The 57,671-nt window shown below is 54.7% G+C and carries 47 protein-coding genes (2 of these 47 cut by a window edge); 32 read left to right on the forward strand and 15 right to left on the reverse strand.

Annotated elements, in window-relative coordinates:
• The 11 genes from MTX78_RS23760 to MTX78_RS23810 form a co-directional block, all read left to right on the forward strand.
• Positions 1-1,174 carry the 3' portion of an ROK family protein gene (locus MTX78_RS23760; RefSeq protein WP_243803261.1) on the forward strand. Its footprint begins 32 nt before the window's first position, so only the last 1,174 of its 1,206 coding nucleotides appear in the window; its start codon lies beyond the left edge, outside the window; the stop codon is at positions 1,172-1,174.
• Between the two features lie 806 nt (positions 1,175-1,980).
• Positions 1,981-5,286: a SusC/RagA family TonB-linked outer membrane protein gene (locus MTX78_RS23765; protein ID WP_243803263.1), complete on the forward strand. Its 3,306-nt coding sequence runs from the start codon at positions 1,981-1,983 to the stop codon at positions 5,284-5,286.
• A gap of 12 nt (positions 5,287-5,298) precedes the next feature.
• Positions 5,299-7,296, forward strand: coding sequence for a RagB/SusD family nutrient uptake outer membrane protein (locus tag MTX78_RS23770; protein WP_243803120.1), 1,998 nt, complete (start codon positions 5,299-5,301; stop codon positions 7,294-7,296).
• Positions 7,297-7,444: 148 nt separating this feature from the next.
• On the forward strand, positions 7,445-8,317 hold the full coding sequence (locus MTX78_RS23775; protein ID WP_243803121.1) for a glycoside hydrolase family 16 protein: 873 nt from the start codon (positions 7,445-7,447) through the stop codon (positions 8,315-8,317).
• Between the two features lie 130 nt (positions 8,318-8,447).
• Positions 8,448-9,992, forward strand: coding sequence for a sulfatase family protein (locus MTX78_RS23780; protein WP_243803122.1), 1,545 nt, complete (start codon positions 8,448-8,450; stop codon positions 9,990-9,992).
• A gap of 194 nt (positions 9,993-10,186) precedes the next feature.
• The gene (locus tag MTX78_RS23785) at positions 10,187-12,640 is read left to right on the forward strand and encodes a beta-N-acetylhexosaminidase family protein (RefSeq protein WP_243803124.1); all 2,454 of its coding nucleotides are present in this window, start codon (positions 10,187-10,189) and stop codon (positions 12,638-12,640) included.
• A gap of 143 nt (positions 12,641-12,783) precedes the next feature.
• Positions 12,784-14,322 (forward strand): alpha-L-fucosidase, encoded by a 1,539-nt coding sequence (locus MTX78_RS23790; protein ID WP_243803125.1) that lies wholly within the window; start codon positions 12,784-12,786, stop codon positions 14,320-14,322.
• A 127-nt stretch (positions 14,323-14,449) separates the two neighbouring features.
• On the forward strand, positions 14,450-16,519 hold the full coding sequence (locus MTX78_RS23795; RefSeq protein ID WP_243803126.1) for a glycoside hydrolase family 2 protein: 2,070 nt from the start codon (positions 14,450-14,452) through the stop codon (positions 16,517-16,519).
• Between the two features lie 78 nt (positions 16,520-16,597).
• Positions 16,598-18,466 (forward strand): beta-galactosidase, encoded by a 1,869-nt coding sequence (locus MTX78_RS23800; RefSeq protein ID WP_243803128.1) that lies wholly within the window; start codon positions 16,598-16,600, stop codon positions 18,464-18,466.
• A 229-nt stretch (positions 18,467-18,695) separates the two neighbouring features.
• On the forward strand, positions 18,696-19,067 hold the full coding sequence (locus tag MTX78_RS23805; protein ID WP_243803129.1) for an L-rhamnose mutarotase: 372 nt from the start codon (positions 18,696-18,698) through the stop codon (positions 19,065-19,067).
• 184 nt (positions 19,068-19,251) lie between these two features.
• Positions 19,252-20,421, forward strand: coding sequence for a family 16 glycosylhydrolase (locus MTX78_RS23810; RefSeq protein ID WP_243803130.1), 1,170 nt, complete (start codon positions 19,252-19,254; stop codon positions 20,419-20,421).
• Between the two features lie 381 nt (positions 20,422-20,802).
• On the opposite strand, the gene fucP is transcribed toward MTX78_RS23810, so the two are convergent.
• The 5 genes from fucP to MTX78_RS23835 all read right to left on the reverse strand — a co-directional run bounded on the left by fucP (position 20,803) and on the right by MTX78_RS23835 (position 26,393).
• The gene (fucP, locus tag MTX78_RS23815; RefSeq protein WP_243803132.1) at positions 20,803-22,056 is read right to left on the reverse strand and encodes an L-fucose:H+ symporter permease; all 1,254 of its coding nucleotides are present in this window, start codon (positions 22,054-22,056) and stop codon (positions 20,803-20,805) included.
• A gap of 142 nt (positions 22,057-22,198) precedes the next feature.
• Complete coding sequence (locus MTX78_RS23820; protein ID WP_243803133.1) at positions 22,199-22,990, reverse strand: L-fucose dehydrogenase; 792 nt, start codon at positions 22,988-22,990, stop codon at positions 22,199-22,201.
• A 21-nt stretch (positions 22,991-23,011) separates the two neighbouring features.
• Positions 23,012-23,869, reverse strand: a complete 858-nt coding sequence (locus MTX78_RS23825) for a fumarylacetoacetate hydrolase family protein (RefSeq protein ID WP_243803134.1) — start codon at positions 23,867-23,869, stop codon at positions 23,012-23,014.
• A 24-nt stretch (positions 23,870-23,893) separates the two neighbouring features.
• Positions 23,894-24,658 carry an SDR family NAD(P)-dependent oxidoreductase gene (locus MTX78_RS23830; protein ID WP_243803136.1) on the reverse strand — a complete coding sequence of 255 codons (765 nt, stop codon included), beginning with the start codon at positions 24,656-24,658 and terminating at the stop codon, positions 23,894-23,896.
• Positions 24,659-24,716: 58 nt separating this feature from the next.
• Positions 24,717-26,393 carry a UxaA family hydrolase gene (locus MTX78_RS23835; RefSeq protein ID WP_243803137.1) on the reverse strand — a complete coding sequence of 559 codons (1,677 nt, stop codon included), beginning with the start codon at positions 26,391-26,393 and terminating at the stop codon, positions 24,717-24,719.
• A gap of 176 nt (positions 26,394-26,569) precedes the next feature.
• Here MTX78_RS23835 and MTX78_RS23840 point away from each other — a divergent pair, with 176 nt between their 5' ends.
• Positions 26,570-27,565, forward strand: a complete 996-nt coding sequence (locus tag MTX78_RS23840) for an AraC family transcriptional regulator (RefSeq protein WP_317258950.1) — start codon at positions 26,570-26,572, stop codon at positions 27,563-27,565.
• 411 nt (positions 27,566-27,976) lie between these two features.
• Here the strand turns inward: MTX78_RS23840 and MTX78_RS23845 are convergent, their stop codons facing one another.
• Entirely contained in the window at positions 27,977-28,177 is a 201-nt protein-coding gene (locus MTX78_RS23845; RefSeq protein WP_243803138.1) for a helix-turn-helix transcriptional regulator, read from the reverse strand.
• 1 nt (position 28,178) lies between these two features.
• A complete protein-coding gene (locus MTX78_RS23850; RefSeq protein ID WP_243803139.1) occupies positions 28,179-28,676 on the reverse strand; it encodes a hypothetical protein in 498 nt (165 codons plus the stop codon).
• Positions 28,677-29,473: 797 nt separating this feature from the next.
• Here MTX78_RS23850 and MTX78_RS23855 point away from each other — a divergent pair.
• From MTX78_RS23855 to MTX78_RS23885, 7 genes are all read left to right on the forward strand, one after another.
• Positions 29,474-30,520 (forward strand): LacI family DNA-binding transcriptional regulator, encoded by a 1,047-nt coding sequence (locus MTX78_RS23855; RefSeq protein ID WP_243803141.1) that lies wholly within the window; start codon positions 29,474-29,476, stop codon positions 30,518-30,520.
• A gap of 193 nt (positions 30,521-30,713) precedes the next feature.
• On the forward strand, positions 30,714-31,637 hold the full coding sequence (locus MTX78_RS23860) for a nucleotidyltransferase family protein (protein ID WP_243803142.1): 924 nt from the start codon (positions 30,714-30,716) through the stop codon (positions 31,635-31,637).
• Positions 31,634-32,776 carry a phosphotransferase enzyme family protein gene (locus MTX78_RS23865; protein ID WP_243803143.1) on the forward strand — a complete coding sequence of 381 codons (1,143 nt, stop codon included), beginning with the start codon at positions 31,634-31,636 and terminating at the stop codon, positions 32,774-32,776. The genes MTX78_RS23860 and MTX78_RS23865 overlap by 4 nt, the downstream gene beginning before the upstream one ends.
• Before the next feature lie 4 nt (positions 32,777-32,780).
• Positions 32,781-33,413: a carbohydrate-binding family 9-like protein gene (locus MTX78_RS23870; protein WP_262924455.1), complete on the forward strand. Its 633-nt coding sequence runs from the start codon at positions 32,781-32,783 to the stop codon at positions 33,411-33,413.
• Positions 33,414-33,626: 213 nt separating this feature from the next.
• Positions 33,627-35,063 (forward strand): Gfo/Idh/MocA family oxidoreductase, encoded by a 1,437-nt coding sequence (locus tag MTX78_RS23875; protein WP_243803269.1) that lies wholly within the window; start codon positions 33,627-33,629, stop codon positions 35,061-35,063.
• 280 nt (positions 35,064-35,343) lie between these two features.
• Positions 35,344-36,414, forward strand: coding sequence for a LacI family DNA-binding transcriptional regulator (locus MTX78_RS23880; protein WP_243803145.1), 1,071 nt, complete (start codon positions 35,344-35,346; stop codon positions 36,412-36,414).
• Between the two features lie 564 nt (positions 36,415-36,978).
• On the forward strand, positions 36,979-38,613 hold the full coding sequence (locus MTX78_RS23885; protein ID WP_243803147.1) for a hypothetical protein: 1,635 nt from the start codon (positions 36,979-36,981) through the stop codon (positions 38,611-38,613).
• A gap of 304 nt (positions 38,614-38,917) precedes the next feature.
• On the opposite strand, the gene MTX78_RS23890 is transcribed toward MTX78_RS23885, so the two are convergent.
• From MTX78_RS23890 to MTX78_RS23910, 5 genes are all read right to left on the reverse strand, one after another.
• Positions 38,918-39,508: a hypothetical protein gene (locus tag MTX78_RS23890; RefSeq protein WP_243803148.1), complete on the reverse strand. Its 591-nt coding sequence runs from the start codon at positions 39,506-39,508 to the stop codon at positions 38,918-38,920.
• A gap of 355 nt (positions 39,509-39,863) precedes the next feature.
• Positions 39,864-40,349 carry a HEAT repeat domain-containing protein gene (locus tag MTX78_RS23895; protein WP_243803149.1) on the reverse strand — a complete coding sequence of 162 codons (486 nt, stop codon included), beginning with the start codon at positions 40,347-40,349 and terminating at the stop codon, positions 39,864-39,866.
• A 333-nt stretch (positions 40,350-40,682) separates the two neighbouring features.
• On the reverse strand, positions 40,683-41,336 hold the full coding sequence (locus MTX78_RS23900) for an Imm43 family immunity protein (protein WP_243803150.1): 654 nt from the start codon (positions 41,334-41,336) through the stop codon (positions 40,683-40,685).
• Between the two features lie 316 nt (positions 41,337-41,652).
• Positions 41,653-42,039, reverse strand: a complete 387-nt coding sequence (locus MTX78_RS23905) for a hypothetical protein (RefSeq protein ID WP_243803152.1) — start codon at positions 42,037-42,039, stop codon at positions 41,653-41,655.
• A gap of 89 nt (positions 42,040-42,128) precedes the next feature.
• Positions 42,129-42,497 (reverse strand): hypothetical protein, encoded by a 369-nt coding sequence (locus MTX78_RS23910; RefSeq protein ID WP_243803153.1) that lies wholly within the window; start codon positions 42,495-42,497, stop codon positions 42,129-42,131.
• 184 nt (positions 42,498-42,681) lie between these two features.
• Between MTX78_RS23910 and MTX78_RS23915 the strand changes: the two genes are divergently transcribed.
• From MTX78_RS23915 to MTX78_RS23935, 5 genes are all read left to right on the forward strand, one after another.
• Positions 42,682-43,344, forward strand: a complete 663-nt coding sequence (locus tag MTX78_RS23915) for a recombinase family protein (RefSeq protein WP_243803154.1) — start codon at positions 42,682-42,684, stop codon at positions 43,342-43,344.
• Between the two features lie 247 nt (positions 43,345-43,591).
• On the forward strand, positions 43,592-44,485 hold the full coding sequence (locus tag MTX78_RS23920; RefSeq protein WP_243803155.1) for a helix-turn-helix domain-containing protein: 894 nt from the start codon (positions 43,592-43,594) through the stop codon (positions 44,483-44,485).
• Between the two features lie 101 nt (positions 44,486-44,586).
• On the forward strand, positions 44,587-45,315 hold the full coding sequence (locus tag MTX78_RS23925; protein ID WP_243803158.1) for an SDR family oxidoreductase: 729 nt from the start codon (positions 44,587-44,589) through the stop codon (positions 45,313-45,315).
• 180 nt (positions 45,316-45,495) lie between these two features.
• On the forward strand, positions 45,496-46,221 hold the full coding sequence (locus MTX78_RS23930; protein WP_243803159.1) for an N-acyl homoserine lactonase family protein: 726 nt from the start codon (positions 45,496-45,498) through the stop codon (positions 46,219-46,221).
• A gap of 188 nt (positions 46,222-46,409) precedes the next feature.
• Positions 46,410-46,808 (forward strand): limonene-1,2-epoxide hydrolase family protein, encoded by a 399-nt coding sequence (locus tag MTX78_RS23935; RefSeq protein ID WP_243803160.1) that lies wholly within the window; start codon positions 46,410-46,412, stop codon positions 46,806-46,808.
• Positions 46,809-47,026: 218 nt separating this feature from the next.
• Here MTX78_RS23935 and MTX78_RS23940 read toward each other — a convergent pair whose 3' ends face one another.
• Together MTX78_RS23940 and MTX78_RS25305 are read right to left on the reverse strand one after the other, a co-directional pair.
• Positions 47,027-47,413 carry an MmcQ/YjbR family DNA-binding protein gene (locus tag MTX78_RS23940; protein WP_243803162.1) on the reverse strand — a complete coding sequence of 129 codons (387 nt, stop codon included), beginning with the start codon at positions 47,411-47,413 and terminating at the stop codon, positions 47,027-47,029.
• Between the two features lie 9 nt (positions 47,414-47,422).
• A complete protein-coding gene (locus MTX78_RS25305; protein ID WP_262924457.1) occupies positions 47,423-47,551 on the reverse strand; it encodes a hypothetical protein in 129 nt (42 codons plus the stop codon).
• Between the two features lie 396 nt (positions 47,552-47,947).
• On the opposite strand from MTX78_RS25305, the gene MTX78_RS23945 reads away from it, so the two are divergent.
• The 3 genes from MTX78_RS23945 (at position 47,948) to MTX78_RS23955 (ending at position 51,536) form a co-directional block, all read left to right on the forward strand.
• Entirely contained in the window at positions 47,948-48,373 is a 426-nt protein-coding gene (locus MTX78_RS23945) for a hypothetical protein (protein WP_243803164.1), read from the forward strand.
• 1,466 nt (positions 48,374-49,839) lie between these two features.
• A complete protein-coding gene (locus MTX78_RS23950; protein ID WP_243803165.1) occupies positions 49,840-50,412 on the forward strand; it encodes a hypothetical protein in 573 nt (190 codons plus the stop codon).
• Between the two features lie 248 nt (positions 50,413-50,660).
• Positions 50,661-51,536 (forward strand): IS110 family RNA-guided transposase, encoded by an 876-nt coding sequence (locus tag MTX78_RS23955; protein WP_243803167.1) that lies wholly within the window; start codon positions 50,661-50,663, stop codon positions 51,534-51,536.
• Between the two features lie 1,349 nt (positions 51,537-52,885).
• Here the strand turns inward: MTX78_RS23955 and MTX78_RS23960 are convergent.
• Positions 52,886-53,320, reverse strand: a complete 435-nt coding sequence (locus MTX78_RS23960; RefSeq protein ID WP_243803168.1) for a hypothetical protein — start codon at positions 53,318-53,320, stop codon at positions 52,886-52,888.
• Positions 53,321-53,637: 317 nt separating this feature from the next.
• On the opposite strand from MTX78_RS23960, the gene MTX78_RS23965 reads away from it, so the two are divergent.
• From MTX78_RS23965 to MTX78_RS23985, 5 genes are all read left to right on the forward strand, one after another.
• Positions 53,638-54,597, forward strand: coding sequence for a hypothetical protein (locus tag MTX78_RS23965; RefSeq protein WP_243803170.1), 960 nt, complete (start codon positions 53,638-53,640; stop codon positions 54,595-54,597).
• A 137-nt stretch (positions 54,598-54,734) separates the two neighbouring features.
• Entirely contained in the window at positions 54,735-55,250 is a 516-nt protein-coding gene (locus tag MTX78_RS23970; RefSeq protein ID WP_243803172.1) for a hypothetical protein, read from the forward strand.
• Between the two features lie 266 nt (positions 55,251-55,516).
• Positions 55,517-55,927, forward strand: a complete 411-nt coding sequence (locus MTX78_RS23975; protein ID WP_243803174.1) for a hypothetical protein — start codon at positions 55,517-55,519, stop codon at positions 55,925-55,927.
• Between the two features lie 361 nt (positions 55,928-56,288).
• Complete coding sequence (locus tag MTX78_RS23980; RefSeq protein ID WP_243803176.1) at positions 56,289-56,777, forward strand: hypothetical protein; 489 nt, start codon at positions 56,289-56,291, stop codon at positions 56,775-56,777.
• Positions 56,778-57,104: 327 nt separating this feature from the next.
• Positions 57,105-57,671 carry the 5' portion of a hypothetical protein gene (locus MTX78_RS23985; protein WP_243803177.1) on the forward strand. It continues 201 nt past the right edge of the window, so the window shows 567 of its 768 coding nt (coding positions 1-567); it begins with the start codon at positions 57,105-57,107; its stop codon lies off the right edge, out of view.

A 57,671-nucleotide genomic window follows, 5' to 3' on the forward strand; every position in this document is an offset into this window, starting at 1 on the left:
GAGAAGTGTTATAAAGCACCTGTACTTTGCTGGTGAGCTCTCCTGCGCGGAATTAAGTACTAGTCTGGGCAAAAGTCTGCCGATCATCAACCGCCTCATAACCGAGCTGATCAGTGAGGGAACCGTAATCGAACACGGGTATGCTCTTTCCACTGGCGGGAGAAGGCCGCTGATGTATTCGCTGAAACCTGACCTGCAGTATATCGTTGCGGTGGGCATGGACCAGCTCATCACGCGGATCGTGCTGTTGGACATGCGAAACAACCCCGTGGGGGAAATCGAACGTCTGGAGCTACGGTTGGCCTACAATGCTGATGCGCTTCAGCAGCTGACTTCTCATCTAGCCGCCTTTATAACTAAATCGGGCATCCCGAAAGAGAAGATTGTTGGTATCGGGGTAGGGATGCCGGGCTTTGTGGACGTAACGAAAGGAGTTAATCACTCTTACTTGAAAACTGACAATAGCATTGTGAGTTACATCGAGGAAGAGCTAGGCATACCGGTTCTGATCGACAACGACTCGAGTTTGGTAGCCCTGGCCGAGTTAAAGATGGGCGCCGCTCGCGACAAACAGAACGTGATGGTTCTAAACATCAGCTGGGGCACTGGCTTGGGCATGATCATGAATGGCGAGCTGTTCAGAGGCCACAATGGCTTTGCCGGGGAGTTCAGTCACATACCGTTGTTTGTGAACAACAAATTGTGCTACTGCGGCAAAACTGGCTGCTTGGAGACCGAAGCGTCCTTGTTGATTATTGCCGAGAAGGCTATAAAAGCGCTGAAGCAAGGAAAAAACTCGGCTTTACAAGGTTTGGACTTAAGCCATGTCGATCAGGTTGCCAATATCATTATGACAGCTGCTCAAAAGGGAGACAATTTTGCCATCGAATTGATTGCGGAATCGGCTTACAACATAGGCCGGGGAGTGTCCATCCTGATTCACCTTTTCAACCCGGAGCTGATTGTGCTGAGCGGCCGAGGTGCTGCCGTTGGTAAGCTGTGGTTAGCCCCTATTCAACAGGCTATCAATACGCACTGTATCCCGAAAATTGCCGAGAACACCGAGATTTCCATATCTACTTTAGGCTACGAGGCCGAAATACTGGGGGCTGCTGCCCTGGTAATGGAGCATTACGAAACCTTGCTGCCCGCATCCCAAAAAGTGCTGGCTTGAGTGGTTGTCGCGTAGCCTTGCTACATAATATACGTTGACCTGAGTACCACCACAATTCCCACTTCTTTCATTTACTATGAGCAACCTAGTTACCAGCGGGGGCCTGACGAGTACGCGGCTGCGTATTTCGTAAGTACCGCCTTTGCCCTTAGTGGCCTCCTATTTTTCCGGTAAGGCAACAGACGGGAGTGGCGCTCCGCCTGCCTTTTTATTCGTTCAGGTGAACGTAGTCCCAGCGGCAGGATAACTGCCGGCGAAGGCGTGCGTTCAGCGTAAGCCTGCAAAACAACGAAACGGTACTGGTTTTCCGCTTTACCAATTGGAAAACCGCAGAAGTGAACTCGGCGAAAGCAGTACGAGCAGCGAGGGGGCAGGGCAGCAGCGCCGGTTCTCTCGCTCCAGTGCCGCTACCCCACTTGTAACTTAGGTTGGGCTCCCCGCCAAATCCTGTACTCACCAAGTAATACACCTGTTTCTGCCCTCCGCGCTGACCGCATTTGTCGTCGTACCGGCACCGCTTGCTCTTTTCTCAACGCTCCCCGGAGCGGCTACCCTGGTTTGCCACTGCCGGCTGGTAGCTACCACTATATCCTACATGCCCCCTCGGAAGCGCTCAAGCCTGAGTTGCTACCGCACAGCGCCGCGCGTGCTTTGCTAGGAAAACCCCGCCTGATGGCAACCCGCTGACCTAGCCTGTATTGCGGCCCACCCTGTCGGCATTGGTCCCGGCGTTCAGTTCGGGCCTGCTTGCTTCGCTTACCAGAACCGTCTCTTCACACTCACCAAAATTCAATCCCACTTATTGTATGGAATTCTACACTTTTAGCTCAGGTGGGCGCGGCGGCGCAGAGAGCAGCAGGGTCTTGCAGGCGCTGGCCCTATCTGGCATCTTCCTGCTCGCTGCTTCGCCCGAGGTGAGCGCCGCTGCCGACCGGAAGGGCACTCGACCGGGAAGTGCTACCGCGCTGAAAAGGCTGTTGCTGGCAAAAAAGCTCGCCCCAATTACCGTGACGGGTAAGGTAGTGGACGAGAAAGGCAATTCCCTGCCCGGTGCTACTGTACGGGTGAAGGACTCCAACCAGGGTACGGCCACTGATGGCAATGGCGCCTTTGTTTTGCCGAACGTGGCTGACGATGCGGTGCTGATCGTCAACTTTGTGGGGTATAAGGTGAAGGAGGTGAAAGCCACCGCGACACTAGGCACCATTCAACTGGAAACGATCAGCTCAGACCTGGACGAAGTAGTAGTGGTAGCTTACGGCACGCAGAAAAAGGCGAACCTGACAGGGGCTGTTTCCACCATCGATGCCAAGGTGCTGGAATCGCGGCCGGTGCAAAACGTGGGGCAGGCGTTGCAGGGTGCTATTCCTGGCTTGAACCTGCAGAGCGCCGGACTAGGTGGCGAGTTAAATCAGCCGCTGAGCTTTAACATTCGCGGAGCGGGTACCATTGGCACGGGCTCAACTGGCCAGGCATTGGTGCTCATTGATGGCATGGAAGGCAACCTGAACGCCATCAACCCGCAGGACATCGAGACGATTACGGTGCTGAAAGACGCCGCGGCCTCCGCCGTGTACGGCTCACGCGCCCCGTTCGGGGTCGTGCTGATTACCACCAAGAGTGGGAAAGCCGGCAAAACCACGGTTAACTATAACAACAACTTCCGCATCAGTCGGCCCATGGGCCTGCCGAACATGCTGGACTCGTACACCTTTGCTAGGTACTTTAACGAGGCTTCCATAAACGATGGCCAGCAGGCTCAGTTCTCGGATGAGGTGCTGGACCGCATCCAAAAGTACCAGCGGGGTGAGATTGACTACTCCACCGTTCCCAACGCTACCGGTGACCGGTATCAGTACTACACCGGCTCCAACGGCAACACCGACTGGTTTAAGGAGCAGTACCGGGACGATGCCTTCTCCCAGAACCACAACATCAGCGTAAATGGCGGCACCGAGAAAAACCAGTTCTACGCCTCTGGGGAATACCTCGACCAAGGCGGGCTGCTGCGCCACTCGCGCGATGGGTTCAAGCGGTATTCACTCAACGGCAAGCTGAACAGCACCATCAGTAAGTTTGCCCGCTTCACGTACGGCACTCGCTACGTGCGGGAAGACTACACGCAGGCCACGCACCAGAACCGACTGTTCTATCACAACGTTGCCCGCCGCTGGCCCACGGTGCCGGTGTTCGACCCGAACGGCCGCTGGACTGAAGCCGCCGAGGTGGCGCAGTTGGAAGAGGGCGGCCGTGTAGTCAACCAAACCGACTACCTCTACCAGCAGGGCCAACTGACGCTGACGCCGCTTCCGAACTGGAACATCATTGCCAACGGCAACTTCCGGATAACCAACATCAACAACCACTCGGATGTGCTGCCCGTCTACGCCTACGGTGTGACGGGTGTGGCCTATCCACTTGCAGTGAGCGACTTCTCGGCCGGTTTCAGCCGGGCGTACGAGTTCAACCGCAAGGAGAACTACTTCTCCACGAACATCTATTCTGATTATACCTTCAACCTAAACGAGAACCACCAGCTCAAGGTGCTAGGGGGCTTTAACTCGGAGCTAACCAAATACCGCACGCTAGGTGCCTCCCGTAGCGGCCTGATTAGCCCCTCACTGCCTACTCTCAACACGGCCACCAGCAACAGCCGCGCCGAAGAAGGGCAGTACCAGCACTGGTCCGTCGCGGGCTTCTTTACGCGAGTAAACTACAACTTCAAAGAGCGCTACCTGCTGGAGTTGAATGCCCGTTACGACGGCAGCTCCCGCTTTGTGCGCAACGAGCGCTGGAACGTGTTCCCGGCGGTATCAGTGGGCTGGAACGTGGCGCAGGAAAATTTCTGGAAATGGGGCGATGCCGTGCAGACGCTAAAATTCAGAGGCTCCTATGGCGAGTTGGGCAACCAGAACACAACCGACTTTTATCCTTTCTACCCCAGAATACCCGTTGGCGTGAACAACGGCTCATGGCTACTCAACGGACAGCAGCCTAACTCAGCTTCTGCACCTGGCCTAGTAAGCTCTTTGCTGACCTGGGAGCGAGTAACGGACATGAACGTCGGCCTGGATTTGGCCATGCTGAAAAACCGCTTCACGCTGAATTTCGATTACTTCAAGCGCAAGACGTACGACATGGTAGGCCCGGCGCCAGAGCTTCCGGCCACCCTGGGTACCTCAGTACCACGAATCAACAACGCCGACCTGGAGTCGTATGGCTTCGACCTGGAGGCCGGCTGGCGGGACCAAATCAAAGGGTTCCAGTACGGTGTGCGCGCTGTTCTGTCTGATGTTCAGCAGCAGGTCACCAAATACGCGAACCCAACTGGCAACATCAACACCTTCTTCGAGGGCCAAATAATCGGCGATATCTGGGGTTACACGACAGTCGGTATCGCCAAAACGCAGGAAGAAATGGACGCGCATCTAGAGCAGGTCAACCAGAATGTGGTGGGCAACCGGTGGGTAGCCGGGGACATTATGTATGCTGATCTGAACGGCGACGGCAAGATTGATGCTGGTACCGGCGTGCTGGGCAATACCGGCGACCGGAAGGTTATCGGCAACACTAACCCGCGCTACCGCTACAGCCTGGACCTGACTGCCAGCTGGAAAGGGTTCGATGCACGTCTGTTCTTGCAAGGCGTAGGTAAGCGCGACTATATGCCCAACGGTCCTTACTTCTGGGGCGCCAGCGGGGGCCTGTACCAGTCGGCCGGTTTTAAGGAGCACCTAGACTTTTTCCGCGACGAAACTTCCTCCATGGTGCAAGCGGGAGTAGCCGGAGTAAACCTGGACAGCTACTTCCCCAAGCCCTACTTCAATACCAACAAGAACCAACAGGCCCAGACCCGCTACGTTCAGAGTGCGGCCTATATGCGTCTGAAAAACCTGCAGATTGGCTACACCTTGGCTAACCCATTCGTGGCAAAGGCTGGCATTTCGCGCATCCGCTTCTTCGTGTCGGGCGAAAACCTGCTCACTTTCACCAAGATGACCAAAATCTTCGACCCGGAAAGCGTGGGGTTAACAGATAGCTTCAACAGCAACGACGGCAAAACTTACCCCTTCTCCCAGGTCTACTCCGGCGGATTGAGCGTAACCTTCTAATTGATTACAGGAATGAAAAAGAATATTCATACGAAACTGGCCGGAGCCGTTGTGTTGCTGGCTACGTGGGGATTAGCTGGCTGCAACGATTTCTTGGATCGGGAGCCGCTTTCAGATATTACACCTGACAAGTACTTCACCAACGAAACTGATCTGGCTACCTACACGGTGGCTCGATATAGCATGTTTCCTACTCACAGCAACAATTTTGATGTGGGAACCTTCGGCATCGACAACCATACCGACAACCAGGCCACCAGTGGCTTCAACAACCGCTGGGTGCCGGGTGAGTTGCGGGTACCACAGTCGGGCGGCAGCTGGGATTTCAGCCGTATCCGGGAGATGAACTACTACCTCCAGACGGTGGTACCGCGCTGGAAAGAGGGAAGAATAACTGGTTCCGCCCCTAACGTTGGGCACTACGTGGGCGAGGGCTATTTTCTGCGCGCCTACGAGTATTTCAACCGGGTGCAGGCGCTCGGCGATTTTCCGATTCTTCGTACTGCCCTGGCCGATGAGCGGGAGAATCTGATCGAAGCCTCCAAGCGCCGGCCGCGCAACGAGGTTGCCCGCTTCATTATTGCCGACCTCGACTCTGCCATTTCGCTGCTGCAAACAGCCCCTCCCAGCGGTAAAAACCGCATCTCCAAAAATGCGGCCCTGCTGTTCAAATCGCGGGTTGCGTTGCATGAGGCGACTTGGCTTACGTACCACCGCAACACCGCCCACGTACCCGGCGGGCCCGGCTGGCCGGGTGCCGGCAAGATTGACGGCTTTACCATTAACCTAGACGCGGAAGTTGACTACTTCCTGACCCAGGCAATGGAGGCGGCGAAGCTGGCGGCCGATGCGGTGCCATTGGTCAGCAACCTGCGGGAGGACGGCTATAATTCTTCCGCCAACCCCTACTTCGCGATGTTCTCCGACCAGAACATGGAGAAGTACTCGGAGGTGTTGATGTGGCGCCAGTACGACCCGACTTTTGTGGGCATCAACAACAACGTAAACCACTACCTCAACCAGAACGGCGGCAACACCGGCTACACCCGGGGGCTAGTGGATAACTTTCTGATGAAGAACGGTCTGCCGATTTACGCTACCGGTTCTGGCTACAAAGGTGACGACGACCTCAGGGCAGTGAAGCAAGAGCGTGATAATCGCCTGCAACTATTCATGAAGGCACCGGGGGAGCTTCGCCTGACCGACCGCACCAATGGCGATGGTTCGCCCCTTCTGAGTGGTAACCCCGACATCGTTGGCTTGCAGGAAACGCGTGACGTGACGGGCTACAGTGTGAAAAAAGGACTTTCGTACCAATTCGCTCAGACGGTAGGCAACGTGGGCACCACGGGCAGCATCGTATTCCGGGGCACAGAGGCCTACCTGAACTACATCGAAGCTTCTTATCTAAAAGAGAAGACCATTAACGCGACGGCAGACAGATACTGGCGGGCCATCCGGGAGCGAGCGGGCGTGAACCCTGATTATACTGTTACGGTAGCAGCTACTGTGATAGAGCAGGAAGCTAAAAACGACTTCGCGGCCTACTCAGCTGGTCGTTTGCTAACCGACCCCATCTTGTATAACATTCGTCGCGAACGTCGCAATGAGCTGATTGCCGAGGGCATGCGCTACTACGACCTGAAGCGTTGGCGGGCAATGGACCAATTGAAGGCTACTCCCTATATCATCGAGGGCTTCAAGATTTGGGGACCATTACAGGCTCAGTATGCTCCAAACGGCACTTCAGTATTGATTGAGGCAGGTACGCCCGGTAAAACGGCCAATGTGTCGAAAAAATCAGAGAGCCTATACCTGCGTCCTTATCGCATCAACCTGGCAAATAACAATCTGGTGCGGGAGGGCTACCGCTGGGCTTTCGCGCACTACCTCGACCCAATTGCGACGCAGCACTTTCTGATTACCTCCTCCAACGGTGATTTGAATGCCTCCACGATATACCAGAACCCAGGCTGGCCAACGGAGGCTAACGTCGGCGCCCGGGAGTAACCTGCGCCGTCTGCTACTCTTATCTATCGCCGCTCTTTTACCTCTGTATGCGGTGAACGAGCGGCGATAGACTTTGCGCCTGGTACCAATCCAAGACTCAGTATTAGGGAAATAAACAAAAAGTGGTTTCATCCTCTAAGGCCTACATATGCCACGAACCGGAAGCATGCCGCTGCTATATTTCATCCGAAAGCAGCGGAGCAAACTCAACCTGCTGCCGCTGCTGGTTGCCACTCTTCTGCTGGGCAACTGCGCCCGCCAGGAATTAGCGCAAACGAGTTCCGTTAACTGGAAGCTGGTATGGGCCGATGAGTTCAATAAAAACGGCAAGCCCGACCCCGAAAAGTGGGGGTTTGCGTCGCGCAGCTCGCCCGATTGGGCCTGCTACTGCACGGACACACTGGCCACCACGTTCGTGCAAAACGGGGAGCTGTACCTGCGGGGCATCATCAACCGCGACGCGACCGATTCAGTTAAGTACAAGACGGGCTGCATTCAAACCAAAGGCAAGTTTGCTTTCAAGTACGGCAAGGTGGAAGTGCGGGCCAAGCTAGGAAAAGGCAAGGGCTCGTGGCCGGCCATCTGGCTGATGCCGCAACAAAACAAGTACGGCTTCTGGCCCCACAGCGGCGAAATCGACATTATGGAGCAGCTCAACAGCGACTCCATCTTCTACCAGACGCTGCACAGCAACTACATCGACCAACTGAAACAGAAGACCAATCCGGTGTATTTCAATACCAGCCCTTACCAGGTGGGTGAGTACAACGTCTACGGCCTAGAATGGTATCCCGACCGTCTGGACTTCTTCGTGAACGGGCGCAAAACTTTTACCTACCCCAAAGTGGTGGGCACAGACCCCACCCAGTGGCCCTACGACCAAGATTTCTACATCATTCTGAACCAAGCCCTGGGAGGGAAGTGGGTGGGTGAGATTCACGACCAGGATGTGCCGGTGCAAATGGCGGTAGACTGGGTGCGGGTTTATCAGCAAAAAGACCAATTAAGTGCCTCCCGGTAAGTAGGGCGCTGGGGTAACTACCGGCAGGCAAGCCGCAGCTACCCCAGCGTACTACCTACTATTCGCTTGAGCGAAAGCTCGTGGTTCAGAGCTGTTTTAGGACAGCTCAGGGCTTAACACAACCTTGCCAATGAAACACCTACTCTTACTTGCTATCTTTTACTTCTGCAGCTGCCACCTCAGCGGGGCGCAGCAGTCGGTGCAAAAAAAGCCCAACATCATCATTATCGTCTCCGACGATCACGCCTACCAGGCCATCAGTGCCTACGGGCAGGGCCTCATGCAAACGCCCGCCATTGACCGCATTGCCAAAGAGGGTGTCCGCTTCAACAAAGGCTACGTCACTAACTCGATTTGCGGGCCAAGCCGGGCCGTGCTTCTAACCGGTAAGTACAGCAACAAAAACGGCTACAAAGACAACGAAACCTCTAGTTTCGATGCCCGCCAGAATTCCTTTGCCAAGGAGCTGCGTAAAGGCGGCTACCAGACCGCCTGGATCGGTAAATACCACTTGGGCCACGAGCTGCAAGGCTTCGACCACTGGCAGGTGCTGCCGGAACAAGGCGACTACTACAACCCGGACTTCTTGATGATGGACGGTAGCCGCAAGCGCATGGAAGGCTACGTGAGCACCATCACCGAGGACCTGGCGGAAAGCTGGCTCGACCAGCGCGACAAGACCAAGCCTTTTTGCCTGGTGATCGGCCACAAAGCCACCCACCGCGTGTGGCTGCCCGACACCCAGGACTTCGGCCGGTTCGACAACCAAACCTTCCCGATACCCGCTAGCTTCTACGACACCTACGCCGGGCGCAAGGCCGCCCAACTGCAGGAAATGTCCATCGACAAGGACATGAAGATGGGCTACGACCTGAAGATGTTCGCCAACTACGACAGCGTGCGCGAAGGAGCCGTAGCCCGCATGAATGACGCGCAGAAAGCGAAGTTCCGGGCCTACTACGAGCCCATCAAGAAAGACTTAGATAAGCGCCAGCTTACGGGCAAAGCACTGGCCGAGTGGAAGTTTCAGCGCTACATGCGCGACTACCTGAGCACGGCCGCCTCGCTGGACCGCAACATCGGGCGCACACTTACTTACCTCGATAAAAACCAGCTCCAGGACAATACCATCGTCATTTACCTCTCCGACCAGGGCTTTTACCTGGGCGAGCACGGCTGGTTCGATAAGCGCTGGATGTACGAGGAATCGTTCCGCACGCCGATGGTGATGCGCTACCCCGGCGTGGTGAAGCCCGGCACCGTGTCCAACAATTTTGTGCTGAACCTCGACATTGCCCCCACCGTGCTCCAGGCGGCCGGCCTGCCCGTCCCCCCGGACATGCAGGGCGAGTCGATGCTGCCGCTGCTGACGGGCACCAAGGCCAAGGGCCGCGACGCGCTGTACTACCACTACTACGAAAACGGCGAGCACGCCGTATCGCCGCAGTTTGGCGTCAGAACCCAGCGCTACAAGCTCATTCGCTTCTATAAGCGGGCGAACGATTGGGAGCTCTACGACCTGCAAAAGGACCCCCGGGAGATGCGCAACCTCTACGGCCAGAAAGGCTACGAGAAGATAACGGCCGACCTGAAAAAGCAGCTTCGGGGGCTGATAGACAAGTACGAAGACGACGATGCCCGGCAGCTAATGGCCGAGAAAACCGCCGGTATATAAGTCCGCCGAGGTGCTACCCCCCCTGTCTAGGGTAGCGCCAACGCGTTCCTCGCAGGAAGTGCTCACGGCTTTCGAAACCCAGAGAAGCGCCCACAAAGTGCTGCTTTACAAGTAGAGACATGGATATAAAACATAGTCGGAACCTTCTTGCTGGGCTTTTCTTCTCACTCTGTCAGAGCGCAGTCGCCCAGACCGTGTACCCGCTGCCGCACCAGAGCGAGATAGGAGGGGAGCGTTTTGCCGTGGCAGGTCCTTTCCAGTTGAAGGGGTTGCCCGCCAGCGAAGCTTTCACCCAGCAAGTACTGCAGGAGGTGGCGCCGCGGGGCAGTGGTCTAGGGCCGCGCCTACAGGTAACGCGACCCGCCAAAGCGGACGCGCGCCTGCAACGTTCAGAAGCCTACAAGCTGCGCCTCACGCCAACTCAGATAACGATTGAGGCCTACGATGACCGCTCGGTATTCTATGCCGTGCAAACCCTGCGGCAGCTTGCCCAGCAAGATGCTAGCGGGCGCGTTACGCTGCCCACGGGCACCATTAGCGACTTCCCGGACGTGGCGGCCCGCGGCACGGTGGAAGGCTTCTATGGGGAGCCCTGGAGCCACCAAGACCGTCTCGAGCAGCTCCGCTTCTACGGCAAGCTGAAGCTGAATACCTACATCTACGGCCCCAAGGACGACCCCTACCACACGTCGCCGAACTGGCGCAAGCCTTACCCCGAGGCGGAAGCCCGTCAACTGGCCGAGCTGGTCCAGGAGGCCCGGCGCAACAAGGTGGACTTTGTGTGGGCAATTCATCCGGGGCAGGACATTCGCTGGAACCAGGCCGATAGCAGCGCCATCCTGGCCAAGTTTGGGATGATGTACGACTTGGGCGTCCGCTCGTTTGCCGTGTTCTTCGATGATATTTCCGGCGCCGGCACCGATGCCCGCATGCAAGCCAAGCTGCTCAACTTCGTGCAGCAGCGGTTTGTCCGGGCCAAGAAAGATGTGGCCCCGCTCATCATGTGCCCCACCGAGTACAACAAGAGCTGGGCCAACAAAACACCAGGTACCTACCTCGACATTCTGGGCCAGCAGCTGGACCCAGCCATCCGGGTGATGTGGACCGGCAACAAGGTGGTCGACGACATCACCACGGAGGGGCTGGAGTGGGTGAACCGCCGAATCCGGCGCCCGGCTTTCGTGTGGTGGAACTTCCCGGTGAGCGACTACGTGCGCGACCACCTGCTCATGGGCCCGGCCTACGGCCTCGACCCGCAGGCGGCGCCCCACATGTCGGGCTTTGTGTCTAATCCCATGGACAAGGCCGAGGCTTCGAAACCCGCTATTTTCAGCGTGGCGCTCTACAGCTGGAACATGCAGGCATATAAGCCCGAGCAGGCCTGGGAAGCCGCCAGCCGCTACATAATGCCCGGCGCGGCGGAAGCCTTTCAGCTTTTCAGTGCTCACAACAGCGACCCCGGCCCCAACGGCCACCGCTACCGCCGCGACGAGTCGGCGGAGTTGCAGTCCTACCTGCGCACCTTTCAGGAAGCCTACGGCAAGGGACAATACGCCCCCGAGGCGGGCCAGCGTCTCCAGCAGGAATTTCAACGCATAGCCCAGGCCCCTGCCGCAATCAGGCAGCACGGCGGCAACGCGCGGCTGCTAGAACAATTGGCGCCCTGGTTGCGGCAGTTTGAGCTGCTAGGCCGGGCGGGCCAGCACGCCCTGGCCGTGGCCGAAGCGCGGGCCGCGGGCAACCCCACCACTACCTGGGCCGCCTACTTGCCCCTGGCGGCTGCCCTCGACAGCATGGCTACCGTAAATGCCACGCTCAACCAGAACCCGCACCAGCCCGGTGTCAAGACCGGCTCGTTGGTGCTGATGCCCTTCGTGGAGGAAATTCTGGCGCAGTCGGGCGCGTACCTGCTCGGGTACAACCCGGCCCTGGCCGGTGGCCCCAGCCCGGAAACCAGCACGCCGTACCGCCAAAGCCAGAAGCTGGGCAACCAGCCGCTGCTGCACACCAACCAAGCGCTGGCGTACGCGCCCATGCTGGAAGTGGCGTACCTCGATAGCAGCGAGTATCTAGGCTTCAAACCCGCCGCGGCGCTGCAAGTCACGGCCCTGCACTACAATTTGGGCGGCGACAAACTGCCGGCCTGGGCGGCTTTGGAAGCCTCGCGGGACGGCAACACCTGGGAGCCGCTGACGCCCCCGCAGCCGCGCGGCAAAGGCAGCGTACCCGTTACCGACCCGGCCCTGCGCTACGTGCGCTTGCGCAACGCCTCCGGCAAACGGCAAAACTTCCAGCTGAAAGAGCTGCGGCTGCAAGTACAGCCCGCCAAGGGAGCAGGAGAAGCCGTTTTTGCCTGCGACGGCAGCGTGAGCACCTACCAAGCCCTGACCGAGCAGCAACCAACCGCCGTGGCGCTACCCCAGGCGTTGCAGGGCGCGGCCCTGGCCGTGCTAGCCAAAACCAACGGCGCCACCCTGACCATCAGCGGCACCCGGAAGGGCCGGCCGCAGATGCTCTACCGCGGCACCGGCGACTACATCCAGTTGTCGGCCAAACGGTTGAAAAACGTGTCGGCGCTAACGTTTTCGGTGCGCGGCAGCCAGGCGGCGCGCATCTACGAGCTAATCCGGCAGCAACCACCTAGTTAAAAACTACCTAGGCTGCCTTCCGGGCCTTACGCACAGCACACACCACCATTTCCCTACTCCCCAACAAAGCTTCAACTCGCCAGTGCCTACTCCTGCAGAGGAAAAGGCGAGGGGCCACGCTTCTTCCACCATCCGTAACCCTTATGAACGTATCCCTGACTCGCTCCTCGGCCACTGCTGGCATCGCCGGGCTTCTGCTGGCGGCCACTGCCTGCGCGCCGCGCCAAGTGGGCAAAAGCGTTAGCTACGCCGCCATTCCAGCCCAGAGCACCGAGTCCGCCATCGTCACGCAGGCCGCTCACGTGGTACCTACCCCCCGGCAGCTGCGCTGGCAACAACTCGAGCTGACGGCTTTTTTTCACTTCGGCGTCAACACCTTCACCAACAAAGAGTGGGGCACCGGCCAGGAAAGCCCCCAGCTGTTCAACCCCACCCAACTCGACGCCCGCCAGTGGGTGCGCACCGCCAAGGCAGCGGGTATCAAGCAGGTGATTCTCACGGCCAAGCACCACGACGGCTTCTGCTTGTGGCCTAGCAAATACACCGAGCACTCCGTGAAGGCTAGCCCCTGGAAAGAAGGCCAAGGAGACGTGGTGAAAGAAGTGGTGGACGCCTGTCGCGCCGAGGGAATCGGGTTCGGGGTGTACCTATCGCCCTGGGATATGAACTCGCCGCTATACGGCACCGCGGCCTACAACGACTTCTTTATCAACCAACTGACCGAGCTGCTTTCCAACTACGGCCAGGTGGACGAAGTATGGTTTGACGGGGCCAACGGCGAGGGGCCGAACGGCAAGAAGCAGGAGTACGACTTCGAGCGCTGGTACGCGCACATCCGCAAGTTGCAGCCCCAGGCCACCATTGCCGTGATGGGCCCCGACGTGCGCTGGGTGGGCACGGAAACCGGCTACGGCCGCGAAACCGAATGGAGCGTGGTGCCCGCCAACAACCTCGACCAGGCCACCATATCGGCGGGGTCGCAGCAGGCCATGACCATCAAGCCGCAAGGTGATATGCGTGCCGCCATCGTGGGCGGCCGCGAGCAGTTGAAAAAGGCCAAAGGCTTGGCGTGGTACCCCGCCGAAACCGACGTGTCCATCCGGCCCGGCTGGTTCCATCACCCCGCTGAAAACGACAAGGTGAAGACGCCGGAAAAGCTACTGGACATCTATTACAGCTCGGTGGGGCGCAACAGCGTGCTGCTGCTCAACCTGCCCCCCGATACGCGCGGGCTTGTCCACGAAAGCGACGTGAAAGTTCTGCAAGACTGGAAAGAGCTGCGCGACGACACCTTCACGCAAAATCTGGCTGCCGGGGCCCGCGTGCAGGCCCCGGGCAGCCGGAATAGCAAGGCCCTGCTCGACAGCCGCTACGACACCTACTGGACCACCGGCGGGTTCGACAGCACGGCCGTGGTGGAACTAGCCTTGCCGCAAAGCCGAACCTTTGACGTGCTGATGCTGCAGGAGAACATTGCCGTGGGCCAGCGCATCGAAAAGTTTGCCTTGGAAGCCTGGCAGGACGGGCAGTGGCAGCTTGTGACCGAAGGCACCACCGTGGGCTACAAGCGGCTGCTGCGCTTTGCGCCGGTAACCACCGATAAAGTGCGGCTGCGCATCCTCTCCTCGCGGCTCAACCCCACGCTCTCGGAGCTAGGCCTCTACAAACAACCGGCCGGGTAGCGGCCCCTGCTGATTGGCCCGGCAGAAAAAATGGTTGTCTGCCGATGTCTGCGGCTCGGGGGTATCTGGGCCGCGGACAAGGCCTAAAAACCATCCCACATAATCCTTCCACTTGCTTTCTCCTTTCATGCGACTTCGCAAAATCCTTGTCCTTCTTCTGTTCATCGTCCTGCGCGCCGTCCCGGTTTTTGCGCAGCGCGATACCATAGCGCTCAACCGTGACTGGCAGTTCGCCGTGGACAAAAAGGCCGAGGGAATTTCAAGCCAGTGGCAAAAGCAGCCGCTGCCCCAAGCCCGCGTTGTGCAGGTGCCCCACACCTGGAGCGTGGAGCAGGACAACCAGCGCCACTATGGTTGGGGCTGGTACCAGAAAACGATTGATGCCCCCGCCGCTTGGAAAAGCCAGAGCGTGGTGCTGGAGTTTGGGGCCGTAAACCACACCGCCTACATCTACCTGAACGGCGAGAAGGTAGGCGAGAACATCGGCGACGGGTTCGATAAGTTCTACATCGATTTGACCGGCAAACTGAAAACCGGGCAGAAAAACATGCTCACCGTAGCCGTCAACAATGATTACGGCCGCAACAAGGTGCCGTTCGGTAACTCTTTCGACTGGCCCAACGACGGAGGCATTATCCGGCCCGTGGCCCTTATCGTGTCGGGCAAGCCGGCCGTGCGCTACCTGCACGCCGAGCCCAAGCTAGACGTGCGCACCAACGCCGGCACCCTGCAGCTGCGCCTAGGCCTAGACGAAGCCGCGGCCCGCAACCTGACCTTTGCCGTGACCATCACCGAGGAAAATCAGCCTTCCAAAAAAGTGGTGCTAAAGAAGACCGGCAAAGCCACCTGGAAAAACGGCGAGGCAGTGCTTTTCTACTCCCTGCCCAAGATAAACCCCTGGCATTTTGACTTCCCGAACCTTTACCACATCGAGGTGGCAGTACTCAGCGGCCGGAAAGCCGTGGACCGCATCAGTGCCAACACCGGCTTCCGGGAAGTGAAGTTCGAGGACGGTAAAACCTACCTGAACGGCGAGCGGGTGAAGCTGATGGGCGTGGAATGGACGGCCGGCTCCAACCCCGACTACGGCTTTGCCGAACCAGTGGCGGAAATCAAGCGCCAGGGCCGCCTGATGAAGGAAGTAAACGCCATTTTCACCCGGCAGCACTTCCAGCAGTCGGATGTATTCTACGAATTCTGCGACCGGAACGGAATTCTGGTGCAGCAGGAAGTACCGCTCTGGGGCCCCGAAACGCCCGCCAACGACACCATCCGCACCATTGCCATGCAGCAATTGCAAACCATCGTGCGCAACATGTACAACTACCCCAGCATTTTCGCGTGGGGCACGGGCAACGAGCTGCGCGGCCGTAGCGCCGACATGAAGCAGATGATTACGGACCTGGTGGCCCGGGCGCACGCGCTGGACCCCTCGCGCCACGTGGCCTACGTGAGCAACACCCTCACGCAGGGCTTCTACAACCGCCCCAACTTCACGCCCGACGCCGGCAGCCTCGGCGACTACTTGATGATGAACGAGTACGGCGGGAGCTGGTGGGCGCTACCAGTGGGCCAAATCCACAGCTACCTCGACAGCGTGCACCTTTCCTACCCCTCCAAGCCGCTCTTTATCTCGGAGTTCGGCCTAGTGGAACCCAACTTCCGGGGCGGCGACGAGCGGCGCATCGAGGACCTGGTGTACCACATGGCCATCTACGAGAGCAAGCCTTACATAGAGGGCGCCATTTACTTCGACCTGACCGACTACCGCACCCACTACCCCGGCACCAGCGAGCAAAACAAGTACCGCCGCCGCGTGCACGGCATCTACGATATGTACGGCAAGCCCAAACCTTCCATGAAAGTGCTGCGCGAGATGTCGTCGCCGCTGGAAGTGCAGCAGCTGCGCCAGCAAGGAAAAAAAGGCAAGGCCAGCCTGCTCATCTTCGGCAGCGTGGGCCTACCCCAGCACACCGCGAAGGGCTACAAAGTGTACCTCTCCAGCAAAACCGACAACTGGCAGGCCAGCAAAGCCTACGCGCTGCCGGACATCAAGCCGGGCCAGAAAGTGGAGTTCGAGATTGACGACGAGTTCAACGGGGTCGGCATCGTTACGGTGGTCCGCCCCAACGGCTACGTGGTCAGCCAGAAATCCTTCTACACCAACAGCCCCGAGCTGCAACCGATGGGCCAATAGGGGCCTCGCCTAGCCCTGCTATCAGTGGTGGGGCTAGCCATTTCTTCAAAATTTTTTGTTCACGACGTACCCTTCCGCATGTTGAAATTAACGCGCACCTGGTGCCTGCTAGGGGCACTACTAGCGGCCGGCCTTTCGGCACCAGCACAGCAGAAACACACTTTCGAAATCCAGGACGGGCAGTTCAAGTATGACGGGCAGCCCACGCCGATATATTCGGGTGAGATGCACTACGCCCGGGTGCCGCGCCCGTACTGGCGCCACCGCTTGCAGATGATGAAGGCCATGGGCCTCAACACCGTCGCTACCTACGTGTTCTGGAACTACCACCACCCATCGCCGGGCGTGTGGGACTTCAGCACCGGCAACCGCAACCTGGCCGAGTTCGTGCGCACGGCGCAGCAGGAGGGCATGTTCGTGATATTGCGGCCCGGCCCCTACACCTGCGCCGAGTGGGAGTTTGGCGGCTATCCGTGGTGGTTGCAGCAAAACAAAGACTTGGTAATCCGGGCGAACAACAAGCCGTTCCTGGATTCCTGCCGGGTATATCTGGGCAAACTGGCGGAACAGGTGCGTAGCCTCCAGGTACGCCAGGGCGGCCCCATTATCCTCACCCAGGTGGAGAATGAATTCGGCTCGTACGTGTTGCAGCGGCCTGATATTCCGCTGGCCGAACACCAGCAGTACAATGCGGCCATCCGGAAGCAACTGGCAGACGTGGGCTTCGAGGGGCCATTCTTCACGTCGGATGCCTCTAATCTGTTCAATGGCGGTAGCACGCCGGGGGCGTTGCCCACGGCCAACGGCGAAGACGATGTCGCGCGCCTGCGTCAGTCGGTAAACCAATTCCACGACAACAAAGGCCCCTACATGGTGGCCGAATACTACCCTGGCTGGCTTGACCACTGGGGTGAGCCATTCGTCCGCGTCACCACGGAGAAGGTGGTAAAGCAAGTGGCAACCTACCTGCAAAACGGGGTGAACTTCAACTTCTACATGGTGCACGGCGGCACCAACTTCGGTTTCACGGCGGGGGCCAACTACGACAAAAACCACGACATCCAGCCCGATATCACCAGCTACGACTACGACGCCCCCATCAGCGAGGCCGGGTGGGCTACCCCCAAGTACAAGGCCCTGCGGGAGCTGATGCTCAAGCACGTAAAGTACCCGGTGCCGGCCGTGCCCGCTCCGTTGCCCGTGCTGTCACTACCCCCCATTGCCATCAGCAAAGCCGTCAGCCTGTTTGACCTGAAGCGCGACGTGAAGCCGGTGCGCAACGACACGCCGCTTACGTTTGAGGCGCTGGGCCAGGGCCACGGCTACGTGCTGTATAGCCGCAAGTTCAGGCAGGCAGCCAAGGGCAACCTACAGGTGAAGGGCCTGCGCGACTTTGCCACCGTGTATGTGAACGGACGGCGCGTGGGCGAGCTAAGCCGCCAGAAAAACACCTACACGCTAGCCGTGGACGTACCGGCAGGAGCCACGCTGGAGCTGCTAGTAGAAAACATGGGCCGCATCAACTACGGCGCGCTAATCGTGCAGAACACCAAAGGCATCATTGAGCCCGTGCTGCTCAACGACGCCCCCGTTACGGGCAATTGGGAAATGTACCGCATGCCTTTCGAGCAAGTACCGAACCTAAGCGCTTACCGAGCCGGCAAAAGCCCCGCGGGCCAGCCGACGCTCTACAGCGGCACCTTTAAGGTGGAGAAGCCCGGCGACGTATTTCTGGATATGCGGGGCTGGGGCAAGGGCCTCGTGTTCGTGAACGGCCAGAGCCTCGGCCGCTTCTGGCGCATCGGGCCGCAGCAAACGCTGTACCTGCCCGGCAGCTGGCTGCGCCAGGGCCAGAACGAAGTGGTGATACTGGAACAACTGAACGATGCTCCCCAGAAAAGCTTAAAAACCATCGATAAGCCAATAATAGACGACGTGAGGCTGTAGTAGCCAAGGCAGCGGGGGTGACGCCTGCGCCTCCGCTGTTACCTGCCTCCCTGAACGCATGGGCCTAGACGCTTCCTAACGGTATGGGCCACATGGTGATGAGTTCCAATGGTTGTGTTTTGAGGCCTCTCCTTGGTGAAAACGAGCGGCGCTTTAAGCCGCTCGTTGCGGAAACAAATGACGACTAACAAGCCGGTTTCATTACTTCCACTTATCCCCTTCTACCAGTATGGAATACCCTGAGGCTAGTTACCCACCGCAATTCAAAAGGTATTGCAAGACGCTGACCCTACAAGATGATGCAGTGCTGATCGAGCAGTACAAGCAAGCCCACGCACCCGATGTTGTGTGGCCGGTTATCAACCAAGGGTTGCGCGAAGTGGGGGTGTTAAAGATGGAAATCTACCTGACGGGCCGTCAACTTTTCATGATCATGGATACCGTAGTGGATTTCAATCATGATCAGGCAATGGCAACCCTGGCAACCATGCCCTACCAAGCGGAATGGGAAGCCTACGTCTCGCAATTCCAAGTTTCTGCAACCGAGAGCACGGCGGCGGAAAAATGGCAGCTGGTAGAACGCATATACACGCTGGATTAGGGCGGTCGACTCCCTGTCTGTGCAATCGATTTCCGATCGGCGGGCGGGGTCGTCCCAAAAGTTCACTTAAGACAAGTACTAGTGCCTTTCAATCAAATATCCACTCCCAAACCCCACTATCATGAGTAAAAGAAATTTAATGATTGCCTGTTCGTCTTTGCTGTTCGCTTGTTCGAAACCAGAGATGGAACCATCGATCAATGATCAGCCAACGCCACCAACCACTGCTACCACTGCTGATGCCGTTACAGGTGCCTGGCGACTGGTGTTTGCCGACGAATTCAATTCTACTGGCGGTTTTGACGCCAGCAAATGGGTGTATTGCCCCCGGCAAACCTCGGCCTGGAACAAATACCTTACCTCTTCCCCTAACTACGTTTCCCAGGATGGCGCTAACCTGGTGCTGAAAATGGACAATGCCGTTATCAGCGGCGACAATGTGCCGTACCATTCTGGCGGCGTGCAAACGGCTACCAAATTCAATTTGCGGTACGGAAAAGTGGAAGTCCGGGCCAAGTTCAAGAAAGGGCAGGGGTCCTGGCCAGCCATCTGGATGATGCCGGAAACGTCTTCGTATGGCGGCTGGCCCAACAGCGGGGAGATTGACATTATGGAGCACGTCAACTACGAAAACGTTATTTATAACACCATTCATAATGGCGCCGTAACCGGCCCCGGGGGAGGGAGCACGGCATCTCGTGCCACCGCGTATAATTCCACCGACTATAACCTGTATGGCATGGTCTGGACCCCTTCGGCTATTGAGTTTTACGTGAACAATGTTCTCACGTATACTTACTCCAAAGCCGCTGGGGCCACCTCCGCGCAGTGGCCGTTCGACAAGCCCTTCTACCTAATCCTGAACCAGGCTGGCGGAGCCGGGTGGCCTGGTCCGATTACTAATGCCGACCTGCCGTTCAACATGCAGGTGGACTGGGTACGAGTATACAAGCAAGAAGAACTGGTTAACCCCGGTCTGGAGTCGGCTACGCTTGCACCGTGGGTGGCTGGACCAACAACTTCGGTAGTAACCACCAATGCCCGAACCGGGGCTAAAGCCATTGCGCTGCAAGGAGGAACCACCACGCTGGAGCAGACCGTAACCGGATTGCTTCCTAACACGACGTACACATTTGGGGGCTTTGGGAAGGTAGCGGCCGCTGGCACAAGTGCCATACTGGGCGTAAAAGGATATGGTGGAACGCCGGTAGACAGTCAAATCACCGGCACCAGCTACCAGCAGGCTTCGGTTACCTTTACCACCGGGGCGAGCAATACGTCGGCTACGGTGTATTATTACAAGCCCGCCACCGGTACCGTGTACGGCGATGATTTCTATTTGAACAAGCAATAACCAGGGCTTACTCTACGCTACCTTCTACCCCAAGCTAGGTGTTGGCAGGTCTAGGAGATAGGCGGGATGCTGCAACGTAGCGCAGCCTCTTTACGTGAAAGGCCCCGCATAAGCGGGGCCTTTTTGCTGCTTCATATAGCCGGTAACCGCCTAGCAGCGGGTCGGATGCCAGTACCTCGCTAACCGAAAGTAGCTTCACTTGCTTGCGGCGGTGAGCACCCGACCTACAGAAAGGTCGGGCTGCTGCTAGAAACTGGAATTTGTATCGTACCGCTGAAGCCAAACACCCGCTTGGGTGGTGGCGGAATTAGAGGTAGCAGTACCAGCCCAACACAATGGCTACGCACGGCTGCGCCGGCTAAAGTTTCCGCGGCAACCCTATCAGTGCGCGGTTGCCAGCTCCAGTTTTTTAACCTGGTTGTTGCGGAGTGCAAAGCCTAGCACCACCAGGAAGCAGCTTGCTGGCACCAAGTAAGCCATCTGCATGGTGCTGGCGTCGGACACGCGGCCCATCACCACCGGCAACACCGCCCCGCCTACAATAGCCATGATGAGCAGGGCCGACCCATCCTTGGTGTGGCCGCCCAGTCCCCGGATACTGAGCGAAAAGATGGTTGGAAACATGATGGACATGAAAAACTCCACCGCCATCAGTGCATACACCGCGCCGGGGCCGTGGAGCGACACCGCCAGCAGCAGCAGCCCCACATTGAGTGAACAGTAAAGCGCCAGCAACTTGGGGGGAGCTATGTAGCGCATCAGCACCGTGCCAATAAAACGCCCCGCCATAAACCCGAACAGTGCCCCGGCCAGATATTGGGCCGCCAGTTTTTCGCCCATGCCGGCCACATTGCCCGCAAAGCGAATAAAGAAACTGCTTACGCACACTTGCGCTCCCACGTAAAAAAACTGCGCCACCACTCCAAATACCAAATTTGAGTGCTGCCATAGTCTGGTGTTGGTGCGGGTAGAAGTTGCTTCCTCGTTGAGAGCGGGCAGCGGGGTGCGCCACAGGAGCAGGGCTACTAGCAGTACTCCCCCGCCAATGAGCAGATAGGGACCCTGCACGGCGGCGGCCTCGTGATTGAGGTAGGCGGCGAAGGTAGCGGGCGCCATAGCCGCTTGCTGCACGGCCGTTAGGCTTCGACCGGAGAGGATGAACATGCCACCTAGTAATGGAGCCAGCGTAGCCGCTAAGCCGTTAAACGACTGCGCAAAATTCAACCGCTGGGTGGCCTCACCAGGGTTGCCCAGGCCGATGATGTACGGGTTGGCGGCCGTTTCCAAAAACGTGAGGCCACTGGCAATTATAAACAGCGCGCCCAGAAAAAAGGAGTAGGAGCGCATAGCCGCCGCCGGATAAAACAACAGTGCGCCTCCCGCAAACAGCCCTAGCCCCAGTAGCATGCCACCCTTGTAGCCGTAGCGCTTTATAAATTGCCCAGCGGGCAAGGCCAGCAGGAAATAAGCCAGGTAAGAAGCTGAATCGATCAGCGCTGACTGCGCATCCGTGAGTTGGCAAGCTTTCTTGAGGTGCGGAATCAAAATCGGGTTCAGGTTCAGCGCAAAGCCCCAAAGAAAAAACAAGCAGGTGATAAGTCCCACGGCAAACGTGGTGGTACGGGCAGCAGTCATGGATGGGATAAAGAAGGGTAGAGCGAGGAAATCAAGAAGGAAGGGAAGGCAGTCCTACATAAATACCAGTGGCGTGAAAGCCAGGTATCTGGCCAGTTTTGGTGGTAGTACAAGAAGGCACTGCCTGTGCCACAGCCACGGATTAGTTCGCGTTTGCTAGCGCTCGGTCGAGGTGCACGTAGCCGCCGTCCACGTGCACTAATTGGCCGGTGGTGTGGCTGGCGCGCGCCGACAGCAGGAATGCCACCGTGCTGCCAATTTCCTCGGCGGTCGTCATCCGGCCACCGAGCGGGATACGGGCCATAATCTCTTGCAACGCTTGCGCGGGGTGGGGCAGGGTCTCGATCCAGGTTTCGTATTGTGGCGTCCAGCACTCGGCCACTACCACGGCGTTCACCCGAATGCCGTACTTGAGCAGCTCCACGGCCCATTCGCGGGTGAGAGCGTTGCGAGCGCCGTTGGCGGCGGCGTAGGCCGAGGTATTGCCCTGGCCGGTTTCAGCAGTTTTAGAGGTGATGTTGACGATGGCACCACCCGATTTTTTCAGTTCAGGTAGGGCGTGGTGCGCCATCAGGTAGTAGTGTACCATGCTCTGGTGCAGGCTGTGCATAAACCGTAGGTAATCGCCGTGTTCCAAACCTACGCCATCGTTTACGCCGGCATTATTCACCAGGCCCTCGATGCGCCCAAACTGGCTGATAACTGTTTGTACTGCTTGCTGGCAAGCTTGTGGGTCCGATAGCTCGGTCACAACCTGCCCAGCCTGGTATCCTTCCGCTTCCAAGGCAGCCACGGTGCGGGCATTGTCAGCGGCATCCCGGCCCACAATCACCGGGATGGCCCCCTCGGCGGCTAGCACCCGGCAGATGCCCGCCCCGATGCCCCGGGCTCCCCCCGTGACGATAATTACTTGGTTGGTGAGCTGCAAATCCATAGTCGTTCCGTTACGCAGGCGCTAGCTTGCCGCGTATGCCTGCACCGCTTGCCGGGCGCTACCCAAGCCGTCAATACCTAGTTCCACCGCATCCCCGGACTTCAAGTACACGGGCGGGTTGAAACCCAAACCCACTCCGGCCGGCGTGCCTGTGGAGATGATGTCGCCCGGCAGCAGGGTCATGAACTGGCTGATGTAGGAAATCAGAAAAGGAACCCGGAAAATAAGGTTGGCCGTGGTGCCGTCCTGCATAAGCTGTCCGTTCACTTTCAGCCACAAGCGCAGATCGTTGACATCGCCCAGCTCGTCGGGCGTGACCAGCCAGGGGCCCAGGGGGGCGAAAGTGTCGCAGCCCTTGCCCTTGTCCCAGGTGCCGCCGCGCTCCAGCTGAAATTCGCGCTCCGACACGTCATTGTGCAGGGTATAACCGGCAATGTAGGCGGGCGCCTCGGCCTCCGTCACGTACGAGGCCTTTTTGCCAATCACCACGGCCAGTTCCACTTCCCAATCGGTTTTCACCGAGTTGCGGGGAATAACAATGGCGTCGTTCGGGCCAACCAACGCGGTGGTGGACTTCAGAAAGATAATGGGCTCGGTAGGGGGAGTAGCGTTGGTTTCGCGGGCATGATCAGCATAATTGAGTCCAATGCAGATGATTTTTGAGGGCCGAGCCACGGGTGGCCCCAGCCGCTCGTGCGGGGCCAGCAGAGGCAAGGTATTCGCGTTGGCTTGCACGAAATCGGCAAGACAAGCCAGGCCGTCGTTGGCAAAAAATGCTTCGTCGTAGTCGTGCCCAAACGTGGGAAGACCATAGGCTTGCGTGCCAAGCAAAATGCCGGGCTGTTCGTGGCCCGGCGGGCCGTAGCGGAGGAGTTTCATAGGAAGGGGAGTAGGAGCGAGGGGTTAGTTGTTCAGGGTAATAAAGCCCCCATCCAAGGGGTAGTCGCAACCCGTCACGAAGCCGGCCTCCGCCGAGCAGAGGTACAAGGCCAAGGCAGCCACTTCGTCCGGGGTACCCATGCGGCCAATCGGTTGGCTACGGGCCAGCTGCGCGAACATCTCTTCTTCCTGCCCGGCGTAGGCGCGGGCCAGGAAGCCGTCGACGAACGGGGTATGCACCCGCGCCGGCGAGATGCTGTTGCAGCGAATACCGTCGGCCAGATAGTCCCGAGCCACCGACAGCGTCATGGCGTGCACCGCGCCTTTGCTCATGGAGTATGCAAACCGATTGGTGATGCCCACGTGGGCCGCGATGGACGCCATGTTCACAATGGCTCCGCCGCCCTTAGCTTTGAGCAGCGGAATAGCAGCAAACAGGCAGTTGTAAACACCGCGTACGTTCACCCGGTACACGCGCTCGAAATCAGCTTCCGCCGTGCTTTCTACGTTGCCCACGTGGGCAATGCCGGCATTGTTAACCAATATATCCAACGGCCCAATGTGCTGAAAAGCGGCCAGCACTTCGGCCCGTTCACTTACATCGGCGGCGTGGACGTGCGCCGTGCCCCCGGCCGCGATGATGGTGGCCACTGTCGCCTGACCAGCGGCCTCGTCGTGCTCTAAGATGTGGACCACGGCCCCCTGCCGGGCGAATACTTGCGCAATAGCCCGGCCAATGCCGCTGCCGCCGCCGGTGACAACGGCCGTTTTAGTTGCTAAGGAAAACATATGGGTGGGAATGAGTGAGCGGATATGGTGCCCGCACTGGCGGCGCGCCAGCGCGTGGTTACAGATTGACGTCGCGCTGCCAGGGAATGAAATCATCTTGCCCGAGCAATTCGGCCTTGGTTTGGTAGCGGCCCGAAGCCAGCCCTACCAACCAGTGCAAGAGACGCTCCCCGTTTTCGGCAATGGTTTCACCGCCCGCCACGATGGGGCCGGCATCAAAATCTATAAGGTCCGGCATCCGCGTAGCCAAGCGCGTGTTGGTTGCAATCTTCACCGTGGGGGTGATAGGGTTGCCCGTGGGCGTGCCCAGGCCTGTCGTAAAAAGAATGAGGGTGGCTCCCGAGGCGGCCATCCCCGTGGTGGCCAGCACGTCGTTGCCGGGGGTGCAGAGCAGGTGCAGGCCGGGGCGCACCGCTTTTTCGGTGTAGTCGAGCACTCCGGCTATGGGTGCGTAGCCACCCTTTTTGGCGGCTCCTGCCGACTTGATGGCATCCGTAATGAGGCCATCTTTGATGTTGCCCGGCGACGGGTTCATGTCGAAGCCAGCCCCCACGGCCGCGGCCTGCGCCGCGTAACTTTCCAGTAGTTGCACGAATCGCTGCGCATCCCGTTCCTCGGTGCAGCGGTTGATCAGCTCCTGCTCCACCCCGCACAGCTCCGGGAATTCAGCCAGCAGCGTAGTACCACCCAGCGTAACCAGCACATCCGACAAGTGCCCTACGGCCGGGTTGGCCGAAATTCCCGAAAAACCGTCGGAGCCGCCGCATTTTAAGCCGATGTTCAGCTTGGCTAGGGGGACGGGCTGGCGGGTTTGCAGGTTAAGCTGCACCAGCCCCTGAAAAGTTTGCTTGATGGCCGCCGTCAGCAGCTCGGTTTCAGTGCCGTAAGTTTGATGGTTGAAGTACAATACCGGTCGGTCGAAAGTGGGCGAGCGGGCCGTAATAGCCGCTTGCAACATGCTTAACTGCGATTTCTGGCAGCCTAAACTCAGCACTGTCACGCCCCCTACGTTGGCATTGGTGATAAAGCCCGCCAGCAGATCACACAACCGCTGCGCGTCGGCAGCAGTGCCTCCGCAGCCCATCTCGTGGGTTAGAAACTTGATGCCATCGACGTTGGGAAACAAGAGGGAGCGGTCGATCGGCAACTCAGCGTCCGCAATTAAGTCCACCTTATCCAGATGGCCGGCGCGGTAGCTGTCGACTAATTGTTGCACCTGCTGGCGGTAGCGGTCCGTTTTGCCGTAACCCAGGGCCTGCTCGAAGGCATCCTGCAGCATGCGGATGTTGCGGTTTTCGCAAAATACCAGCGGCACCACCAGCCAGTAGTTGCGCGTACCCACGCTGCCATCCGTACGAGGGTAGCCTTGAAACGTGGTAGTTTGCCAGGCGCTTACGTCCGGCGGCTGCCAAGTCCAGGCTTGGCGGCTATGCAAGCCGTAGGCTTCTGCCTCGTGCAACACATTGGTGGTCGTAATGACTTCGCCCAGGGCAATAGGCTTGGTGGCCTTGCCTACCCGCACCCCGTACATGCGCACCGGCTCCCCAATGGCCAGCGCCTCGGTCGTGACTTTGTGCTTGGCTTGCACGGGCTTCGGTAACGTAATGGCTTGGCCCTGATGCAGCAGCGTAGTGCCCGCCGGCAGGTCCCGCAACGCGACCAGCACATTGTCATCTGGATGAATCTGGAGGTAGGTATGTAAGGGCGGTATCTCGGTCATTGGGGGCGAGCTCATGGCAGGGACCAGAGTGGGGAATGAAAAGGAGGAAGCGAACAACGCGCTGGTGGAGCAACCACTGGATTTAACCTGGCCACCAGCAGGAACCATTGAACTGCCTGACATGGCCTGAACCGTAACCGGAGCAGAGAGAAAAGCCAAGCAATCAAACTGGCCCTGGAACCCAGGAACAGATGAGAGTTCAAAATAACGGCGGTGGCTACAAGGGAAATGAAGGACTGTTGGCCACTTTTACCACTATCTTGGCTGTTCAGCGGTCTACTTTCCCGCAAATCAGCCAATCCAACGGTATGAAGCCGCAGCTCCTGAAAATTTCGCTGCCCTCCGAATGTTCATTCAGTATTCGGCAAGACGTGGTGCCGCACTTCTATAACCGCTGGCATTACCATGCCGAAGTTGAGCTGGTTCACATTCAGCAGGGCCACGGCACGCAATTCGTGGGTGACAGTATTCAACGCTTTGCGCCGGGTGATGTGCTGCTAATAGGGGCCAACCTGCCGCACTACTGGCGCTGTGACGCCGAGTATTTTGCGTCACAGTCGGGATTGCAGGCCCAAGCCACGGTGGTGCACTTCCTGCCCGACTTCTGGGGCACGGCCCTGCTGGACCTGCCCGAAAGCCGGGCGTTGAGTTACCTGCTGGAGCAGGCGCGGCGGGGAATCCGGCTGCACGGTCCGGTTCGCGACGCCGTTCGGCGTCTCCTGGCGCGGCTGTTGACCGCCACCGGCGTGGCCCGCCTAGTGCTGCTGCTCCGAATTCTGACGCTGGTTGCCGCCGAGGAGGTGGAATTGCTGGCTTCCAGCCCCCATTCCGCTCCGGGTAACGAAGCCGATACCGAGCGCATCAACCGAATTTATGCGTACTCACTCGCTCATTTTCAGCAAGCTGTTCCGCTAACTGACATAGCGGCCGTGGCCAACTTAAGCGTTCATTCGTTTTGCCGTTATTTTAAGGCCCATACCCGTAAGTCCTACTCCCGGTTTTTGCTGGAGCTGCGGGTGCGTCACGCTTGCCAGCTTTTGCACGGCGGATCGTTAAGCATCGCCCAGGTGTGCTATGAAAGTGGATTCAACCAGTTTTCAAGCTTCAATAAATACTTCAAGCAAATTACTGGTATGGCGCCGTTGTACTACCGGCAAACAGTGCAGCGTGGCGCGGCAACTATTTGAGGCGGGTAAGGCTAAGCAAAACGGTTTTCAGTGTCACAAGGAAGACGTGCAAGACAGGAACCATTTTGCAGCAATGAGAATAGGGGCGTGGCTATTTTATCTTAGGACCACATATTAGATGAAATCTAGCTCCCCATTGGGAATGAGAAACTAGATTTCTGACGAAATTTTAGAAAACAATTTTATTTAAAGTGTAAGATGTGTTCAGTTTCATTTGTAAAACAATTCTGAGCCTCTCACTTAACATATTTGCCAATTAATTTTAATAAAGATACAGCCACTTTAAAATAAAAAGCAGTGCCTCAATCTCATAATTAGCGTTTTTAGAAAGCTAGCAAAGTTTCTATTAATTTTTTTCAGTGTTTATAACTGTCAAAACAAGTCTTAAGAAGAAGTTTGTATCATAGCATTTTAGTCTCCTACTTCTATTATGAATATATCTTCAACTTTTTTATTAAAGAACTTGGCTATTTTGATGGCTAGGGTAGTTGAGGGGATGTACTTGCCATTTTCGATAGTATTGATAGCTTGGCGGGATACGCCAACTTGCTCGCCTAATTGCGCTTGTGTTATGTTCGAAATAGCTCGTTCTACTCGAATGGTATTTTTCACGCTATTTGCTTAATTGTTTTTCTGAATTCAATTTACTTTTGAAAAATACAATATAGCTGTAACGTAAAATATATAATATCCAAAAACCTCCTGCGCTTAATGTTACTGAACTAGGTATCATGCTTTCGATTGCTACACCCTCGGCGAATAAGAAATAAATGCAAGCAAGAAAAGTTAGAATTATCTGTATTGTGGAAGCAAACTGCAATGATTCAAGTCGTACACGATAAATAAACTCATCCTTTTCTTTAGAGAAAAAGAAGAACATGAAGCCGCAGACAGTAATTCCTAATGAAACATACGCCAATAAAGTGTTGGCCTGCCAGAACTCTGAGGGGTAAGGATACGACCCGTCTGCCCAAGCTTTAGTTGGCTCGATGACTCGATAAACATTGATAAGTCCTCCTGAAGTAGCAATGCATACTCCTAGAGGGCCTATTAGCAACATCCACAAGCCTGGCACTTTAAATCCTGTAGGAAGCAAGAGTTTGTTTTCCATAAGAGCTTTTTTTCATAAAAGTAATGTTAGCCTTACTATAAGTCAAGCAAACATGACAAAATGGTGTGAATAATTCTTGCTGTTGCCCATCTAACATGTAGAGTATTCTTTTCACTAATGTCTGTAAGAGTTCCAATCATACGTTGAAGGGAAAGGATCTCATTACAGTCACACTAACTCAACGCAAACGCTTGTCTAGGTTTCATAATGATACTTAAACAGAATATAAAATTCTGAAAGTGAATTGGTTAATGCATTAAATACAATCTGCACTACCTAGCTAAAGCACGGGATAGGTTATAAACCAATTCTTCTTTCATACTCTCCTGGCAAGAATGTGTACTTGGGAAAACTTGTTGTCAGCAGAAAACTGAGCCCTTTAGCGTCCCAAGGGCTGTCCTCAGCAGCCAGTTAGGGCAGGCAGCTATGCGGTGCAGTGCACAAGACAGATAGAGGTGCTGCAAGGGGACCAGAGGGGAAAAGCAAACTCAAACGTTTGCGTCATGAAATCGGAGTTGCGAGAGATTGGCAAGCAGGAATAACTATTACATTTAAACCAGATTTAATTATGGTGTTTACGAACACGCATTGTATTTGCTTTTCATTCTTGGTTCTCCAGTAGATACAACACTAAGGAATAAGGACGGCATAGGGTACCTAGTTCCTTCCACTTTTCTAAAGGGCATTCCCGCAAGCTCTGCGGAGCTTCCGGTTTAGAACTGAGTTTCATGTACTAGAAAATTGCCTTGCGTCTTCAACTGTCCTGCTAGATTTAGTAGACATCCTTTTCTTCTCAGATGTTACCCAAGCCAACCACTCTTAAGGAACTTGCCAACCTGCTGGGAATCTCCATTTCCACGGTTTCCCGGGCGCTGAACGATCACCCCAGCATTGGGAGCGCCACGGTGCAGAAAGTGAAAAAATTGGCTGCGGACTTGCACTATGAGCCCAATCAGACCGCCGTTTCCTTTCAGAAAGGCAAGACGTTCACCATTGGGGTGATCCTGCCGGAGTTATCAGAGGCTTTTTTTTCTTCGGCCATCACGGCTATTGAAGAAGCAGCCTACAAACAGAATTACACGGTTTTGCTGGCGCAGTCGCACGATGATGAGTTGAAGGAAAAACAGGTAGTAGAGAAAATGCGGCACCACCGGGTGGATGGGCTGTTGGTATCGGTGGCGAAGACAACTTCCTCTTTCGAGCATTTCGACCGATTGCGTCAGAGCAATATACCGGTTGTGTTTTTTGATCGGATTCCACCTTTGCCCAATATCCATTACGTGGCCTGTGATCTGATAAAAGGCACTACGGAGGCGGTAAATTACCTTCTGAAGAAAGGTCACCGCACGATAGGCATGATCAACGGCCCCGCCACCCTGTGCGCCAGCAGTGAAAGGCGGGAGGGATACATCAAGGCGATGATGAAGAGCAAGCTCAAATATGACCCATCACTTGTCGTGGAGTGCGACCTGAGTGAGAAGGGCACCCAATCGGCCCTGGAATTGCTGCTCGCCAACAAAAGGAATGTCTCGGCCATTGTCACCTTCAACGACTACATCTGGATTTACGCGCTTCATCACGCCAAATGTCTGCAGTTAGACATCTGCAACACCGTGGAGTTTGTCAGTTATGCCAACCTGCCCCTAGTTGCTTACATGGACCACACTCCCTCAGCCTCGGTGGAGCAATTTCCCCTGCAGCAAGGGCAGAAAGCCACTGAAATTCTGTTGGATCTGCTTCGCCAGAAAAGCCGCAGTTCAGACCACCAACAGGCATTCTATCATGTAACCATAGACTCGAAGCTGGTAGAAGGACAACCTAAACCGGCTCAAATCCCTTGCTAGGCTATGGACTTAGCTGTCTGTCAGCCTGGCCCGGCGACGGGCAACGCTAGTGCCCTTGCCAAGGCCATAATAGCAACGAAGTAACGCACGATTTCTGTAGGCGCAGACCACTGCTAATTCTTTAGCGGCTGGCATTCCATTTTCGCTTGCAAAGCGCGTGGTCAACACAACGCGTTTCACTTACTCTTAACTCATGCTTACTAAACCCACTTTGTTGGTCTTGGCCGCTGGTATGGCTACTCGCTATGGGAGCTTAAAGCAACTGGATAGCTTCGGCCCCAACGGGGAGACCATCATCGACTACTCGGTATACGATGCCAGGCGAGCAGGATTCGGGAAAATAGTATTTGTCATCAGAGCGTCGATGCAGGCGGAATTTCAAGCAATCCTGCGCCGCCTTCCCGCCAATCTTGAAGTTGTCACCCTCAACCAAGAGTTGGATTTGCTGCCCCCAACCTATCTGGTGCCAGTGAACCGGAGCAAACCATGGGGCACCGGACATGCCGTGTGGGTGGCCGCCGCTGCAATCAACGAACCTTTTGCCGTCGTAAACGGTGACGATTTCTACGGCTTCCAGTCCTTTAAGCTAGCAGCTGATTTTCTCAGGGATACTCCTGCAGAGACGGACTACGGCTTGGTGGGGTTTAAACTAGAGAACACGCTCTCCGAGCACGGGGCCGTATCAAGAGGCGAGTGCCAAACGAACCCCCAAGGGTATTTGCAGTCCTTGACGGAACAACCTCACATTGTGCGAACTGATGATGGAATAGCAGTCTTGAATCCCGACGCTGCGCCCAGAATGCTAACGGGCCAGGAGTTGGTTTCCATGAACCTATTAGCGCTCAAGCCCGCTTTTTTTTCTCACGTCGATCAAGAGCTAAAGGAATTCCTACGCACCAGTGGGACTGACCCCAACGCCGAGTTTTACCTGCCATTAGTAATAGACAAGATGGTGAAAGCTAACCGGGCGCGGGTAAAGGTGCTGGAAACCCCGGAGAAATGGTTTGGTGTCACCTACCCCGCCGACAAACCAGCGGTAGTGCAAAACATCCAGCGCCTGGTGCATGAAAGCGCATATCCCAACCCCTTGTTTACGGCTTTCAATCCTATTTTATGAACGCATCGCTCCCTCTCGTTCAGGTATTGACAGACGTTTTGCCCTCCTTCCGCGTGCAGGGAAAAGTGGAAAAAGTAATGCCTTTCGGTTCCGGGCACATCCACGACACGTTTTACGTGGAAACCCAGGCCGCAACCTCTCCAAACTACTTGCTGCAACGCGTCAATCACCACGTGTTCAAAGATGTGCCGGCGGTGATGGCAAACATTCACTTGGTCACCAGCCACCTCAAACACATCCTGGCGACGGAGCCCGGTGCCGACCCGGAAAAAGAGGTGCTCACGCTAATATCCACGTACCAAGACCAACACTTCTTTCAGGACCACCAAGGAAATTTCTGGCGGCTTTACCTCTTTCTGGAAAACACCCGCAGTTATGACTTGGTGCGCACCAGGCAGCAAGCCTACGAGGGCGGCCGGGCTTATGGGCGATTCCAGGCACTATTAACGGGGCTGCCGGTAGATCTACTGCACGAGACTATTCCGGCTTTTCACAACGTCCAAAGCAGACTGCTGCTCTTTCAGACGGCTTTAAACACAGACGCCGTAGGTAGAGTCAGGTGCGTAGCAGAAGAAATAGCCTTTGTACGCGAACGAGCGACGTCCATGAGTCGCCTCCTGCACCTGGGGCAGCAGCAGCAACTCCCTGTCCGAATCACGCACAATGATACCAAGTTCAACAACGTGCTGCTCGACGCAGCAGACAGGGCGCAATGCGTGATTGATTTGGATACCGTTATGCCTGGTTTGGTAGCCTACGACTTTGGGGATGCTGTCCGCACCATCGTGAATGCTGCTGCAGAAGACGAAAAGGACTTGAACAAGATCAGCGTGAACGTAGAGCTCTTCGAAGGCTTCACCACAGGGTATTTGCAGGAAACCAACAAGTTTTTGACTAACAACGAGTTAAACACGCTCATCCTAGGTGTTACGCTGCTGCCGTTCCTGATGGGGTTGCGTTTCTTAACCGATTACCTGGACGGAGACCACTACTACAAAATAGGATTCCAAGATCATAACCTGCAACGGGCCCGGGCGCAGTTCCGGTTGGTGCAAAAACTAGAGGAAAAACAGCAACTCCTGCAAAATCTGATTCAAGAGATAGCCGCTGCCTGCCATTCCCGAGCGCTCCAGAAGTGAATCTATGAAGACCCTACACATTCAGGCTATTTCGGAGCCGTCAAAAGTACAAACTTTTGCCGCCCTCACTCACACCCTGGATGCGCTTCCACGCCATCCCCTTCGTGAAATGCTTTGGTTTAGTGACGGTATTAAACCAGTGGTAGCGTTTGCCATGGGATATGCTCATAACTGCATCTACTTGAAATTCTACGTCCAAGAGCCGCAAATTCAGGCTAAATACCGGCAAACAAATGGGCCAGTGTACAAAGACAGTTGCGTGGAGCTGTTTATTGCCTTCAACAATGAGGCAACTTATTATAACCTGGAATTCAACTGCCTGGGAACCGGCTTAGTGGGTTTTGGCGAAAACCGCCACAAACGTCGGCTGCTGCCCGGAAGTACGGTAGAGAGGATAAAGACCTGGGCTTCTTTGACCGTTGACGGTCAAGCAACTTGGGAATTGACCCTGGCTATACCCGCGGCTATCTTTTCTGCGCACCACCTTTCAACTTTCGAAGGTCTGCGGGCCCGGGCCAACTTCTACAAGGGCGGGGAGGAGTTGCCTATTCCTCATTACCTAGCCTGGAATGCAATTCAAGCGCAACAACCCGATTTTCACCGACCGGAATTCTTTGGGGAGTTGCAGTTTGCTTGACCCTGCACCGAAGCATAACGGCAGCACACGGCCAGGGCCGCCTCCTAACGGCTTGGGGAACTTGTCTTGCTGGCCTCTTGCCAAGGCTTCTCTGCCTTGGAGCTGCCTTGTCATATGCCTTCCGCCCACCAAGCCATCCCCTTGCTCAATGATTGCCACCGACTGAGCTACCCCAACGCACGAATCCAAACCCATAAGTTGCGCAAACCGACAATGAACCAGAATCGCAGAGACTTTTTGAAGATTTCCGGGGTGGCCGGCCTAGGTTTTGCGGGTTCCGGCCTGCTTGCTGGCTGCGCCACGACCGAACAGCAACCCCGGGTAGCCCAGGTAGCAAACCAGGTTAAGCGCAAGTACACACAACGCTTCAACATGAGCGGGTATAGCGCCCCCAGGCTAGATAAAGTAAGGATAGCGTGCGTGGGCTTGGGCATGCGGGGTCCCGGGGCAGTTTCCCGCTTGAGCTGCATTGAAGGCGTGGAAATCAAAGCGCTCTGCGACCTTGTCCCCGAGCGGGCCGAGAAGGTGAAGCAGGCCCTCAAAGAGCAGGGAACGGCCCACGACCCCGTGCTTTATTCCGGCAAGCCCGACTCCTGGAAGGCCATGTTTGATCGAGATGATATTGATCTAGTTTACATAACCACTCCCTGGAGTTTGCACGCTCCGCAGGCGCTGTACGCCATGGAACACGGCAAGCATGCCGCCGTAGAGGTTCCAGCCGCCACGACTATCGAACAGTGCTGGCAATTGGTGGAGACGTCGGAGCGCACCAAAAAGCATTGTATGATGCTGGAGAACTGCTGCTACGACTTCTTTGAGCTCTTAACCTTGAACATGGCCCGCCAAGGCTACTTCGGGGAGATTGTACACGCGGAGGGCGCTTACATCCACGGTTTGCTGGATTTGAACCTCGACAAAGCGAAAGGCTACCAAGACATGTGGCGCCTGAAAGAGAACATGACCCGTAACGGCAATCTCTATCCTACGCACGGCCTGGGTCCTATCTGCCAGCTGTTGAATGTGAACCGGGGCGACGCCATGGATTATCTCACGTCGGTGCAAACCAAGGACTTTCAGATGTTCGAAGAAGTTAAAAGGCGCGCCGCTACAGATTCCTTCTACAGCCAATTTGCTCGCGACACCTACCGCGGCAACATGAACACCACCACGATTTGCACCAAGAAAGGCAAGACCATGATGGTTCAGCATGACGTAACCACGCCCCGGCCTTATTCCAGGATTCACCTAGTGAGCGGCACTAAGGGCTGTGCCAGCAAATACCCGGTTAAAAAAATAGCGGCCGGGCATAGCTGGGTTTCAGAAGAAGAGCTTACAAAGCTAGAGGCACAGTATACCCCAGATATTGTAAAGCGAATCGGGGAGATGGCCAAAACGATTGGGGGCCACGGGGGCATGGATTTTATGATGGACTGGCGTTTGATTGATTGCCTGCGCAATGGCTTGCCCCTAGATCAGGACGTGTACGATGCGGCTTCGTGGAGTTCAGTGGGGCCGCTCAGTGAGTGGTCGGTAGCCAATCGCTCTAACTCAATCGATGTACCGGATTTCACCGCTGGCGCTTGGCAAACCAATGCGCCCGTTACCCTGACGTTGGCCGGGGGCGGGACGACCAACGTTATCAGCAAATAGCCCAGTCGAAAAAGGCGTGCTGTACATTCAGCTTGCCCCGCACGAGCCCGTAAGGCTGGCTTAATTTCAAGGTTGCAGTTAAACCAGGAAACACGGCTATCGATTCTCGAAGCAGCCGTGGATTCGCAAAAGGTGCAAAACAACGCACAAAAAGGCCGGACATAGCTGCTCTTCTGCGGAGAAGAAGGTTTCCTGTTAAATGGATTCACCTCTTCCTCTGAGGCCAGGAGTAGTGTACCGTTACGGTTGAAATATTAAGTATTGGTCAAGCAAGGAGAAAGTGGATAGAGCCGCGAGAATCAAGGATATTGCCCTGCAAGCACAGGTTTCAGTGGGCACTGTGGACCGGGTGCTCCATAGCCGAGGAAGGGTAGCAGATGAGGTGCGTTTGCGTATTCTCAAAATCACGAAAGACCTTGATTACAAGCCCAATCTTTCGGCTCGCGCGCTAGCCACTGATAAAACCTATCGCATCGCGGCCCTTATTCCTGACCCGGCTGTAGATGCCTATTGGCAAGCACCACAAGATGGCGTAGAGAAAGCAGGAGCCGAGTTAGCCCACTACGGGGTGATCATCACTCAGTTCACTTTCGATCCTTTCAATCATAATTCCTTCTCCGCACTGGCGCAGCAGGTATCCTCCTCTGAATATGACGGCATTCTAGTTGCTCCCATTTTTCCCCAGCATTCTTTAAGCTATTTCAAGAAGTGGAAACGAGCCGGTATTCCCTTCGTCCTCTTCCACACGCAAATACCCGATTTCGAGCCCCTTGTGTACATAGGCCAAGACTCTTATCAAAGCGGTCTTCTGGCCGGAAAAATCCTGCACTTTGGCAACCAGGAGGCGGGCAGCATGGTCGTGGCTCATATCGGGGAAAGCAGCCAGAGTTCTTCTCACTTGTTGCACAGGGAGCAAGGATTCAGGGACTATTTCACTCGGAATAATCTAGTAAATCGCTACCCAATACAAGCACTATCTTTTCAACCTTCTTCCCCTGCCCCCGTTACCGAGCAGCTCAGGGAAATGTTTGAAAGCACCCCAGGATTGACTGGCATTTTCGTTACCACTTCCAAGGCGTATGTGGTGGCGGACTATTTACAGCAGAATCCCGGACCTAAGATCAATCTTATTGGGTACGACCTGATAGAAAGCAACCTTCGTTGTCTGGAAACAGGTAGCATACAGTTCCTGATAAACCAAAATCCCAAAGGCCAAGGGTACTGGGGTATTCATGCTCTGGCTGATCACCTGGTTTTTCACAAAAAGAATAAACCCACCAAATATTTGCCCTTGGATGTTATTACCAGAGAGAATTTACAGTACTACATGGAATGTCTTGTCTTTAAATAAGTCGACTGTTTTCACATTTAAAACTGTTCTAATGCAAGAGCAGAGCATATTCAGGATAACCCGATAACGACGGCCAGCTACGGCAAAAGTAGTTTGCCCGGGCTGTTGGTATGCCAACTTGCACTATCATTCCTCTAGCAGACCATTCAACGACAACGGTGCCCCTGGGTTCACTATCCACAAGCGCACCCAGCAGATCCAGATGATTTCCTGGCTGGAACTCTACGAACTCAACTGCACCCATTTGCTCTTTTAAGTGAAGTGGCCTAACGAGCACAAGCGAATGCCTGTTTCCGGGAAGAAGTTGATAGGCCGCTCTGTAGAAAATAGTACGCTCCACCCGGCACCGGGTGGAGCGTGGTTGTTACCCTAGATGCACTCGCACCGGCAAACACCTCTTGTTACCCCGGAAGAGCAGAATACCGCGACTGCTGTAAGTACTAAAGTATAGTTGAATATTACAGTATATTTAATACTGGTTAGCCCGATAGAGTCCCCCAACGAGTCGCACAGGGCTTGTTGGTAAATGCGCCGCCTAATTACTTGGTTCTCAAACTTTAACTCATGTCCCAGGATGATTCTTTGCCTAGCATTTATCTAGGCGAACTGGATATTCCCGCGTCATTGGATTGGCTTTATCTCTTCGGGGATACGCTCGCCTTGTTCAACTTCGCTGGAGCCTTGGTACGCCCGGGCGGGATCAACGGTTTTGCCTTGGATCGGTCCATTGGCCAATGGGTGCTATGCGATGCCGAGCGTGTTGACTTAAACGGGTTTACCCCAGAGAAAGCGGTCACGCAATTCCATGACTTTACCGGAGAGCACCTAGAGGTAGTGGTAGCTGGTTATGCCCGCAAAGCCTACCAACTCTTGGAGCCTACTTATCCGGGCTTTACGGATCGCTTACTGGCCCAACTATTGATTGCACCCGTCCCTGACGTACCAAAGCCAAGGGCTCAGATACTCGACTTGAACCGTGTTTTGCAAGCGTATGGAGCGTCCCTCGTCTTAAAAGATAACTCCTTACTTGCGGAAGATAACCAGCCGCCGCAGCTCGTTTTTACGGCCCCAGTCGTACCGGTATCCCGGCCAACGGACACGGAACTCGTGCTTACCTCTGTGACTTTATTTGTCGCCCAGTTGAATATAACGCCGTGGCTGCTTCACGTGGTTGCCTGTGATCCAGATCACGAAATAGCCCAGCTCTTAGGGGCTATAGCCCGTCACGAGTTAGCCGAGCCCGCTTGGGGTGGGGTGCTGGCCAAGTTGTTGGGGAGCCACCGCAAACGAGACAAATTGCTGGACCGCCTAATTGTGCAGCCCTTTCCGCTCAGCATACTGCTTAGCCTGCTGGGAGGCATCTATACCCACCCGGAAAATCCCGAAGATATTTATGCCGAGCTCCCCGTCTTCCGAATTTTACGCGCTTGCTTAGACGAAAACAAAGTTGGACACCCCTCACCGCAGGCCCGAGAAACGTTGCTTGCGGGGATCATTGATGGCTTGGAACAGTTGGCCATCGCGGCCGATCAGTCACCCCAGGTACTCGCCTCCTTGCGGTTTGCACAGTCGGCTCAAGTAGTGTTACAATTACTGCTGGAGCAAGTAGGGCCACCGCTGGCCGAAGCATGGTTTTCGCGGGTGGAAGCCCAAGAACAGCGGTATAGCTGGCGTACCCTCGCTGCGGACCATGAACTGGACCAACGGACTGTGTGGTACTTTGCCAACTACACGGGCTCTGCCGCCTTGGCCGTCAAGCAACACAGCCAACAGTTGGAGCTCTTGTTCGAGCAAAGCAAGATCACCAACCACCTATGGACGGCCGTCTGGCGCGTGCTCAATCAACTGCGCAAGGCGCTGCGACTCTGCTATGCACTAATCCAGCAACAGCCCCTGATCGCTACCGCTGAAGGCGCGCAGAAGTGGATGCTGCCGCTGCAGCACCTGCTTGCACATTATCAACAGCTCTTGAAAGAGCTCGTGGCCATGATTGAACGCAGCTCGCAATCCCCGCAGGGCCTGTCGCACTGGGCCACGCTCATCTTGTCTCCGGAAGGAAATGAGGAAGCAGAAGGGCAGCTTATGCAGGAGCTACTGGGGTGCATGCAGGTGTACGAGGCGCTCGAATCCCAAGGCTATGGGCCAGTGGCTATCCAGCAGTTGGGTAAGCTAATCGCTACCATGCCCGAGGCCGCCTAGACGCATTGTGAAACCACGAGGGCAGAACAGGCAACAGGGAGGTAGAGGCTCCTGGAGACAAGCCGAATTTTCTCCTGATCAGATAAGGGGTTCTTGCTGCAAATGGTGGACGGCCTCCGCTAGACTAGAAAGCTAGGTTCACAAAGGCACAAGCCTTTTCGTTACGGGTCCTACTTTTTAGCCCTAATTTCTTGGTGATAAATTGACACATTACTATTTCAACCACTAGGCTCTAAAACCTATGAGATTCTGGGCCTTCCTTATGTCCTGTTTCTGTCCGTCTCTACTGACCACCTCAGTTCGTCTATGGCAGTCTAACCACGTCCAAATTCATGGTTTCTATGCTATTGACCACACTAAAAGAGGCTTGGTCATTGCGGACAAATAAGAACTCGTAGCCGCAGTGCCTGCGCTCGATGTCCACGTTTTTTGTATCACAGAAGCCTACAATTACAACTTGGTATTGGCCTTGGGCCAGCTCTATCTCCTCACTTACTAAGAATTCGCTAGCAGCAGTGTAGTCAATGTCCTGTGAATGGGCACTTGTATGAAGATACTCATCAGCATTCCAATTCAGAATAAGCCAGATGTCAGATACAATTAGTCGGCCACTTTGTATTTGTATTACAAATGGGGGCGTAGTAAATAAAATCCATTCTGCCGGGACTGTAGCTCTATCCGCCATAGTAATAAGGACCCGGTAATCCCAAGCTGGTATGCTATACACTGGCAATAAACAGCCTGCTGAAATAGCTTCATTGCCTAAATTTGGGTCGTCGATCAAGGCCTGGAGTATATTAGGCAAAACCACCTTGTGAGCTACTACAAAATTCTGCAGGACTACTGGATCAAAAGCAACAAGACCGGGTGTTTGCGTCATTATTTTCAATTCCATTTATTCTGCTATTTAAATACAGTACGTGGTTGATTTTTTACCAAGGTCCACATCGAATTCCTCCCATTCATGCAGAGGCTTGTTGCCGTCCCATACCCAGTATGGTGACCTTATTATTTATGTATCGTTACAGATATCTATCAAAGACCTCTTTGCGATAAGCGCATAATAAGGCATCAATACGAATTGTCAAACAATATATTTTATATTACAATAGTATTGTTCATAATTTCACCGATAGCCCTCACCTATAAAGTCAAAAAATGAGCACTCATCCGATTGAAGCCATTATCAAGGCAATACCAAAAATCGCACATTACCTTTATTTAAACTTTTACTTAATTTATATGTCATATTATTTTATAATTAACCTACACCCAATAGCTTTGCCAAACTCTTTATCATTGCGCAACTTTTCTACTATTTCATTAAACAAGTTTCCGCATTTTAAATTTTTCAATGCATCAAATGCGTTCCACCTCATATCAAGGTCTTCGTCTTCATTCAATAAAATGTCTTTTGCTAAGTTCAATAATTTTTCGTCTTTGAAATTCTTCAAGGCTATCACAGCATAATTTCGCAAGTTGCAATCACCCTCTTTAATAATAATATTATAAATATTACTAATTACCCTATTAACATATATCTGCGGAGGTTCAGTTACTTCTATTATCCGTAGTACTTCGATTCGTTCTAAATCATCTGCGGATTCATTGATCATGATGTTGATTAAGAAGGGCCATTTACCCTCATCCTCCACAAACTCAAGCTCCCTTATAATCTGAACTCTGTCAGATGAAGTGTCTTCATACGTTTCGAGCAACTTTTTCAGATCGGACATATTTACGCGTTTACAGGATTTGAGCTTAGCCGCGGGAGCAAAGCTGTCCTCCTCGAAGAGCTAGGTGAGGAACTGCCCAGCGCTGTCGGCCTGCGGGCCCACTTCCAGTTCGTGCCACTCGTGCAGGTGCGCCGGCCTAGTGCGTCGTAGGTGAACATGACGGTCTGGCTATCGTGTCGGGTGACGCTCGTCAGTTGCCCGGCCCCTTCCTAGGCGTAGCGCCATGCTAGCTTATGGTTTTTGGCTAGCAGGGTGGACTACCGCTGGCGTAGAGTTAACACGACTCGCTGCTTCTGTTAACATAACGCGCTTAGGCAGGCACATGGGGTTATGTTACCATGGATTGTCAAATGCCGTCACATATTGCTCTGGTGAAAGCATGGTAACTGCATAAAACTTATCTGTAATTTCTTCTTTTAAATCTTCGCTTAATAAGAGCGACTTGCCATAAGTTATTTTTTCTGAAAAGAAAGCCTGCTGCTTTGTGTTGTTTGCTATTCTTATGTCCTTATATAAGTAGTGGTTGCGTAAAGTGCTTGACTCAACTCTAGTGTCACTGATAAAATCTAGAAGCTTGTCATCGAATCTAGCGATTCTAATGACAAAATATTCTTTCATGCTGATGACATTTCCTTTGGTATTAATGACAGATGCCTTCGCAACTTCATAACCTTCTTTGGCACCGTGCTTCTGTAAAAAAGTCAACAGGCTTTTTGATATAATTTTATGATTTACATCTAGTGAGAAGAAATCAAACACTACCTCCTTGTGCTTCTTAACGACGACGAATAAGTGGTCAGGAAATTTCAACTCTTTACTAGGTGGCGGAAAGGGCATTAACTGGTGGTTATAGTCGAGCCATGGTGCATCGGCTCCATGCATCGGCTTCTTAGAGTTGAAGTCGTCCGTGTAGGTTACATCTCCTCTGTCTGGAACACCTTTGGGCTGTTCAGCAGGCTGGTTGTACCAAATTAGTACTTTATTCATTTGACAAAAATCTAGTACCAGTTAATTAGGTTATTCTAGGGCATCCAGTGCCAGCGGTTCTCGTGTTGAGTTGCGCATGTAAGTTTGTCTGCACCATGGAGGATGGGCTTAAGAAGTAGGCGACAAAGTATAAACGAACGATAACTATAATGCGGGTCTTGGATATTTTAGAAACGGGAGGTTAGCAACACGTAAAATCAGTTTGCCTCCTCTAAACCACCGTTTCGTTGAGCTGTCATTCTGGGGATTTCCCAAGTTTATTTTGCTGGCACTCTGCACGTCGTTGGTGCACTTGCCGCTGATGGCGCACGTCAATTTACGGGCGTAAGTCGCGTGCTTGCAGGCCATGCAAGTATGAGCCGGCTTCGATTAGCAGCTCCTCTATGCGGGCTTTGATTTCGGAGAAGGGCCGCCCGTTGACCAAATGCCGCTTTGCTACCCGCCTCCCACTACCCGTCGCCACATTCTGCCACGCCAAGGCATAGAAGTGCCACTGGCTCGAATCAACCGCCATCTTCCCAAAGTCAGGCTGGATGATAACGGCCAGATTACAGCCGTCCTGTTGCCAATCGATACGCCGTTCCTCAAAACCCAAGTGGCCCGGACCACCGGGCCAGTGATTTTCGCGGTCTCGGGTCAACACGGTGTGCTGCGCGGCCGCGAATTGTTGCAGTCGTTCGTCTATCTGGGTAAAAACACTCATCAGTGCAGCAAGTAACAGTCGAGATAACCATTAAACCGGAGTTTGGACCCTAGATATAAGGTCCATCGCCACCAGGGAGCAATAGTGGGTCATCGGGACGTACGGGTAAAATCGGATTTGATGAAGGTGAAACAGGCTCTGAGAAAGGTAAAAATGGTCTTGTTCGACAGCAGCACCCCCCAATACAGCAACACAATTACTCTGCGATTGTAATGCCAGTTCTTGTGATCGAGCAACCAGAGGCACAGCAACTCGCCCGCAACAAAGGGGAGTAGCACCAGCAGCGGCAAGGCTTTAAAGTACACCCCGAGCGCTTGCCGCAAGCTAGTCAATGGACTCACAAAGCGGTTCAACCAGGCGAACCCGCGGGTGTGGGACCAGTAGGGGTAGAGCAGGGCCACGGCCACATGAATCAGATATGCCATGCGCAGGCGAGCCAATGCGGGAAGGTTTGCCACACTGCGGGCTAAAGAAGAAGATACCAAAAACGGCGCGCCCGTGTAGCAAACCGAGCGAATACTTACTTCTCGGATCCGAGTTAGTGTCTACACTGACCTTGGACACCTTCCAGTAGGTCGTTTGTAAACTGTCCAACCTGCTTATCTTTAGGGCAGCTACCTTCTCCCCAACTGCCCCTCCCGCATGCCCTGCGTTGCCTACTACCGCGTCAGCACGCTCCAGCAAGGGAAGAGTGGACTCGGGCTGGCCGCCCAGCAGCAGCTGGTGCGCAGCTTTGTGAAGGAGGAAGCCGTGTTGGGGGAGTTCGTCGAAGTGGAGAGCGGGAAGAAGGCCACGCGCCCGCAGTTACGGGCGGCCGTGCAGCTAGCCAAGAGCCAGGGGGCCGTGCTGGTGATTGCGAAGCTGGATCGACTCTCGCGCAATGTGGCCTTCATTGCTTCCTTGATGGAGTCGGGGGTGGAGTTTGTGGCCTGTGATCAGCCCCAGGCTAACAAGTTCACCTTGCACATCTTCGCCGCGCTAGCCGAGCAGGAGCGCGACATGATCAGCGAGCGCACCCGCCGAGCTTTGCAGGTGCTCAAGACGCAGGGTAAGCAGTTAGGGACGCCGGCCAACCTGACGACGGCGGTGCAGGCCCAGGGCCTGGCGGTCCGGCAGCAGAATGCCCGCACCCACGAGGCCAACCGGCAGGCCACGGCCTTAATCGTGGCGCGTCGGGCGCAAGGGTTGGGTTACAATCAGATTGCGCAGGAACTGGAGGAGTTGGGCTTTCGCACCCGTCGTGGCTGCCAGTTTACCCATAAGCAAGTCCAGCGCTTGGCCCAACGGGCGGCAGAGCAGGCGTAAACAAGAACCCGTTGTGCCGCCAGAGGAAAGTGGACTTAGGCGGTAGGTGCCTCGACATCATGGAAGGGGGTGACCGCTTTTCTTTCAATCGAGACAAGAGGGTAGTCCCGTTCTGGGGCCTATCCCGCTACTTCGGGTGCGGGCTGTTTAGCTGGTCGGTAGCGCCATCGGCTGAGGCCAGTTTGCCTCGACCGCCAACTATCGATGGCCGCTCGCGGTTCAGGCTCTGTACTCTTTGCTCTCTGCTATGCCGCTCCCTTCGCTTTCGCCGCTGGTGCCCGCCCTGCCACTTCCCGTATTGGCCGCGCCAGGGCTGCGCGTGCTCGACCTGGGTACGGCGGCCGGGCAGCAGGGGCTTGCCCCCGGTTTCAGCCGGCGGCCCTACTACTCGGTGACGCTGCTGCACGGAGCGTATGCGCTAGACTTTGAGGACGGGGAGAAACCGGCCACCGACCACACGCTGCTGCTGACCAGCCCCAAAATGCCCTTCGGCTACCGGGCCACGGCCGGCGAGCAGGTGGGGGTGAGCTGCGTATTTCCGGAGACGTTTCTGACCCTGAAGAACTGCGGCTACCAGCCCGTTAACTTCCCAGCCTACCAGCCGGGCCAGCAGTGGATTTATGCCTTGAGCCCGGCGCAGGCGGCCCCGTATAGCGCCCTCTTCGCCAAGCTGGCGGCCGAGGAGCGGACTGGCGGCGCGTTCAGCGAGAACCTGCTGCGCACCTACCTGCTGGAGCTGCTCTTCACGGCGCACCGCCTGACCCCGACCGATACCTTCGGCCGGACCAATAGCACTGCCGAGGTCGTGGCCTGCGCGTTTGTCCGGCTGTTGGAGGCACAATTCCCGATTGAGTCGCCGCACGCCCCGCTGCGGCTCAAGACCGTGCGCGATTTTGCCGGCGAGCTGGCCCTGCACCCCAACTACCTCAACCGCCAGGTGAAGGCCGTGAAAGGCCGCACGGTCAGCAGCCTGCTCGCCGCCCGGCTCGTGCGCGAGGCCCAGACGTTGCTGCGGCTTACCGACTGGCACATTGCCCAGATTGCCGGGGCACTGGGATTTGAGGAGCCGTCGCACTTCAACCTCTTCTTCAAGAAGCATGTGTATTGTTCGCCTACCGACTACCGCAAGCAGGCCGGCTAAACCCAGGTTTGATTTGCGTAAGGATTGGTGCTATCGGCGCTAGCCGCTGCCTGGCTGCCCGGCCCACCTTTGCAGGACCATTTTATCTTCTGCAACTCCTCATGAAAGTAGCCCTCGTAACCGGTGCCAACAAAGGCATCGGCTTGGAAACGGCGCGCCAGCTGGCGCAACACCAGATACACGTGCTGCTCGGAGCCCGTGACGCCGTCAGCGGCCAGGCCGCCGCGGCGGCCCTGCACGCCCAAGGGCTGGCCGTCACCTTTATCCAACTCGACATCAGCCAGGAAGCCGACATTGCGGCGGCCACGGCCCACATCCAGCAGACCTATGGCCGGCTCGATATCCTGGTTAACAATGCCGCTGTGTTCCTCGATGGCGAGTGGTACGGCAACAACGTGGAAACCGTGCCGCCGCAAGTGCTGCGCGACACGTTCGACATCAACTACTTCGGTACGGTGGCCCTGACCCAGGCGCTGCTGCCGCTGCTCAAGGCCAGCGAGGCGGGCCGCATCGTCAATGTGAGCAGCATCTCCGGCTCGCTGGGCATTCACCTTGATACCGCGCACTGGTTCTACCAGATGAAGCCCTACGCCTACAGCGCGTCCAAGACGGCCCTAAACCAGTTTACCATCTTCCTGGCCCAGGCCTTGCAAAACACGGCCGTGAAGGTCAACGCCACCAATCCGGGCTGGGTGCAAACGGCCATTGGCTCAGACCAGGCGCCGCTAACCCCGGCCGAGGGCGCCCGCTCCAGCGTGGCGCTGGCCCTGCTGCCGGCCGATGGACCCTCGGGCACCTTCACCGAGGCCGGCGAAACGCTGCCCTGGTAGGTAGCGGCCACTAGTAGCGTGGTTACCTGGTTTCCTCGGGCCCCGCTGCGTGGTCGGTGAGGCCCGGTTTTCCTTACGCCGGCCCAAAATCGTGTCGTCACAGGTTGCAGAAAGGCTCTTTTCCCAAGCGGCGCAAACCAGCAGTAGGGTAAACGCTGCTCCACCATTCGTACTGGAAACATGAAGCTGTATATATTTGAGCTAGGCCGGTTTATTTATCCAGGTATGCCCCAGCCATTGCCGGTGCCCGGGTACCTGATTCAGACCGATGCCGGTCAAAATATCCTGGTAGATACCGGGTTTCCGGAGAAATTTATTCGCCACCCACCCGCTCCTGAGCCCGCCGAGATGGCCATGCGCCCCGGTGAGTACATTGTCGACCAGCTAGCCGCTATCGGGCTTACGCCGGACGACATCGACATCCTGGTGGTCAGTCACTTAGATATTGACCACGCCGGAAACCTGCTTCCCTTCTCAAAGGCCGACATACTGTTGCAACAGCAGCAGTATGCCGCAGCGAAGGCGGGCCATCCTCGCTTTACTGCTACGCAGGAGCAGTGGGACCATCCCCGGATTCGGTTTAGGTTGCTGGCGGGCGATGTAAAAATAGCCGAGGGGGTTGAGCTGATTGCCAGCAGTGGCCACGTACCCGGCCACCAGTCGGTGCTGCTTCACCTGCCCCACACCGGTCCGGTGCTGCTGACCGTGGATGCCATCCTGAATGCCACGATGACCGATGCCGCCACCCGAATGGTCGACGTGTCGGCTGATAACGACGCAGAGGCCAGGGACAGCACCCGGAAGCTGATGGCCTTAGCCCAACGGGAGGAAGCCAAGCTGGTGCTGTTTGGCCATGACAGCGCCCAATGGGCGGGCGTGAAAAAGGCTCCTGATTTTTACAGCTAAGCAGCGTTGCTTGCTTGCTTACTTGCAGGTAGACGAACCTGGAGGGCTTCCACTACCCGCCCTGACGCCCGGGCTACGTGGCCTTTGAGCGCTCCAGGAGGTTGCGCCGCCACTTGGCTAGTCCGGTGCAGCAAGCCACCGAAGCAAAGTCCGCGTAGTTTTCATTTCACCCAGACAAAACGAAATCCATGTTCGCTACCCCCCTCGAAGTCGCCGAAACCTTCTTTGCCCACTGGCAGGCCAACCGCGTAGAAGAGGCCCTCGCCCTACTCGCGGCCGATGTCGTTTACCACAATTTTCCTACCCCCGACCTTATCGGCCGCGAGGCGGTCCTGAAGTTCCATGTCGACGCCGGTATCGGCACGGCCTTGCGGGCGAACTGGGAAGTCGTGCATCTCGCCGCCACTGGCAACGTGGTACTCAACGAGCGGATTGATAATTTCCAGCACGCTAATGGCTTCACCCTCACAGTACCGGTCATGGGTACGCTCACCATCGAGGAGGGTGCCATCACCGTCTGGCGCGACTATTTCGACTCGGCCCACGCGGCGCAGCAACAGGCAGAACTGCTGCGCTCCCTCGCGTAGTCCACGCGTGAGCGTTACCGTGCCCGGCCTGGTTGGCGCTGGAATCCGGGGTGCGGGGTGCGCCGCCGCGAGGAAAAGCAGGTTAAGCAACCAGCGGGATGTGCCAGAGCTTATTTCTGGCGCATCCCGCTGCTGTTTTACAGCTTTGCGCTATGCGTTGTTGCTGCGTGCGGTTTGATGATTTACTGTGCTGGGTTCTGCTACCGGGCCGGACCACGTCAGTGTCTAGCGGCACCGGACTGCCTTAGCTGCTCGCGCTGTTTTTTGGGCAGGCTGGCTAGCACCAAATCGTAGGAGCCCTGCACCAGGTCCAGAAGTAGGGCATCGGGTAGGTCGTCGTTGAAGGCGACGCTAAGCCAGTATTTGGGGCTCATGTTGAAGGGGTTCCCCGCCGCCTGGTAACGCTCTTTGAGCTCTGCAATACGTTCGGGCGTGCTTTTCAGGGAGCATTTATCGAACTTGTCGAGGTCGAAATAGCAGAATATTTTCCCACCGATGTAGAAGGCCAAAATATCGCGGGCATTAGGAAAAAACCCAGCAAAGGGCGTTTTCTCTTCCGTAAAGGGCAGCGCGAGGCAGCAGGCTCTGAATTGTTCGATGTCCATACAAGAGCGCTATTCGTGGCAGCCTTCTGCTTTGTTGCGCTGGCCGGTAGCGTGGCGCTTGTCGGAAGGTGTTTTTATATCGGTCACCTCGTCGGGGATAGCACGAGAGTTGGCACAAGAATACAATGGTCTATTCATGGCTAGCGCTTTAGGATGCCTTATCGGAAAGGTCGAAAAGGACCTTTCAACAGCAGCTACAGCGAGAGGTAACGCCTGAGTATCCGCTTGATGGAATTACGGTCCTACCGATCAGTAAAAATGGCGGGACGGATGAGGTGCTGTATCAAGTACCTAACCAGCGCTTTGCCGTTGTTCATCTAGTCTGAACCCGCCGAGGCGACTGCACCTACGCACGAACTGATTTCTTCGAGAATTGGATTGCCTTTGTCACGCAACGGATGGAGCCCGATAATCTGGCGTAGGAATCGTAGTGCTTTGATAGCCTTCCTTTGTTTGCACTTTAGAATTTAGCGCAGCAGCATCTTGAAATAATTTCTAAACATAATGCTGGTTCTCGGATTAGCTAACGAACTGATGAGGTCTCTAGCAGATATAATTAACAGCAGTGGCGATTCACTACTTGAAACGTACGCCTATGCCAACGGCTTCCTAACCGTGAAGCTCGCCTTATGCGAAACCGAGCAGAAAGTCGAGTTGGCGATGCCCACGGAGCACTTGTCCTTTGATGGTTTCTCCTTAGCGAAGAAAGAAGATCTCTACCGAACGTGCCGGATTGTAATCCAAGACTTGTCGCAAGTGCTATCGGTCGCCAACGGGGTGTATGTACCGGCTCCTGACTTCGGCAAGCTGATGCAGCAAGCAAAGGCCAACTATAACCTGGCGTATGGAAAAAAGGCGTCCCACTGGAAGTATCTCTTCTCCTTGATTGGGTATGGCCACCTCGTATCGTGCTTGTTAGCTGACCTAGAGGCGGTTTCGATAGTGGAATTGGCCGAATAAGCTCGTCTAAAAGACCACACTCGTCGTGCACAAGAACGAGGTGCGTTGCTAATGGAGACCTGCGAAAAGGCTACGTTCCAGATGGGTCCAGGGGGTGAAAGGCCATAAAGAAGAACCCAAGAATGGCCACCAACAGTCCAAAGCCGACAAGCAACGCAAGCCCTAGTAGAAGTGCTTGCCCACTAGTCCAACCAGAGTGTCGGTATAGGCGATAGTACAGCCCCAGGCTCGCCAGCACATAGAGCCCGATCGGCGTAACAAAGAAGAAGAGAAAGTCTCGTTCCAGCATCTACTGCGTGAGTCAGGAGAGTGTTCCTCGGTAAGGTGCTCCTCCCCGGCTCCAGGTTTCTTGAAAGTGCTAGATTAATTCACACCTGTAGGTTTTACTTTGCTTTTGGCATTTAACAGTAGACCGTTTGGAAAACGTGACGGAACTCTATTACCTCTCCTAACTGTCAGTTTACTGTCTGTTAATGAGTGCCCTGCAGACTACCAGTTGCTCAACTACCTGCTCTCAGGTTTGAATACTTGATTAGGCAAGGCCTGTAAATAGTCCGTCTCGTACTGCATGCTCGCTTTCGCTAACGCCAGGTTGGTGTGGCGCCCATCAATGGTTTGATAGTTCAACCGAACGAAGCCATAGTCTGGATGGTAAAACAGGTCTAAACTAGACTGGCCAGCGGGAGAATGGGCGTGGGCCCGAACAACCCAGCACGGGAGCCTACCACCTGGGGTCTGAATGGTTTGTTGCCCCACGACGTGATAGTGGCTTTGCACCAGGATATTGCCTTGCCACGTACCCCATCGCGGATTCCCCCACTGACTACCTACGGTGAGCTCCCACGTCCACTGCTCCCCCTTGGTCACGGGCAATTTAATGTAGGGATAGGGACTGAGTTGCAAGATCGAGTAGGATCCACCCCGGGGCGGGTGACTCCACAACATCGTATCATTCTCAATGACGCCCGAATGGTCAGCCGGTCCAGAATGCCCATCATAGCTAAAGCCGATGTTGATTTGCGTCGTAACGGGGTCATAGGTCCCCGGTTTAAAATCGCCATAGCTCGTGATCATAAGGGTATCCAAGCCCACCGCCTGCTGGCGGTCATGGGTGACGGTATAGATCAGCTGGCGACCCTTTCGGAAGATTTTTTCGGGCGGTTGGAGTGGCCGTGAGGGTGACTGGCAAGCGGCGAGCACGAGGGAAGCCCCGCAAATTTGTAGGATAGAGAGGTAAAGCACTCGCATAAATAGACTGAACAAGGGATAAACGAAAACGATCTATTACGGAAAAGTAATACTCTAACTATACTAGCTTGGCAAACAAAATTTATGATTTGCTCAAGGCAAGTCCGAGAACACTTATTATGTTAATGACTGAAAGGTAGAAAGCTCTGCCATTGCTCAATATCCTGCAGTCTGTGTTTTGGCTATTTTAACTACGTCTTTCAACCCTTTTCTCTTCTATGGACCTGTCTCACTTCCTTGAGTGCTTACATCGAGTTATTCATTGGACCAGACAACGTGCTCTGGCAAGTGAAGAGATTGGAAACTACGGAACGCTGTTCCGGCAATTCAATCCAATGGTAGATGATCGACCATTGTACACACTGGATCAAGGCTATGCCACGTGGAATGTAGATCCCTATAACGTGACGTATTTTGCCCAAGCCCTCCACTTGGCCCTCCAGCAGCGAACCCAACTCATGGGCCAGCTAATCGCTCCCATCACTGATCTTTCAAGTTTGGGACGTGTCTTATGCTTCTCAACCCTGCTCACCACGCATGACGGCATCGCGATTGCCGAGAGCAATTGCTTTGTTGATGAAAGCGATGTGCCACCGATTGACACATGGTTTTATCTGGAGAACCATTTCTTAGACGTAGAGCGGCCGACGTTGTTTTGCTGGATTCCTAAGCCGTTCGAGTACCTGATAGAAGTGGCTATGCGGGTAGAAATGATGGGAAGCTATAAGTGGTTAGACACAGTAGCACCGCGATTCTACGCGCAGCTCCTATTGAGGCTACTCAACACATAACCATTCTTGCACCTGTCTGATAAGTACCGATTATCCTATGTTCGTCCACCGGCCGTAAAGATGGCTACTGAGAAGGAAAAGGGAGGAGTAAGATTCGTCTTTTATGGGGCCACCACGAGCCCGTTTAACATGACAATCCCCTTCCTTTTCTAGGACTACTTTGGACAGTTCCGTGAGGCCTGAGAGCCTGTATTAGGATAGTGAAAGATCTCCTTTTTCGTTTCCTTTTCATCCTTACTCTTGCTGGTATGACTGCTCTTTCTCTCCCCGTTGTCGGCATTGACGTGAGCAAGGCCACGCTGGCCGTGTGTTATCATCCCACCGACCAGCAAGTCAAGCACCTGGAAGTCAGCAACAGCAAAGCGGGCTTTCAGCAACTGGTCAAGGCTTGCGGTACAAGCTGTCTGTTTGTGATGGAGGCCACCGGTACCTACAATTTGGCCTTAGCCTACTACCTGCATGAGCACGGTGGGCAAGTAGCGGTGCTGAACCCCTTGGTCATCCGACGCTTCATTCAGCTGCATTTGAGCAAAGGCAAGAGTGACCGCAAAGATGCGCAATGGCTGCTACGCTATGGCCAACAGCAAGCCGTGAAGACGTGGCAACCGGAAGAAGCGGTGTTGGTCGAGTGTCGGCAACTCGAGCAAGTCACCGAGCAGCTCCTGAAGCAGAAAACCATGGTCAGCAACTCGTTGGAAGCCCTACAGCGCCAGCCTTGTGTGAGCACGTTAGCTGTAAAACGGCTACAGCAAATCTTAAAGGCTCTCACCCAGCAAGTAGAGGCGGTGGAAGCCGAACTGCTGACGCTGTTAGAACAACGCTTTGCCTCGGAAATGACCCTGTTGTGCTCGATTCCGGGCATCGGCCGCAAGACGGCCGGCCTGCTGCTTTTGTTCGCCAGCGGCTTTACGCGCCTCGATAATTACCGTCAGTTGATTGCCATGGCGGGCTTGTCGCCGCGCGAGCACACCTCCGGCACGAGCATCCGGGGCAAAGTGCGCATCACCAAGACGGGCGGGGGCTTGATCCGGAGCAAGCTGTTTATGTGTAGCTTCTCGGCCAAGAAAAAGAATGCCGCGTGTCAGGCCCTTTTTGATCGACTCGTGGCCAAAGGCAAGAAATAGAAGGTAGCCCTGATTGCGGTCTGTAACAAGCTCCTGAAGCAAGCCTTTGCTATTGTCAAATCCGGCGTGCCGTATCAAGTCGATTTTTCCTCAAAACTTGTCCTCAATCCTTGACTTTCAACACAGTTCGTGTTAACCTACCTTCTTTGCGGATAGAGGACGCCACCGCCGAAGTAGCCATAAGCTAGTTGCGCTACCGAATGCTAGAAGAAATACGGCCTTATATTGTTGAATAGCCGCGCATAAATCGCGTCCACTCACCAGAGAAGCACACTCCGATAGGTGGTCCGTTTCGTACTTTAAACTCACCATCGTACTCAGTACCCCGAAGCTCATTACGAAGGCCGTTAGGTACAGCAGTACGATCAGCCATTTTATCCAAGGAGAATTCATCTACAAAAAGCAAGCGTAGGTTACGGCGTCAACTAGAGCGATGCTTAAGGCAAAGTATGCTGTACTTATACTGTGTAGACTGTCATCGCAAGTGGTGCCCACGGGTTAGCGCATTAAGGTAAAAGCAGGTGTTCGAAATACCTACCAAGAAATGTCTCTGTAAAACCGCGTTTTCGGGGGCGTAAGACAGGGTACCAAAAGTGTTCGGATTAGGGATGTGGCTGTTGCAGAACCCTATCTCTATTCTGGTAAAGCGCTATTAAAGTCCTCATTCGCTGGACTCAGTGGCTTTATACAGCCTTTGTGGCCTGATGGATCAACTCTTACTACCCATCCGGTTGCATGTTGGGAGTTTTGCAACAACCACTAAAGATTATGTTCAATAGAACTAGATGCCTGGAAGTGTTCACGCTATTTCTGGAAAGGACAACAGACTGCTGTTTGCACCTCAGAAGGGCTGCTTTCGGCTTCTTAACTCCAATCAAACCAGACCACTAACCGCTGGTGCTTCCCGGCCTCATCAAGCGTCTTCATTAAGCTCGAGAGCAAGCCCCAGCCGTAAGAACTTCCATCCAAGATCGCAGCAGGATATGCTTGCCAATCAATAGTAGCCATCTCCTCATAGCAGAGGAAAGTAAAGCCCCAGACAGAAGTAGTAGCAGATGCCTCGCGCGCCGCCTGCGCTGTCAGCTCTCCTGGATTAGTGGGTAGCCCCCGACGATGGGCTAGTGGGACCCATTTGGTGGAAATCTCGTCCTTCGCTTCCCCAAATAGAATGCTACACTCATCCCCGGTGTTCAGACTTAGGCTCGACAGGTTGATACAGGACTGCCAGGCATAGTCCTGCGTTAACATCTCTTCGTCCAGACTCGATAGTTCCAGGAATCCGCAAACGTATATACCCATAGGCTTTGGTTGTGTTCTTTTGTCCCCCGTGTGCGCAGGAAGACACGACCTTAGTAACTCTTAAGAGTACTACTTCCTCGGTCGCCAGTAGTGGGGAAAACAGGGACCTGAAACCAATCTTGCTGCCAGCTTTGCCGGGCCATTGCTTCCAACTCTTCCCACTGCGCTGGGCTCGCGCTATACTGCAACGCCTCCCACAGGCCTTCGAGGGCGGCCAAGGCAACAATGGTGGGGTTCGTGTCCACATCCGTACCGACAATATCAACTACTACTATGCGGTAAGTCTGGGAATTCGAGAGGCAGTGAAGGGCGTACGCTAGGCCAGCAATGGCCCCGTTTTTCCAGTCGTCGTAGCCTCCGTACTCAGACTCCCACTGCATGTGAATCTGGGTTGGGCACGCACTCTGCTCCCAGAGCAATTTCACTCTCGCCGCGCAAATCAACCCCTGCCGTTGTCGTAAATACCGGCCTTCCGTTACGTTCATGCTGCGCAAAGAGAAAGGAGTTTGGTCTGAATGGTACTTCTTGGGTGACTACATAGTTCTGCAATGTCCGATACGTCGTTTTATGTAAAGTAAAGAATAGTAAAAGCAATTTCTGTGGGGCAGCAACGGCTTTTCTAAGCGTAGGTGAAGGGCCTTACTCGTGGTAAGGCGACCCGGGTACCGGCTAGCGCCAGCCCTGAAACAGAAAGCCAAGCGGTGGGCAGGGCGCGTGTAGCCAGCCGCGCTCCTACCGTCGGATAGCATCAGCCGACGCGGACCGGGTTAGTTATATATATCTGTCCTTTACTTTGCAGTGTATGCTCAAACCGATTCCTCCTGTACGGTATCAAACGCTCGTAGCCCGGGAATGGGTCGCTCAGCAATTAGGGCTTCCCTATCAGGCTGAGAGGCAAGATTGGCCGTGGGAAGTAGCAGAGATAGCCGGGTTCGAAGCCTACTTTCAGCTCTATGCCCATGTGGGGGAGGATGAGCGCATCGTCCTCCTGGAAATGATCTTGGAAGCTGCTTCCAATGGGGGCACCACACGGGCTCAACTACAGGCACTCTGGCCGCGAATTGAAGCCCTGTTAACTCAGAACGCGGACTTACATGCCACGACCGCGCAGTACTGGTGTAGCTGGGAGGTCAAGGAACCGGACATAGACGAACAAGCCTTTGCCATCTCGCCCTACCTGCGGGCGTGGTGGCGAGCGCACTATGTGATGCCCCCCGATTCCGACGCCCCCTTTTACCGAATTGAATGCACGGGCGAGAAAGTAGCGGTTAGCTTTGATGAGATGCATGCCCTGCGCAAAGATATTCTGCTCTACTTCGACGATAATGCGGAGGAAACCACCAGCATCTTGCTCGCCGATCGACAGTACACGCTGCCGTACTGGAAGTACCTCTCGGTGGCCTTTACGCAGGAATGGGCCGAATCCGCCCGCTATCAAAAGCTCGTTGTAGAAGGCTGTCTGGCGTTACTCCATGCCATCGCCTTGGACTTGTTAGATGAACCTTTCGGCCGGATTACGAAGGAATGGCAAGGAGAGTCGGTCGAGCGGTTGCTGTTGTACCTGAGGCAGTATAACCCACTCTCCGAGAAGCTGGCCATCGCCCAACGTCATCTCGTACGCACCTTCTCCTTCATTGTGCAACTGACGCCGACTGATCTGGATGAGAGCAACTTCTTAAAAGGGTTTGACCGCTCAATTGCCGCAATCTGGTTCAAAGAGCAGATGGTACAAGCCTACTTTACGGGGCGGTTGACGACCTAAGGTTGGCTGGAGTCGTTGCTACCCTCCTGTTCAGACGGAATGCATTAGCGCGAGCGCTTCGGCCCATGCGTACGGCTTACGTTTTATAGGACGGAAAATGTTTTAACTAGTTCTCTACTCAAATTAAAATAATTCACATGAAATTACACATAATAACGCTATCATTTATCTGCATTATAGTAAGTGCTACGAGTTGTGAAAACAGACGCAAATTAACAGTTGAAGAACAAGTAGATGTTGAAAAGAGATATAATAAAACGCAAGAAGCAGTTTCATCCTGGATTCTAAATCATGCACTTTATCCTAAAAGTTATGAGGCGTTATCATTTAGTGAGTATTCCGAACCTTTCATTATGGAAAATAATGAAAAAATACCAAAAACACAATGCTATAGGATAAAACACATTCACCATATCTTAGATACGGACAGTAGTGAAGCTACCTACATTGGCTACTTTACGTTGGATTACAAGTATCGCGTTACGATGGTAGAAACTCTGAAAACGGGTGCTGTTGGTGGAATGTCTTTGTCTGATATCAAAGAGTGGACAGATAAATATGGCAAACCATTAAGTGAGGGGGATAGCTCTTTGTATAAAGAGAAGCAGCAGGAGGCAAAAGAAGAATTAATTCATACTTTAAAAAGTATGTAGTTTATAAAATTACCAAAGCAAATTAATGGCGGAATAACCTGCTGCAATATTATACTTCACGAGTAAGGATTTGTTAAAAAATTACGGCTGCAATATACAAGAAACGCCACCCTATTTGGGGCGTTTTCTAATGCAGGAACCGAAATGCGTGTCCAAAAAAGGGGTGTAAGAAGGCCTCCAAAAAGCTGCGTTTTTAGAGCCGCTAGGTGGGGTGATAAGCGTGTCCAAAAACCGAACGGATTTTGGGCATTCTATCGAAAGCGTCTATGTTTGCTTGCTCCCAACTCAACACCCGCGCTCGCCTCTCCATGACCATATATCTTTCTCCTTTGGAGCTAGTTGCCCGGGTTCATCTGGGCAAAGAAGTGGAACAGTGGCTAGGCGCGGTGCAACAGGAAGGACAGCCCATTTTACAGTGGCTCTGCCTTTACCAAGAGGAGCCGCACCAGTACGCCGTCACCTATATCGAGTCCTATGATGAAGGGGACGAAGAATGGCAGGATGTGGCCAGCTTCTCTCAGGTAGAGCCGGAGGAGAGCCCCAGACAACTCTTCCCTTCCGTTGAGCAAGCGCTGGCCTTTGCCAGGCAAACCTACGGGGCCGCGCCGGATCGGTTTGTGGCCAGCGGCATGATCGCCGCCGAGTACGCCACCTATTGGCGCAGCAAACAGCCTTGAAGCTTCGCCAGAACAGACCCTGCTGAGTCAATACTCTAAAAAGAGCGTTCCGAAAAGATCGGTGGCTGTTGCAGAACTCCCAGCAGTGGATGGAATGGCTAGCAACAGCGAGTAAAGCAGGCTAAAAAGTCTGTTTAGCGCTATTATCCGCGGTGTGCCAAGGCTCGTATATACCTTCACCACAATATAGATGGTGTTCTGCAACAGCCACATCGCTATTTCGAACACTTTTGGCACCCCTACTAATGCCCCTGAAAACGCGGTTTTTCAAGGGCATTTTTTAATAGGTAATCCGAACACCGGCTTTTACCTTGTTTAGCTTAACAAGGCAGCACCACAATGCCCTATCCAATTAACGAGTATGCGTCTGTTCTATGCGTTGAGTACAGTCGTACTAGTTGGGTGCGACTTTCATCCCTTCATTGATGGAGTCCCTGGCTACAGTCGCTCGGTGGAGGAGTCTAAAACAAGAAACGTATTCTTGACGACGTATCGCCCGTCGCCGACCAGCTTTACCGTTAAAGGAAACGTATTTCACATCCAAACTGCGTGGGTGGAAAGAGGATGGACCCATACCGGCTGGCTCTATTCCAATACCAAAGTGGATGCCGGATTTTACGCCGACAGCTACAATTTTATTGCGGAAGTGTCGGAGCCCAGCGATAGCTTAGCCGACATTCACTTGCAAAAGTCTGACAACAAAAATATTCATTTAGGAACGTCCTATAGCCAGCTTTTCACGAGTGGCTCACTCCCGCTTCCGGATACGCTTAGTTATGACTTAGTGGATGGCATGTCCGGCCATGACAATACCTATCTCGGCCTGCGTCTTACATTTATCAAGCAGTAAGGCAGACGCGTTTACCAAAGTCTGTTCTCGTTGAATGCAGGCAGGGGAGATGTGACAAAGGCCTTAGTTGTTGTAGAGGTCACCCTGCTCCCCAAGAGTGGGAGCCTACGAGCCCGTTGACATGCTGCTTAAATCCCTCACATCGGCTTTTAAAAGTCGTTATGGGGGATGTAATCGTTTTAAGGACTCTTTATCATACCCTATTTAAAAAACGGGACTGCTTATACTTGAATCACTATTTCAGCATACCATAACTCAAGAGGAAGTGGGAGGAGTTATCTTATCTTGCGTCACCACGAGGGTTAGCTCCCACTGCTTTCTTGTCGAATGTTATTCCTGCTTCAAGCCCCACGGCGTCTGTTTTTGTTGCTTGCTGCCCTTTGGCTGGCCACCACTTCGACAGTCGTTGCCCAGTCAGTTAAACCGCTCCCTACGGCTTCCGAACTGCAGAAAAACTTGGCGATCATTGCCGCCAGTACAGAAGGAGAAAGCGAGGAAATTGACCGCTTGCTGGAGACCACGACGCGTCAACTAGTGACGTATTTGGGCACCTATGACGTAACAGATGCGGCAGCCAAAGACTTAGGGCTCGACTTGACAGTGGGCCCCAACGAGGACGCCCGCTTGAAGGTGTACACCTTTTCCTATTCTTCTGGCGGCACCCGCGGCACGATCCATCGCCCCGTATTACAATGGAAAAATGCAGCCAGTAAGGTATTTGCTTATGCGCTCCATGAAGAGTGTTTCTTCAATGAGATCCACAAGCTAGCGATGCCGGGTCGATCACTTTACCTGTTACTAGGCGGCGAAAAAGGCGACAGTCAGTGTTTTGCCTCCCAAGCACTGGTCGTTGAGGTAAAAGGCAATTATATGTTGCTCCCTAACTCGGCTTTC

Origin of the sequence: Hymenobacter tibetensis, assembly GCF_022827545.1 — a bacterium.
GTDB lineage: Bacteria > Bacteroidota > Bacteroidia > Cytophagales > Hymenobacteraceae > Hymenobacter > Hymenobacter tibetensis.

What these genes read in the sequence shown, in the direction of transcription:
- MTX78_RS23795 (WP_243803126.1), top strand. Translation starts at nt 14,450, where the DNA reads ATGCGACTTCGCAAAATCCTTGTCCTTCTTCTGTTCATCGTCCTGCGC.
- MTX78_RS23840 (WP_317258950.1), top strand. Translation starts at nt 26,570, where the DNA reads ATGAGAGTTCAAAATAACGGCGGTGGCTACAAGGGAAATGAAGGACTG.
- MTX78_RS23905 (WP_243803152.1), bottom strand. Translation starts at nt 42,039, where the DNA reads ATGAGTGTTTTTACCCAGATAGACGAACGACTGCAACAATTCGCGGCC.
- MTX78_RS23975 (WP_243803174.1), top strand. Translation starts at nt 55,517, where the DNA reads ATGTTTGCTTGCTCCCAACTCAACACCCGCGCTCGCCTCTCCATGACC.
- MTX78_RS23965 (WP_243803170.1), top strand. Translation starts at nt 53,638, where the DNA reads ATGCTCAAACCGATTCCTCCTGTACGGTATCAAACGCTCGTAGCCCGG.
- MTX78_RS23775 (WP_243803121.1), top strand. Translation starts at nt 7,445, where the DNA reads ATGCCACGAACCGGAAGCATGCCGCTGCTATATTTCATCCGAAAGCAG.
- MTX78_RS23805 (WP_243803129.1), top strand. Translation starts at nt 18,696, where the DNA reads ATGGAATACCCTGAGGCTAGTTACCCACCGCAATTCAAAAGGTATTGC.
- MTX78_RS23980 (WP_243803176.1), top strand. Translation starts at nt 56,289, where the DNA reads ATGCGTCTGTTCTATGCGTTGAGTACAGTCGTACTAGTTGGGTGCGAC.
- MTX78_RS23950 (WP_243803165.1), top strand. Translation starts at nt 49,840, where the DNA reads ATGGACCTGTCTCACTTCCTTGAGTGCTTACATCGAGTTATTCATTGG.
- MTX78_RS23825 (WP_243803134.1), bottom strand. Translation starts at nt 23,869, where the DNA reads ATGAAACTCCTCCGCTACGGCCCGCCGGGCCACGAACAGCCCGGCATT.
- MTX78_RS25305 (WP_262924457.1), bottom strand. Translation starts at nt 47,551, where the DNA reads ATGAATAGACCATTGTATTCTTGTGCCAACTCTCGTGCTATCCCCGAC.
- MTX78_RS23885 (WP_243803147.1), top strand. Translation starts at nt 36,979, where the DNA reads ATGTCCCAGGATGATTCTTTGCCTAGCATTTATCTAGGCGAACTGGAT.
- MTX78_RS23935 (WP_243803160.1), top strand. Translation starts at nt 46,410, where the DNA reads ATGTTCGCTACCCCCCTCGAAGTCGCCGAAACCTTCTTTGCCCACTGG.
- MTX78_RS23900 (WP_243803150.1), bottom strand. Translation starts at nt 41,336, where the DNA reads ATGAATAAAGTACTAATTTGGTACAACCAGCCTGCTGAACAGCCCAAA.
- MTX78_RS23895 (WP_243803149.1), bottom strand. Translation starts at nt 40,349, where the DNA reads ATGTCCGATCTGAAAAAGTTGCTCGAAACGTATGAAGACACTTCATCT.
- MTX78_RS23810 (WP_243803130.1), top strand. Translation starts at nt 19,252, where the DNA reads ATGGAACCATCGATCAATGATCAGCCAACGCCACCAACCACTGCTACC.
- MTX78_RS23915 (WP_243803154.1), top strand. Translation starts at nt 42,682, where the DNA reads ATGCCCTGCGTTGCCTACTACCGCGTCAGCACGCTCCAGCAAGGGAAG.
- MTX78_RS23820 (WP_243803133.1), bottom strand. Translation starts at nt 22,990, where the DNA reads ATGGATTTGCAGCTCACCAACCAAGTAATTATCGTCACGGGGGGAGCC.
- MTX78_RS23860 (WP_243803142.1), top strand. Translation starts at nt 30,714, where the DNA reads ATGCTTACTAAACCCACTTTGTTGGTCTTGGCCGCTGGTATGGCTACT.
- MTX78_RS23945 (WP_243803164.1), top strand. Translation starts at nt 47,948, where the DNA reads ATGAGGTCTCTAGCAGATATAATTAACAGCAGTGGCGATTCACTACTT.
- MTX78_RS23800 (WP_243803128.1), top strand. Translation starts at nt 16,598, where the DNA reads ATGTTGAAATTAACGCGCACCTGGTGCCTGCTAGGGGCACTACTAGCG.
- MTX78_RS23835 (WP_243803137.1), bottom strand. Translation starts at nt 26,393, where the DNA reads ATGAGCTCGCCCCCAATGACCGAGATACCGCCCTTACATACCTACCTC.
- MTX78_RS23765 (WP_243803263.1), top strand. Translation starts at nt 1,981, where the DNA reads ATGGAATTCTACACTTTTAGCTCAGGTGGGCGCGGCGGCGCAGAGAGC.
- MTX78_RS23790 (WP_243803125.1), top strand. Translation starts at nt 12,784, where the DNA reads ATGAACGTATCCCTGACTCGCTCCTCGGCCACTGCTGGCATCGCCGGG.
- MTX78_RS23890 (WP_243803148.1), bottom strand. Translation starts at nt 39,508, where the DNA reads ATGGAATTGAAAATAATGACGCAAACACCCGGTCTTGTTGCTTTTGAT.
- MTX78_RS23920 (WP_243803155.1), top strand. Translation starts at nt 43,592, where the DNA reads ATGCCGCTCCCTTCGCTTTCGCCGCTGGTGCCCGCCCTGCCACTTCCC.
- fucP (WP_243803132.1), bottom strand. Translation starts at nt 22,056, where the DNA reads ATGACTGCTGCCCGTACCACCACGTTTGCCGTGGGACTTATCACCTGC.
- MTX78_RS23830 (WP_243803136.1), bottom strand. Translation starts at nt 24,658, where the DNA reads ATGTTTTCCTTAGCAACTAAAACGGCCGTTGTCACCGGCGGCGGCAGC.
- MTX78_RS23870 (WP_262924455.1), top strand. Translation starts at nt 32,781, where the DNA reads ATGAAGACCCTACACATTCAGGCTATTTCGGAGCCGTCAAAAGTACAA.
- MTX78_RS23855 (WP_243803141.1), top strand. Translation starts at nt 29,474, where the DNA reads ATGTTACCCAAGCCAACCACTCTTAAGGAACTTGCCAACCTGCTGGGA.
- MTX78_RS23850 (WP_243803139.1), bottom strand. Translation starts at nt 28,676, where the DNA reads ATGGAAAACAAACTCTTGCTTCCTACAGGATTTAAAGTGCCAGGCTTG.
- MTX78_RS23865 (WP_243803143.1), top strand. Translation starts at nt 31,634, where the DNA reads ATGAACGCATCGCTCCCTCTCGTTCAGGTATTGACAGACGTTTTGCCC.
- MTX78_RS23770 (WP_243803120.1), top strand. Translation starts at nt 5,299, where the DNA reads ATGAAAAAGAATATTCATACGAAACTGGCCGGAGCCGTTGTGTTGCTG.
- MTX78_RS23960 (WP_243803168.1), bottom strand. Translation starts at nt 53,320, where the DNA reads ATGAACGTAACGGAAGGCCGGTATTTACGACAACGGCAGGGGTTGATT.
- MTX78_RS23940 (WP_243803162.1), bottom strand. Translation starts at nt 47,413, where the DNA reads ATGGACATCGAACAATTCAGAGCCTGCTGCCTCGCGCTGCCCTTTACG.
- MTX78_RS23970 (WP_243803172.1), top strand. Translation starts at nt 54,735, where the DNA reads ATGAAATTACACATAATAACGCTATCATTTATCTGCATTATAGTAAGT.
- MTX78_RS23930 (WP_243803159.1), top strand. Translation starts at nt 45,496, where the DNA reads ATGAAGCTGTATATATTTGAGCTAGGCCGGTTTATTTATCCAGGTATG.
- MTX78_RS23925 (WP_243803158.1), top strand. Translation starts at nt 44,587, where the DNA reads ATGAAAGTAGCCCTCGTAACCGGTGCCAACAAAGGCATCGGCTTGGAA.
- MTX78_RS23875 (WP_243803269.1), top strand. Translation starts at nt 33,627, where the DNA reads ATGAACCAGAATCGCAGAGACTTTTTGAAGATTTCCGGGGTGGCCGGC.
- MTX78_RS23955 (WP_243803167.1), top strand. Translation starts at nt 50,661, where the DNA reads ATGACTGCTCTTTCTCTCCCCGTTGTCGGCATTGACGTGAGCAAGGCC.
- MTX78_RS23780 (WP_243803122.1), top strand. Translation starts at nt 8,448, where the DNA reads ATGAAACACCTACTCTTACTTGCTATCTTTTACTTCTGCAGCTGCCAC.